Below are 57,229 nucleotides of genomic sequence, written 5' to 3'. Positions count from 1 at the left end.
GGGAACTGTCCGGAATCCACAGAAAAAACCGGATGGAATCAGCATGGTCATCTATTCCATCCGGTTTCATCCGTTTTAATGAGCTTTATTTACCTGCTTTTTCTTCCTCGCTTTAGGGTAGACGAGAATCATTTTGAAAAATATTATCATAAACATAACCAGCAGTAACAGGCTGGAGAGTGTGCCGTTCATCTCAAAGATATCCAAAATGGTGAAGATGATTACAGGATAAGTCAGTGCAAAGACGGTCATCCGCCATAATAACGGATACACCAGCTTCCTTTCGGTCAGCCATCTGAATAAAATTCCGATTGATGCAAGAAGTGATATACCGAGAATGCCGAAAAGTATCACGAGAGACGGATACAGGATCAGAATAATCAGATATTCCTGGCTGAATCCACCGCTGTTTATGGAGTCTGTAACCAGCTGGATGCCGTTTGGCAGCAGAGCGATCAACAGAAGTAAGACGATATAGCCGAAAAAGTGTTTTGTTTTCACACGGTTCAATTGAAAAACTACCTGTCTTGTCGGCAATGACAGGCAGAGTTTTAAGACATGCAGAATGCCCATATGTATGTTCCTCCGTACTTTAATTCCTTAAAACTTACTCCAACCATTCTACACCTTCAAAAGAAAAACCCAAAGAAATTTATTCTTTGGGATATCAAAAGCTGTGGCATATCGTACCGGCTAGAACATATCCGTACTGTGCTTCGGCTGAAGACGGGCTTTCGGGTCGATAAATGACTTGGCATTGCTTACAGCTGTCGTCGCTTCTCCGAAGCCGGTCACAATCAGCTTCACTTTTCCTTCAAATGAGGTGATGTCCCCTGCCGCATATATGCCGGGGATGTTTGTTTCCATGCGGGGATTGACGAGAATTGAATTTCTGGTGATATCGAGTCCCCAATTTTTAATGGGTCCGAGAGATGAGATGAAGCCATAGTTGACGATGACGCTGTCGACATCAACGACAATCTGTTCGGTACCTTTCACTTCCTGCAAAACGGCCTGTCTGATTTTGTCACCGTCCCCGCGGAGTTCCGCCACTTCAAATGAGGAGTGGATATTGACCGCGGAAGCACGCAATTCGGATACACTGTGCTCATGTGCGCGGAATTTGTCCCTGCGGTGAGTCAGTGTGACGTTCGCATCATCTGCAAGTGTCAGCGCCCAGTCAACCGCTGAGTCTCCCCCGCCGCATATCAGTACGTTCTTATCTTTGAAATTTTTTATATCATCGACAAAATAATGAAGGTTTTTGCCTTCATATTGTTCTGCTTCTTCAATTTTCAGTTTCCTCGGTTCGAAAGCACCGATGCCGCCGGTGATGATGATCGTTTTTGAGTAGTGTATTTCTTCGTCAGTCTCAATCACAAAAGTGTCGTCCGACTGCTTATTGATATTCTGGACAGTCTGACCGAGGACAACGGTCTGTTCAAAAATCTCCATTTGGGCAATCAGGTTGTCGACAAGTTCCTGGGCACGGACTTTAGGATAGCCTGCGACATCGTATATATACTTTTCAGGATAAAGGGCGGAAAGCTGGCCGCCGAGCTGGGGCAGGCTTTCAATCACTTTCACTTTCATCCCGCGCATACCTCCGTAAAAAGCTGCAAACAATCCTGCCGGACCGCCGCCTATAATCGTTATATCATAAAGTTCCGATGAATGATCATTCATGTTTAAACGCCTCCAATGATAGTTGATGCACATTTTTTTAAGGTGCCTGTGTCATGGGCTCCGACTTTCAAAAACACCGACTTTTGAAAGATTTTATAAATAAACACCTTATTCCCATACTAGATTATACCAGATGGTCATTGCATCCTTTACGTTTGAAACTTCTCTAATTATTTTTATCGCCTGCAGCCGCTGGTATTAAAATAGCTTAAAAAATTGACATTCATAAGACAAGGAGCTGATCCAATTTTAAATTGAAAAGAACCGGGCACTCAAAAGAGCACCCGGTTCAATCATTTTATATATGAGTTTGAATCATCCAAACTTTACCATGAAATATAATTTTATTCAATTACACATTAGAGTGTCAGCAGTATTTTCGGGAAATTTGAAATCAAACCGGTCCGAAGTATATGGCATGACAGATCTTGTTATAAGATATGAAACTCAGTATATAATTGTTAAATTGAAATTTAATTGTGTTTTTACGTTTATTTTAATGTAGACGTGGAAACTTTTGAATATACTACAATGAAAGGAGATTTCATTTTATGAAAAATCTATTTAAAGTAGTAATGGTATTGGCACTTGCATTAGGCCTGGGAGCCATAGCGGGCAATCAGAATGTTGAAGCCGCATCCTGTAACGGGGTGAACAAAGTTGTTGATGACCGGGACGGGGCAACGATGGTTAAACACGTTTATTTAAATTCATGTGAAACATCGGATAAGGCAGCGGAAATTCAAAATACTGCTGATATGAACGGAGAACTTGCGGATGTCGCAGGACTGCTTCCGGGTGTATTCAAAGTGATGGAGCTGCCGCCTGCAATCGCATCGGCAATGGAAGAGACAAGAGCACAGTCAGTCGCGGATGCAGATAATGGCAATGGTGTAATTTTGACTTATGAAAAAGATTTGAACCATAAAGATGTCAGCATGCACTGGATTCATAAAAGCACAGCACCGCAATAGTATGTAAAAAAGGCACCTTTTTCAGGGTGCCTTTTTCATACATAAAAAAGTATTCTTCAAAAGAGTGAAAAACCTTAAAAATATTTTCTATTCTTAATCAATAGGATTATAATGATAATAACTTAATTTATGAGGTGTCTATATGGAGCTAGTGTATAAAGGCAAGACGAAAGATGTATATCAGGATGAGAAGGGTGAGTTTGTACTTTATTTCAAAGACGATATGACGGGCAAGGACGGCGTATTTGATCCGGGTGAAAACCAGGTCGGCCTGACGGTTGAAGGTTCCGGCAGGGCGGGGCTCCGGATGAGCAGCCATCTTTTTGAAAAGATCAATGCAGCAGGTATTCCAACACATTATGTGGATGCGGATGTGGACGCACGGACGATGAAGGTAAAGAAAATTACAGTGTTCGGTGAAGGTCTGGAAGTCATCTGCCGATTCAAGGCGGTCGGCAGCTTCATCCGCCGTTACGGTAATTACATTGAAGAGGGTGCCGACCTGCCGGCATATGTGGAAATGACATTGAAGGATGATGAACGTGGAGATCCTTTGATCAACGAAGCGGCACTGGAAGCCCTGAATATTTTAAAGCCGGATGAATATCAGGAAGTTGCAGATCTGACTGTACGTGTCAGCGAACTGATCAAAGATGAGCTTGCAGATAAGGGGCTGGATTTATATGACATCAAATTGGAGTTCGGCCGGGACGCTGAAACCGGTAAAGTTCTGCTGATCGATGAACTGTCAGGCGGCAATATGCGGGTATTCAAAGACGGCGAATCTGTCGATCCGTTAAAAATCGGCGACTATTTACTTAATGGCTGATCAATCATTGAAAGCAGTCTGTGAAACGGAGGGGAATCATGAAGCACATTATAACAATGATCATCACGATGACGGCTTTTATTTTCTTCAGTGTGAATGCAGAAGCGAATGAAATCAACAGTCTGGAAATGGATATAGAGATCAACGAGGATGGCTCAGTTTCGGTGACGGAAACGCGTGAAGCGGATATGGATGAAGGCACCGAAAATTATATCGTCTTCAACGAGGAAGATATGGAAGGCATAGAAGTCACCGACTTTTCCGTCGAAGGATTTGCTGAGGAAGAAAATTGGGATATGGATGCGAGCCAGGAAGAGAAGGCCGGTAAATACGGTGAGATCGATACCGATGACGGGATCGAACTTGTCTGGGGGATCGGTGAGTACGGTGAACATACGTATGTCGTCAACTATACTCTCGAAAATGTTGTACGCAATCTTGAAGGCGGACAGTCTCTATATTATAACTTTGATACATTCACAGATCTGGACACTGAAAATTTCAGGATGAATGTGACATCGGATGTTTCTCTGAACGATGAAGATATTCAATTTTGGGGCTTCGGTTTTGAAGGCGATATCGTCGCTGTCGACGACGGCATCCAGTGGACAGCAGGCGAGACTTTGACGGGCGGCAATGATGCTGTACTGCTCATGCATTTCCCTGAAGGTACATATAATACGGACGTTTCAGGTGAAGGATCGATAGAGGAGCAGGAGGAAGAGGCGATGGACGGCTCCATCTATGATGACGGCGGTATGAGTACCGGCCTTATTGTCACACTCGTCGGTATTTTTGGGGCGATTGTGGCGGCGGTGGTCATTTTCACCACCCAGCTTGCATCCAGATACAAAGAGGGCGGACATATCGCTTCAGCCGGGAGTATCAAGCGGAGGAATAAAGGGCTCGAAACCAGTGAACCGCCGGTAATTGGCGATTATGCAGGCATCGCATATATGCTGATGCATTTGAATATGGCTTATTTCGAAGAAATATTCCAGGCGTATTTGATGAAGTGGACTGACGAAGAGAGAATTACAATTGAAATTGGTCATCAGGATAAGACATTGGATAAGGGGTCACCTGAAATATTGATCCATGATTATCAGTCACTGATCGATGGCTACTCCCATTCATTTGAAGAGGTCAGTGAGCATCTGAAGGACAATGATCTGGAAAGCGGCTATGACGCATTATTATGGCGCATGCTGCTGGAAGCGGCGGATGACGAAGGTGTCATTGATGAAAAAGGATTAAAGAAATGGTCGAAAAAGCATGCAGAAGAAGTCGGTGCGGTGGCGGATGAACTCAAGAACTATTCGGACCGCTGGCTGGAGGCGAACGGCTATGCCAATTATAAGAAAGATAAAGTCTGGGGCATTCCTGTGCCGATTGTGGCACCGAGTGAAAAAGGCAACCAGCTGATTGATCATTTATGTCAGTATAAAAACTATCTTAAAGAAGATTACAGCAGAATTTACGAAAGTGAAGAGAATTACAGGGTGCATATCATTTGGAGTGTGCTGGTCGGAGAAGGCGAGGATGTCAGAAAGCATCTGTCAAAATTGACGCCGGACGAAACCGGCGATTCGATGTATCCGGCAATGATGCATTATTATTACGGCCCGCATCTCGCTACACAAACCTGGTCGAAAGGACTTGGACAGGGCGGATTCAGTTCTGCCAGCTCAGCAGCCGCAGCAGGCGGCGGAGGTTCAACAGGTGCCGGCGGCGGCGCCGGTGCTGCAGGCGGTGGAGGCGGTGGTGCAAGATAGTGCCGGAAAGTCGTAAAAATCCCCTGGAACTTAAGTTCCAGGGGATTTTCTATCTTATCTGATGGAGCCAAGGGGGTTCGAACCCCTGACCTTTGCACTGCCAGCGCAACGCTCTCCCAGCTGAGCTATGGCCCCATATTTATCACATAGGATATATTGTAAGCCATATTTGAATATTACTCAATAGCTAAATTTTAAACGATCTTACTGTCACGTGTGGACCAGAATACCATCGGTATCAATAACAGCGATAAGAGACCGCCCGTAATGGACAGTATTTCAAAGCTGGAGCCGGCGACGATCGTGCTGTTCTTTATGGGCGGGCCGCTGTATGCTGCGGATTCACCGTATTTGAACCTCATTACCGGCATCACATTCGGTGTGGCGCTCGCGATAGTGATCTGGGGCGGTTCTGAACTTTTTACGGGGAATTTGATGACTCTGACGTTCAGCGCACTGTCTAAAGTGACGAGGTGGAAAGACACACTGATATTATGGTTCTGGTGTTATATTGGCAACCTGATCGGAGTGATACTATTTTCCTTTCTGATCTATTTCAGCGGCATACTCTCCGAAATCGAGATGGACCGCTTTACAGTGTCGACAGCGTCGGATAAGATGAGCGACGGATTCGTGGATCTTCTGTTCCAGGGCATCATGTGTAACTGGCTTGTATGTCTTGCCATCTGGACGTCAGCCAGGGCCAAAGGTGACGCCGCAAAACTTGCACTGGTGTTCGTATTGATCTTCGCATTCGTCGCGACAGGATTCGAACACAGCATTGCCAACATGTCCATACTCGGCATTGCACTGCTGCACAGCAGTGTTGAAACAGTGACAGTCGGCGGTTTCATCTACAACCTTATTCCGGTGACGATCGGCAACATCATTGGCGGCGGTGTGTTTGTAGCAGGGGTTTATTATTATCTGGGTAAGAACAAGAAGTGAATCTGCCAAGCGGAATGAAAAGCAGTTGGAGAAATCCAACTGCTTTTTCGTGTTCATCATGATTCACTTTGATTTTTTAACATTAAAGAAATCGCCGCCTTTTTTCTTTACATCATCCGTACCCCAGTCATATTCCGCATCCTTATCCGTAAAGTGGGGAATGTGCTTCGAGCAGTGTATATAAGCCTCGTCCACCTCAATCAGCACCCATCGCTCTGCACGTCCTGAATGCTGTTCCTTCAAATCTTCAATCATACTTTCATCCAAAATTTTATCCAGTTCATCATTTTCAATGATTTCGGCTGAACCGTTAACATGAAGTCCGATGTGATGATGTATAAAATCCATAAAGAGCAGGCCGATGTGCGGATTTTCAGTGATATTCCCGAGAGAAGCCATCACACCGTTTCCCCGGTACTCGGGGTACATGATGCGTTTGTCATCCAAAATATGTACAAACCCCTTCTCACCCGCTTTAAATGTAGAATCGCAGTTGCCCCCGGCATCACTTGTAGACATGAACATAAAGGACTGCTCACTGATGAAATGGATCATATCTTCATTTAAAAAATCAATCATCTGATTATTGTAAAATGCATTGGCTCTTCTGGATGTATTGAAACGATTCTGCAGAACCTTTTCTCCCTGTGACATTCAATCACTCCTTATGTGAACCATTTTATCATTTCGTAAAAAAAGAAATTCCAGAAATAATTAAAACTCTATGAATTTATTTTCAAAATAGTTTTAATTATCTAAAATTTATATTGTATAAATATTTCAGACAAGTTATAATCATAGTTATTCAATAAAAAGGGGCTGGAATTATGATACTGAAGTTTTTAAGAAATGCACTGCTCATTGCAGTTGCTACAGTATTTACCGTTGCCTGCAGTGATGATACTGATGTAGAATCCGAGGCGTCCGGTGATGATGCAAGTGCTGAGTCCGGGAGTCAGGAAATTGCTTTTGCGACATCATCTGATGCAGTGGGGCTGTCACCTATAGATACAAATGATTCTGTCTCTGCCTATATGCTAGAACAGCTTTATGACACGCTCTTTGTACATAACCCCGAGACGATGGAAATTGAACCTCATCTCGTGGAATCTTACGAAGCTCTGGATGATACGACATGGGAGTTCAAATTAATAGAAGGCATCGAGTTCCATGACGGGACGTCTTTGAATGCCGAAGCTGTCAAGTATACTTTCGAACAGCTGTTGGATGAAGAACGTGCGGCACCGAGGGCATCGTTGCTTGAGCCTGTAGAATCCATAGAAGCTGAAGAAGAGTATACCGTAGTGATCAATACAAAGGAACCATACGGGCCATTGCTCGCAGCACTGTCACATGTCAATGCTTCGATCGTTTCACCTGAAGCGGATGAATCCGGTGATATCATGACAGAACCGGTCGGGTCCGGACCTTTCAAGTTTGAGTCATGGGCGAGCAGTGACAACATTGTCCTCACGAAGAATGAAGATTACTTTAAAGGTGCACCTGAACTCGATAAGGTCACCATGCATGTCATTCCGGAATACGCATCTGCAGTGGGAATGCTTGAAACCGGCCAGGTCGATTTTCTGCCAAATGTTCCTTCTGAGCATATTCCAAGGATAGATGAGATGGAAGATACTGAACTTGATCTGACGCCTGGTACGGGTCTCAATTACTTAACTTTTAATATGGAGAAAGAACCATTCAATAATCTGGAATTCAGAAAAGCTGTATCCCATGCAATCGACCGTGATGAATATGTAGAACAGCTGAACGGTGCCGGGATTCAGAACAACAGCATCATCGGACCGGAAGTTTTCGGATATGATGAGTCTGCACAGGAATTCGGATATGACTATGATCTGGAAGAATCTCAAAAACTGATAGAAGAAAACGGCTTTGATGAAACACCGATTACATTACTTGTAGCCAATGAAGGACATTTCGTACTGATGAGTGAAATTGTCCAGGCACAGCTGATGGAAGCAGGATTCGATGTCAGTATCGAAATGATGGAATGGGGCGCATTCCTTGAAGAAGCCGCAGGCGGAAATTATGAAATGGCATTTCTCAGCTGGGCAAACAGTACTGCAGACGGCAGTGAATTGTTCTATCCGAATCTTCACTCTGATAATATAGATGCGACCAACCGTTCAAGGTATAACAATGAAGAATTCGACAACCTTGTCGAACAGTCGAGAACAACCATCGACCAGGATGAAAGAATGGATCTGCTTCATGAGATTAACGAATTTGCCACTAATGACGCAGTGTGGGTTCCGATGCATCATTCAAACGTGAGTGTCGGTTATCATGAATCTGTAAATAATTTGGTAATATCACCAAATACGAGTTTCTCACTGCACGAGGTCAGTATTGAAGAATAGAAATTGAGATATTAAAACGCTCCGGACCATAAATTAATCATGGTCCGGAGCGTTTTATCCGTTTAGTACTCCAATTCTTTAAGAGGATACTCAAAGATTGGATGATCAAAATGGTTATTGGAAAAATTTCTCATCTTATCTATGTAGTTCTTTAACTCCGTATCTAATTTATATTTGGATCTGGCTAAATTCTCACGGTCAAAAGTGTTATCGTCAAATTTATTTACATACATGCTGTGGGCACGGGTAAACCTGTTCAGCTGCTGATTTAACGGCTGGAATCTTTTCAGTAAATCCTGGACACAATCATTTGAGTTGTTTGAATAGACTCTGATTAAACTCATCAGTTCCTGTATCTGATTATCAATCTCTTCAAAATTATTTTTAACATCGTAAAAAGCTTCTGAAGATTCCTGCTTATTTGCCAAAGCTTTATATTTATTGAGCTCGATATTTCTTGTCTGGGCGATTTTATAAAGATGAATATCAATCAGACTTACAATGTTATTCTTCAACTCCTGATGTGTATCTTTATCCTGCTTGTTATTCTGGATCCAGACACCAACCAATGCGAGTGCACCGCCGACCAGACCTGAAAGTACATTTGCGAGTATTTCCATGGAATGCCTCCCTGAATTTTTATATCTTCCTATATCATACACATAACTGTGTGAATAATAACAGATTTTATATGTTGACATTTCAGAGGGCGAATAAAAAGCTTCTCGGTCCTTGATTGTACCTGTCCGTGAAGCTTTCATTCATCTATTGGAAAATATCATCATCGCCTTTTTGTAAGTCACGGATGGAAGTGTCGAAATCCATCTGCAGGTGGGGATAGTCTTTAAACTCTTCCCAGTCGCCGCCCCACGTGAAGCCGAGGTCTTTTGCGATTTCTGCAACTTCTTTCCAGTCGGATTTGCCGTTGTCATTACCGTCATATTCAATATCCCAGATGACATCATTTCCGTCTTCGATAGCGAAGTCGACAGCGAGACCGTAGTTATGATGGGACTCTCCGCCTTTTGCGTTTGTAACGATTGGACCGGGCACTGTTCTGCCTTGTGCATACAGCGCGTCCTGCTCTTCTTCGGTTCTGAAACCGCTCGAAATCCGGATGTCTATATCTTTTTCCTTCGTCTTTTCCACGAGTTTTTCAGACTTTTCTTCGACTTCCGGATGCAGACCGCCGAGCTCTGGTTTCTTCTCCTCTTCATCTTTTTCTTTGTCTTCTTTATCTTCATTTTCAGGAGATGGAGGTTCGGGGAGGGAAAGGTCGATTTCGGGTGTTTTGGAAATTATTTTGGAGACTGTTAAAAATGTATGTTCTTCAGCAGACTGATCTGCAAAGACTGTATTAAGCGCACTGAACAGTGTTAGGGTGCCGATGAGCCCCAGAACTGTTGTCAATAATATATTGATTAAAAATTTCATTTTCTTCCACCTTTAAAAATTCACTTGTACGAGTATATAATGCACTAAACAGTACCACAACCCTGCGAAGAGAAATGAAATGTGTTTGTTAGAATTGAAACTTTTTGTCATTTTGCTGTCATATGGCTGTATTATTCATAAAATCGAAACTGAAAACACCCATGTCATTGAATATCAAAGGTCCGGATCGCATAACGGTTAAAGGTTTATGGGGCAGGGAATACTTAAAAGTGTATACAACTTTTTTAAAATATCATTCTTGAAAGGAAGAGAACCGTTCATGAGTTTTTACAGACATGCCAATGAAAAGATAGGAACAATAGAAAACATATATAACGGCGATATGCTTCCGGATCTTGCAATTAATACATTCCGTAATATAGAACGTCTGTTTCCGACACGTTCAATTCCAGCTTCCCCGACCCCAAAACCACTTGAAAAATCACCTTTCTCACTGAAGCCGTTCAAGTCGCAGATCAAGGATAAAGCGACAGAGACGGAGGATCAGAATTATGATTTGTATGATTATCTGACGTTGAACTCGGTCACGGGGATTGTGGTTCTAAAAGAGGGCGGGATGGTGTATGAAAATTATTTGAGGGGCAATGGTCCGGATACACGTTGGATGTCGATGTCTGTAGCGAAATCTATCACTTCTACTTTGGTGGGAGTTGCTGTCAAAGAGGGTCACATTGAAAGTATTGATGACCCGACTGCGAAGTATGTACCTGTCCTGAAAGGGAGTGCTTATGAAAATACGACTGTCCGTCATATTCTTGGTATGAATTCCGGTGTTAAATGGGATGAAACATATACTAACCCCGATTCGGACCGCCGGGACTTCTTGAGGGCGCAGGTTTCCAAAGAACCGGGCGCTTTGCTTAAAGTAATGTCCGAACTTCCGAGTGCTGGTGAGCCCGGAAATATCCATAATTATTCAACGGGGGAAACGACGGTGGCGAGTGAAATCGTCATTGGTGCGACGGGTAAAAATTTATCTGATTATCTCTCGGAGAAAATCTGGGAACCGTATGGCATGGAAAGTGAAGCGGCATGGTGGCTGGATTCTCAGGACGGCAATGAAATCGGAGGGAGTGGTTTTTCTGCAGTGCTGAGGGATTATGCACGCTTCGGACAGTTCATCCTTGATGGCGGCGAAATTGATGGTAAGCGGCTGCTTCCGGACGGCTGGGTGGAGGCGGCAACTCAGGCAACTACTCTGGATAATGGTGAAACTGTCAACTACGGGCTGATGTGGTGGCCCGCATGGACGGAGAAATCGAAGAAACATAAAGCGTTCCAGGCCTTTGGCATCCACGGCCAGGTGCTTCATATCGATCCTTCAGAAGAAGTGGTCGTCGCGATATCTTCAGCCCGTCCGAAACCCAAAGGCACTCAGCCGATAGATGATATGCTGTTCATTGAAGATCTGATTGAGAATATTAAGTAAAGTATTTTTAAAAAATACCTTTGACAGTACTTATCAAGGGTCACAAGTTACTTAAAGGTTCAATAATGTTATAATAGAGTACCATCATCAAAGGAGAAAAACATGAAGCGTTCTTTAGAAGCAGCTTTAACCTACCATGCAAAAAATAAATGGATTCCCTTTTTAACTGCTGGCGAAAAAAAGGCGATTGTTAAATATACTGATGTAGATATATATTTTTCAGTGAATAAAGCACTGAGAGATGCTACAAATACACATATGAATCCTATGGTTTGTGAAATCATTAAAGATATTGAATCTGGTTTAAAGAAATTTAGATATGGTGAAAACTTAACAGTTTATAGAAGTGTGAGTGAGGAAGAATATATTTTTATAGAGAACAACAATGTAATTTACTCATTTTCAGATTTCAAGAGTACTACAATTTCTAAAATTAAAGCATTTCAGCTTTCACAAAGTAAAACAAAACATATAATACTTGCACAACTCCCTGCCTATGTTAATGGTGCATATATCGCACCTTTATCAAAATTTAAAGATGAAAAAGAATTTCTGTTAAACAGAGAATGCAATTATAAAATAATAAGTAAGCAACATGATATAGAAAAGGATATTAAGTATATATTTTTAAAGGTGGTGTAATCTATGATTAAGTTAAGAAATCAAAAAGAACCACTCAAAAAACGTAAGAACGAAAGAACTCGAAATTCAATCAATGAAAGATGGATGAAAGATGCAGAATGGTTTAGAGAAGATGCAAAAAATCATCCAGACAAGTATCAACCTAAAAATGATGAAAAACGCGTTTCTTCAGAAGAGTTAGAAGAGTATCTTAATGATTTCATTAAAGAAGGAAATCAACGGTATTCCACTAAAGAAGATAGGAGCTTTATTAGACCTAGAATAAAAAGATCTAATCAATATAGGGCGAGAGTAGTCAAGATACGAAAAGCGAAAAATAATAAAACATCAAAGAAAATTAAGAAGTATTAGAAAAGGATGATTTCATAATAAAGAAGCACTGGCAACGTATAAATTTAATTTGTCAGTGCTTCTTTATTCTAAAACTCAGAAATTTTATAATATCAGTTATACATATCTCTTAACATGTTTTGCAAATGCATCCACAGCGGACTGCAGAAATGCTAAATCCACATTATCTTCATCATTAAAAGCTCCATGCTGTTTTGCGATATCTCACTCTTTAACGAAGTCAGATTCATCATATTCACGTTTCCCACTTTTATTCAATTGGATATACGAGAAAAATGAAAGCCCTTTCTTATATTTATTGTAATTTTCAGAATATCAAAGTATTATATAAGTGTATCTAAAAATACAGGAGGCGGTTTAAATGTCTAAAAAGATTTTCGAAGTTGATTTGAACAAGAAAATGCATGAGCAGAAGCACCCTGGACACAATCGTTGGCATCCTGATATTCCAGCAGCCTTTTCGGTAGATCCGGGAGAAACGTTCAAAATGGAATGTTTGGATTGGACAGACGGACAGATTTCGAATGATGACGACCCTTCTGATATTGCGAATGTAAATTTGAAACGTGTTCATGTTCTGAGTGGACCTGTACATGTTAATGGGGTGGAACCTGGTGATTTACTCGTTGTAGACATACTTGACATTGGAACATTCAGTGCACATGAATGGGGATTCAACGGCATTTTTGCGAAAGAAAACGGAGGCAGTTTCCTGGTCGATCACTATCCCGATGCGGCCAAATCTATTTGGGACTTTGAGGGAATTTATGCAACCAGCAGGCATGTGCCGAATGTGAAGTTCGCCGGTATCATTCACCCAGGATTAATCGGTGTTGCACCCTCACAGGAATTGCTGAATGAATGGAACAGACGCGAGCAGGCATTAGTGGATACCGACTCAGGTCGGGTGCCGCCACTTGCAGAACTGCCGGATGCGGACTCGGTTGTCGCAGGAACTTTAAAAGGGGAAGATTTTAATCGTGTAGCTGACGAAGGTGCACGGACAGTACCTCCGAGAGAAAACGGAGGTAACTGTGATATCAAGAACTTATCCAAAGGTTCAAGAGTCTACTTCCCGGTATTCGTGGATGGTGCAAAGCTCTCGGTCGGCGATCTGCATTTTTCACAAGGTGATGGAGAAATTACATTCTGTGGCGGGATTGAAATCCCCGGATGGATAGAGTTGAAAGTTGATGTAATCAAAGGTGGTATGAAAAAGCATAAGATCGAACGGAATCCTGCATTCCAACCTGGGCCTGTAATGCCGCATTACAATGAATACCTGGTATTTGAAGGTATTTCTGTCAATGAATTTTCCGGTGGTCAGGAGTACCTGGATGCAAACACTGCATATAGAAATGCCTGCCTGAATGCAATAGAATTTTTGAAGACCTGCGGCTTTACAGGAGAACAGGCATATATGCTGCTTGGTTCTGCACCGGTACAGGGGCATATCGCAGGCATAGTGGATATACCTAACGCGTGTTGTACTTTGTCATTACCTAAAGAAATCTTTAATGAAAATATTATTCCCAAGTTGGAGTGATTTAATGCCACAGTATACATTTAAATGTGAACAATGCGGGGAGTATGATGTGTGGAAGTCCATGAACGATAATCTTGCGAGTGATGAGTGTCCGGGATGCAGCGGAGAATCGAGTCGTGTATTCACACTCTTCAATGTCAGTCGGATGGATTCCAAAATAGTCAAAAGAATTGACGAAGGTATGAAACCCAAAGTAGTAAAGAGGGATCAGCTGCCACAAAGCAATATTCGTAAAAAGGAAACTAATCCGAGACCATGGATGATTTAATGATGATAACTTTCCTGTATGTTGAAATTTTCAATGTACGGGATATTTTATTTATATTTTATCACTCAGGGTATAAGAAGTATTAAAGGAGTGATAAAATGCTTCAGACAGAACTTGGGGATATAACAAAAGTTGAAAATGTCGACGCGATCGTCAATGCGGCGAATAAAAGCCTCCTGGGCGGCGGCGGTGTGGATGGTGCAATCCACAGAGCTGCAGGGCCGGAACTGCTTGAAGAAACCCGGGAGCTCGGCGGCTGTGAAACGGGTGACGCGAAAATATCCGGCGGCTACAATCTGCCGGTCGGGCATGTCATTCATACGGTCGGTCCGGTGTGGAACGGCGGAAGCAATAACGAAGAAGATCTGCTTGCGAGCTGTTACCGGAGATCTTTGGAAGTGGCGAAGGATAATGACATACGTAATATCGCCTTTCCATCGATTTCCACAGGTGTCTATCATTTCCCGGTTGATAAAGCTGCAGCGATCGCGGTCAACACAGTGAAAGTGATGATGGAAGAAAATCCGGATGCTTTTGATCGGGTTACATGGGTTTTATTTGATGAAGAGACGAAGAAGGCTTATGATACAGCGTTGAATAGTGACTAGGGGGAGAAGAATGGAAGAGAAAAAGTGTCCAAAATGCGGGAGCAGGGATATAGAACAGGGGATATTGAGCGGTTATGCGGCAATGCGGCCGGATCACAAGCGCTTGTCTTTCGGCAGTGTGATTATCGCCGATGTATGTACAGACTGTGGTGAGATATTAAGCATGAAAGTCGAAAAACCTGAACAGTTCAAGAAATGATAAAAACCCTCTGGAGTGAGGGTTTTATCATGCATGTTTAGAAATTAAATCTTTTTCAAGCTCAATCAGATTGTCCTTCAGTTCTTCGAGCAATTTAATATTTTGCTTGATATGTTCCTGGTTTTTCCAGTTTGTATAAATATCATCAAGTCCGATATCCAGTGTTTTCTGTAGGCTTGTCAATGCTTCAAATCCATCCAGGGCATATCTGATGTCATCTGAAGTCTCATTCAGCTTTCTGAGCTCTCCGTGCAGCTGTTCAATTTCTTTCTCTGCCTTTTCAATCTTGTTGGTTTTAAAGTAACTGGTCAGAAATCCGCCTCCGAACATATCGAAGGTGCCCCAGCTCTTTGCTGACTTTAAGTGTGCAAGTGCCGTTTCCACTTTTAACAAGGCACGGTCACAGATGTGTTCTGCTTCAATCAGTTCATTATTATCCATAAACATCCACCTTGATCAGAGTTGGTATAATTATAACATTAAGATGAAATGATTCAGAGAGATTTAATAATAAGGAGGGAATAGATATCAACATTAAACAGCCGAAAATAATACCTGAACCTGAACGTGTTACATACAAATCTGTACAGGAAGATGAAGACCAGATTTTTGACGGTGTTGAAATTATCGATGCCCGTTTCAGAGCCGAAGATCTAAGAAGGCTCATATCATACGGCTCGGTCATCAGAGACAGCAATTTATCGGATAATGAGTTTGACGGGGCGGATTTGACGGACACCCTTTTCATCAACTGTGATTTTTCGAATACGGATTTCAGCAAAGCGTCGATGCACCGTGTTGAATTCATCAACTGTAAAATGACGGGTGTCAATTTTGATGAATCCGTCATGAAGCATATAAAATTCCACGAATCGCTGTTGAATTTTTCAGGGTTTCACGAGTCAAAGCTTGAAAATGTGTCATTTGAAGATACGCGCTTTGTCACTGCCGATTTCTTCAATGTTAAATTTAAAAATATTGAATTTGAAAAATGTGACTTGAGTGAGTCGAGGTTTATCGACACCTCTTTGGCCGGTGTGGATATCAGCACTTCACATTTTGAATCGCTGAGCATTAAAAGGGAGGATCTTGCGGGCTGCATCGTTTCCAGTCTGCAGGCGGTCCAGATGGCTGCGTTAATGGGTCTCGTAGTCAAAGATGAGTGAATATTCATAAAATATGCAAGGTAAAATACAATAATGAATTACGGTTACATTTTACCCTTAAGTCTTTTATATACCCTTGAGAAAGCGCGCCGGTTAGTCTATAGTATAAAACTGTAAATTAATCCGTGAACAGTTTATCGGTTAATATTAAAAGTGAATAGAGGAGCATTTTCATGAAACTAAAATCAGTTTCAATGGTATTCTGGATTGCACTTTCTATCTGTGTAATCTTTGTCGCTTTTGGTGCAATCGTGCCGGAAGAGACCGAACAGGTTACAGGAAACATTACGGCGTTCATTTCCACATATTTCAGCTGGTACTACTTATTATTGATCATGATAATATTGGCCATCTGTGTATACTTATTATTTTCCCGTTACTCAAGCATCAAGCTGGGCAAAGAGGATGAGGACCCCGAGTTTTCACTGCCTTCCTGGTTTGCGATGTTATTCAGTGCGGGTATGGGAATCGGACTTGTCTTTTGGACAACGGCAGAACCGATCAGCCATGCTTTCACAACGTCGCCGGTATCAGAACCGGGCTCTGCCGCTGCGGTCGATGAAGCATTGCAGTACTCATTTTTCCATTGGGGTATCCATGCATGGGCGGTGTATGCGATTGTCGCTCTGACATTTGCCTACTTCAATTTCCATAAAGGCTATCCGGGTCTTGTCAGTGCGACTTTGACACCGCTGATCGGTGAAAAATGGGCACAGGGTTTCTTCGGTAAGATGATAGATATTTTAGCTGTCATCGCGACAGTGACCGGTGTTGCGGCGACGTTGGGATTCGGTGCAATGCAGATTAATGAAGGGCTGGGCTATCTTTTTGATATTCCATCCAGTTTCCCGGTTCAATTTGCTATCATCGCAGGTTCAACCGTACTTTTCACATGGTCTGCATGGTCAGGCATTGATAAAGGCCTCAAACGGTTGAGTAATTTGAACATGTCGCTCGCCTTTGCAATTTTACTCTCATTATTCATCATCGGCCCGACGCTCTATATTTTAAATTCGTTTACGAACTCGGTCGGAAATTATATTACTGACTTCTTTGAAATGGGAATGCGTCTCCCGATGAATGACGAAAGTCAGATGAGCTGGGTTGCCGACTGGACGATATTTTACTGGGCATGGTGGGTATCATGGGCACCGTTCGTCGGTATTTTCATTGCCCGTGTGTCCCGCGGCCGTACAATCAAGGAATTTATCATCGGTGTGCTGATCGTGCCTTCAGTGGTCATGTTCATATTTTTTACAGTGTTCGGTGCTTCGGCGATCAACCTTGAATTGAACGGTATTGCCCAAATTTCGGAATATGCCACAGAGACGGCCACCTTTGCCATGCTGGAACAATATCCGCTTGGCTACTTCATGAGCTTATTTACAGTGCTGGTCGTTGTTATATTCTTTGTGACATCGGCCGACTCGGCCACATTCGTGCTGGGTATGCTGTCAACAAAAGGCAGTATAAATCCGGCGGGCTTTGTCAAAGTCAGCTGGGGTATCATTTTATCGGCATTCGCAATCATCATGATCTACACCGGAGGAGTGCAGTCCATTCAAAATATGCTGATTGTCGCGGCACTGCCGTTCTCGCTCGTCATCATACTCATGACATGGTCGCTCTTCATCTCCTTGAGCAGGGAAAGACCGAGGTATAATAATCCGGGCAATAGAAAGCTTTTCATCAAGAAGCAGGATCAGGACTGATAAATTTTAAGCCCTTCAGAAACGGAGGGCTTTTCTTAATGGCCGGATACATATAATATACAGGATAAGTTAAATTCCAATCTGAGGGGAATGCCATGGTTATTACCGAAACATTGATTTCAGCCGTCATTCTGGCCGTCAGTGCAGTGTTCGGCAGCATCATTTATATTATGCTGAATGAAGCCGCTAAAAGTAAGAAGAAGGAAATACTGGAGGAGCTGCTGTCGCAGTTCATCAATCTGATCATTTTCATATATATCATAAAGATCATATTGAATCTGGATGTCTTTCTGGAGGACCCTCTGGCGGTGCTTGCCTATCCGAGTGACTCCGCGGTATTTTATGCGTCACTTGTCATCACTGCGGCTGTCATCATTTATAAAAATTTAAAAGGCAGGTTGGATTTAAAGGAATTTTCAGATGGGATGATCACTTTATTTTTAACATCATCGATGATGTACGAGTTCATACACTTCATCATTTATGATGATACATATGCATTTGTTTACTTTATAGTACTCGCTGTTTTATTTCTGGTATTCTATGTACTTTACAACCGGATTGAAAAGAGGTATTTGCTGATCACTGCTGTGTTGTCATGGACTGTCGGCATCGTTGTATTATTTTTTGTTTACGGCACAGCGACGGCCTTTGGCTATACAATGCGGCCATGGTTTGCCGTGCTGCTTGCGGCGGGTGTGACAGTGCTGATTACGACCGCATATGGTTCGTCCCGAAAAGATGAAAAGGAAGTTGACCGATGAAAAAATATATCATTATCGCTGTAGTTGTGGGTATGCTGGGCTGGTCGTTCTATGAATTTTTCGGTTCATCGGACAATGACACTCATCAGGAAGATGCAGGACTGGCGCCCGGGCAGACTGCGCCCAACTTTGAAGTGGATACGCTTGAAGGGAACACTGTAAAATTGTCTGATTTCAGGGGAGAGCCTGTCATCATCAATTTTTGGGCGACATGGTGCCCGCCGTGCCGGGCTGAAATGCCTGACTTTGAAAGATTATATAACGAAGAGGATGCTGTCATTTTGGCGATGAACCTGACCCATTCTGAAAACAATATTGAGGGTGTTTCGGGTTTTGTAGATGAACTCGGTCTGACGATGCCGGTACTTCTGGATGAGGAAGGGACGGTGGAGGACAGCTATCAGCTGTCTGCCTATCCGACGACCTACATGATCGATTCTGAAGGTGTGACACAGTATGTGGCGAGGGGCGCAATCAACTACGAAACGATGTACAGGGAGTTTATGGTTCTGGAATAGGAAAAGCTGATGGAATATGTTCCATCAGCTTTATTATCTTTCTATAATATCTCTGACCAGCGGTTCAGGCAGTTCCGTATGTTCTTTAATGAATTCTGCGATGCCCTGGTCTTTGATCATCTCAGTCATCCGGATCTGTTCCGGGTCGTCCAGGTTATCAAACTGCAGTGCATATGAAACGAGTTTTGCCAGTGTATCATGTTTCAGGTTGTTTTCGTAAAGCTGATCGTGGTTGATCGCATTGTTCAGGAACAATACTTTTGCCGGTTCGATGAATATGCTGACCAGCGGCAGGACACCCCAGCTGATGATTAGGTCCACGCCCTGGCCGAGAAGTTGTTGACCAGCATCTCGAGACCCTGTCTCGTTCTTGGAACAAGGAATTCATCGACTTTCTTCATTAAATAACCACTTAACGGACCCATGATCATGGCACCGAGAAGCATCGGTGAATCTGCGGCGGCGATGATACCCATCGTCGCTGTCGCACCGACGACACCACCGCGCATGTCATGGACAAGACGGCCCCCTGAAAATGCGATCAGGAGCGGTAACAGGTAAGTGATCATCGGGTCGACCATACCGGCGATGTTCTCGTTAGGTAAAAAGCCGTCTTCGATGAAGAGTGCCGTAATCAGCCCCCATGCGATAAATGCTGCGATATTCGGCATGATCATACTGCTTAGAAAAGAACCGAAAGCCTGAGCCTTGCGCTGAATACCGCCTGAACGTTTTGTTTCTTCTGCCATTTGTGTCACCCCTTCAAATAATTTTTATGGTATCTCCATTTTAAAATCTTTCCTATATATAAACAATCACAGCCCGGTTCGGGTTTGGCACAATGTTTGTGACAAAAATGGAGGTGAAGAAAGGAGCGTTTCCCTTATCAGGGATACGCTCCTTGTCGTGTTTTCTATTTATTTATAAAAATCTTTTCTATGTCCGGTCAAGGGGTCAAGCCCAATTGAGAGGCCATTTCTTCAAAAGACACGGATTCATCTTCATTTAAATGTTCAGCCATTGAATTGTCATACAATTTGACATCAATTTCATTCTCAATTTTTTCCAATACCGAAGTTCTGATTAGTGATGATACGCTTATATCATACGTTTCAGCAAACTCTTTGATCAATGCTTCTTCTTCAGGGGACATTCTTACAGATAAAGTCATAGTTGATCACTCCCGTCTTTGTAATATACTGTATTACAAAGTTGGTTTGGAGTAAATTGAAAGGTATTTATTAGAAAACGACTGTAAAATCACATTAATCCGTAAACCGGAGCAGATAGCCGTCGGGGGTCCGGTATCAGCTTGTTGAATTCCATTTTTTTCACCTCGGTATTATAATTTTTATTTTGTTTCAAACAGACTTCTTTGATGACATGCAATGTGTTTTTGGCAGTTAATAGTGTATAATTAAGGGTAATTATACAACTTTATAATACGGGTTTAAAATCATAACAGGGGGGATGCGTATGAAAATCGTCATAAGAATATTACTGAGTCTGGTTGTACTTATCATTGTTCTCGTTGCCGCGGTATTTGCTATGCGTTTTTATAACACACAGAAGTGGGGATTTGATGGGGACATGGAAGATGTGAATGACCTTTCAATTTATCCGGAGGTATTTGAAGGCGGTACGGTTGAACATTTTGAGCACGGTGCGGCCAATGGCTTTCATTTTATACCGGATGACCCAAATGATGCGGAACCGATTGCGGTCTTCGGCGGATCGGAAGGCAGTCCGAACACGGATACTGCTGAATTTCTTGCAGAAAACGGATATGAAGTCTATGCGATGTTCTTTTTTGGGGCGGACAACCAGGTGGATGAACTGAACAGGGTACCGCTGGAGTTTTTTGGAGATTTCCTGGAGTATGCAGATCTCGCCGGCACTGATATCACATTGCTCGGTGCCTCGAAAGGTGCTGAGCTCGGACTGGTGCTCACTAACTATTATGATGAAATCAATAATCTGATATTATACACACCGTCGAGTTATATCTTTATGGGACTGTCATTTGAAGGGGATATGGCGTCATCATGGACATATGATGGTGAAGAGCTGCCCTATATCGATCTTTCACAGTCCGATTTCGGAGCGTTTGCACGGACGATGTTTGACTTTGCTGTATTGAATCCTGTGAAGTACCGGGAAACATATGAATCAGCCGTAGAAATGAATGATAATTCTGAAGCGGCGAGGATCGATACAGGTAGTTTTGACGGACAGGCCCTGCTGATTGCAGGCGGGGACGATGCAATGTGGCAGGGTGATGTCATGGCAAAACAGATCGGAGAGGACCTGGGTGACAATGCACAGGTGGAAATCTTTGAAGATGCCGGGCATCTGTTCCTCGGGCCGACGGCGCTTGCCGGAATGATGATGGGCGGTACGGAGGAAGCGAACGTCCAGGCGGGTGAAGACAGCGACCGGATGGTGCTTGAATTTCTGGAAGAGAATGCGGTGAACTAGTATATTTCCGTACAGAAAAGTAAAGCCCTTCCCACTCGAAGAATGGGAAGGGCAATTTATTTAACAAGTCAATTATAGCATATAAAATCGACGATAATAAGACTGCACATTCTGCCGGAATCATTGTATGATAAGCAATGCATTTATATAAAAAGGAGCGGTATGATGGGGAATGAATTTGAACTTGAAGTGAATCATCTGAAATTTACGGTGAACTTCTTAAAAGCATACAACGCGAGTTTGAATCAGCAGCAGAACAAAACCTCGGCTGATATTTTAGAAACGCGGAAAATGCTCAACGATGATGTATCCAACACATTCGATTTTGAAGACGGAAATGTCATGGATTTCATTTCGATGCTGCCTGAAATGCGCATGACGGAATCGAATTACAACCATATTGAAAAGATGCTGGACGTCACTTCACGCATGATTAAAAAGCCGTACTTCGGCAGGCTGACAGCGGACGGTGAGCCGGTCTATATCGGCAATGCGACCATCCAGGACAACAATCAGGATATATTGATCTACGACTGGCGCTCACCGGTTGCGAGCCTCTTTTATGAAAACAGGATCGGGGAGCTGTCCTACACGATACCGGACGGTTCGAAAATAAAAACCGATGTCTCACTGCGCCGGCAGTTCCAGATTGAAAACAGCGAAATGCAGAAAATGTTCGACAGTGATTTATACATCGGGGATGAAATGCTCCAGCAGCTGATTACGGATTCATCACGGGCGAAATTGAAAAATATTGTGGCAACGATTCAAAGTGAACAGAATATCATCATCCGTCAGCCTTTGAGTCAGAATACGCTTGTCTACGGGCCGCCGGGAAGCGGAAAGACTTCGCTTGCGATGCAGCGTATTGCATATTTGATGTTCACATACAGAAAACAGCTGAAAGCGGACAATATACTGCTGATGTCACCGAACGAAGTGTTCAATGACTACGTCTCCGACGTGCTGCCGGAGCTTGGTGAGGACAACGTCAAAAATATGACATTCTACCGTATGCAAAAAGAGATGCCGTATTTCAACGGCCGCCAGTTCGAGTCCCTGGCTGATAACATTCAGAGGCTGAACAGCGAGGACGGTTCTGCGTACCGTTATAAAACATCGAAAGGGTATTTCGAGGATCTGAAACAGTATATGGACACGCTCGGCGAGGACGGAATGTACTTCAGAGATCTTAAGTACGGCACGAAGACCTTTATTGCCAAAGAGATGATTGAAAAAGTGTTTTATAATAATCTGTCACAGCATCCGGTGCCCCGCCGCCTGCATAAGATCTATGAATATTTACTCGATATGTATCAGCGAGAACTGAAGTGGCTGACAAACAGGAAATATAAAGAGCTGGATAAAACACGTGAGTATATCGGGGAAAAGGAAGAGCTGCAGAAAATGGCGAATGATTATGCAACGAAAGCACTGGCGAGAGTGCACCAGCAGATCAAAAGGTTCCGGTTCGTCCAGCTTGAAAAGATTTATGTCAGATCGATCACCGATAAAGCAGTCAGAAGTGAAACGATAGAAAACGTCAAACGCAATAACTTCATGTATGAAGATCTTGCGCCGTTGATGTATTTGTACATTCATATCCTTGATGTCTCCGACAAGAAGATGCGGCATGTGATCGTGGATGAAATTCAGGATTATTCGAATATCCAGTATGCCGTGATGACGGATTACTACGGCAAAGCGACATTCACCAGCCTGGGTGATAAAAATCAGCAGATCCATCCGGTCGGCAGTGAAGCACTGGATGTTCAGGACCATCATATGATGACACTCCGGAAATCGTACCGTTCGACAAATCAGATCAATGATTATCTGAATACGATCGTGCCGGGCGGCATAGAATCCGTGTCCGTCGACGGGCAGGAGGTGCAGTTCATCAATGCGGCGGATGAAGCAGGGTATATCAGAGAGATGATTGCTGATAACCTGCCGGAGCAGATGGCGGTCATTACGCCGTCAAGAGAAGCGGCGGATGAAATGTATGAGCAGCTGAAAGATGATATTCCGGGTTTGAAAAATCTGCAGGAAGTCGACACCATTTATAACCAGGACTATCTGGTGCTGCCCTACTATTTATCAAAAGGCTTTGAGTACAACACTGTCATCATTACCGAATCGGAATTCTATGATGATCTGCCGCTGATCAAATATGTATTGGCATCACGTGCAACGAGGAATTTGTATTTGATTGACTGAGTGGAGTGGTTTGTCAGTCACTGGGAGTTGTGGGTGACTGAAAAGAGTTGATTGTCAGTCACTGGAGATGCTGAGTGACTGAAAAGAGTGGATTGTCGGTCACTGGGAGTTGCGAGTGACTGAAAAGAGTAGATTGTCGGTCACTGGAGATGCTGAGTGACTGAAAAGAGTAGTTTATCAGTCACTGGGAGTTGTGGGTGACTGAAAAGAGTGGTTTATCAGTCACTGGGGATGCTGAGTGACTGAATTAAGTAGTTTGTCAGTCACTGGGAGTTGTGGGTGACTGAAAAGAGTAGATTAACCCCCGTATTTCACATTCCTCTGGATTCTCTCTAGTGTACCGAGTATGCTGAGTGCGGCAAGTGCGCTCGTTTTCGGATTTTCAGGCAGCGGTTCATTTTTAATTGTCAGTTCCGCTTCGCCGAAATCGCCGGATACTTTTATCTGGTGAATGTTCCTATCCGCTTCGGGATCGGCTATCAACCGAACATCTGTCTGATCAATTCCCAGACCGGCCAGTGATAAAATAATGGAGACGTTCATATTTTTCGGGAATTTTTCAATCGCATCGGCTGCTTTGCCTTCGAAAACCGTTTTTTTCTCCGTGATATGGTCATCTGTGAGTGAATGCGCCGGTTTTCTTGTAATCAGTTCGACTTTTTCCAGGTTGTTGGATATTTTCACATTCTGAATCAGATCCAGTCCGCCGACTGCACCGGATGGAAGGTGGAGCTGATGATTATATTTTTCGGTAAGGCGGGCGGCCTCTGACAATAATGATTCATCGACCAGTGCGCCGACGCTGATCAGCATTAAATCTTTTTTCTTCAGAACATCCGGCAGCACGGCCCGTACCGTCTGGACATTCGCAGCTTCAACAATCATATCGATATCAGACGACAGGAATTCATCAAGGTCTGTGTACAGCTTGACGTCATACTGGGACTCAAGCGCCTTGTATTTTTCCTTGTTTCTAACCAGAATATTTTTGATGACCAGTTCGGGATGGCGATCTTTATTGATTGTTTTCAGCAGATACTGGCCGATGGCGCCAGAACCGATTAAACCTATGTTCATATTATCTCCTCCGTATATAATCTTCACAAATGAATTTAGAAGTTTTTAAATAAACGCCGCGTCAAACGAAGAAAATTGTCAAATTATACCTGTCTAAAACGTATTCATCACCGGCGGGTGTTTTATTATCATCATATTCATGTTATCATGACTACGTTCCTATGTGGATAATGTCACATTTCATATATACACTTATTTTGTATCTGGGTCTGAGAAGCGGGCATAATGCGCAGTTATGCTCTATCTATGGGTCTTTTTTATTGTCAATTTTTATAGCCCGGTTCCTGGCACCAGATTTTGGAAAAATATCCGATTTTTAATGGGATAACAGGGTATGTGTGTATATATAGTGTAATTTTATAAGGAGGCTACTAATGAAAAATAAGTCAAAAGTTACACCTGTCTTTTATATTTCCCTCGCAATTGCTATTGTGTTCATTCTGTGGGGCACGGTTGCTCCGGGAAATGTAGAGACAGTTCTGGGTTTTATCAACGGTTTTATATCGAATAGCTTTGGCTGGGTCTATATGCTGGCAATGACAGGGTTCGTCCTGTTCGCATTATTCCTGGTGCTCAGTCCATACGGTAAGATCAGATTGGGTAAACAGAATGAAAAGCCACAGTACAAGTATTTTACATGGTTCTCATTCCTGTTCACTGCAGGTATGGGTGTCGGTCTCGTCTTCTACGGTGTGACGGAGCCGCTGACACATTATCATAATCCGCCGTCTTTAGAAGGTGCAGCGACCGGAGCCGGAAGAGAAGCGCTGCAATATACATTATTCCACTGGGGCTTCCACCCATGGGCAGTATACGCAGTTGTCGGTCTGTCACTTGCGTATTTCAACTTCAGACATAAAGCACCGCTGCTTATGAGTTCATCACTTGTCCCGCTGATCGGTGACCGCCGTGCAAACGGCTGGATGGGTAAAAGTGTGGATGTTCTTGCGGTATTCGGTACAATTTTCGGTATCGCAACCTCACTTGGTCTCGGTGCGACGCAGATTACTGCGGGTTTAAGCTACAGCTTTGACTTCATCGAAAACAACCTGTTTTCTCAGACGATAGTCATCCTGCTGATCACTGTTGGATTCGTCTTATCAGCATCGACAGGTCTGAACGTGGGTATCCGCTACTTGAGTATGGGTAACGTGGTTATTGCCATTTCATTGATGATCTTCGTATTCATATTCGGGTCTACAGTTACTATGTTCGAGACGTTCCTGACTAACGCGGGTAACTATATACAGAACCTGCCGAGTATGACGCTCGGTATGAACTCATTTGAGGGGGACCGAGGCTTCCTCAATGACTGGACATTGTTCTACTGGGCATGGTGGATCGGCTGGTCTGCATTCGTCGGAAGTTTCATCGCCCGTGTTTCACGCGGCAGAACTATCCGTGAATTCATTCTTGGTGTTACCGGTGTACCGGTACTGTTCAGTGCGTTATGGTTCGCAGTATTCGGCGTTGCAGGTATCGAATCAGATAACCTGATCGGAGGCGGACTGTACAATCTGATAGCAGAAGAAGGTAACGAAGTTGCATTGTTCGCATTCCTGGAAAACTATCCTGCTGCACCGCTCGTCATGGGTATCGCGATCCTGTTGATCGCATCATTCTTCGTGACTTCTGCAGACAGTGGTACTTTCGTACTGGGTATGCTGACAACAGGCGGCTCATTGAACCCGTCACTCAGAGTCAAGCTGATCTGGGGGGCAATCCTTTCAAGTACTGCACTCGTACTTCTGTTCTCAGGCGGACTGAGTGCAATCGAGATGGCAATGCTGATTGCTGCATTCCCGTTCACTCTGGTTGTCATACTGCTCGGGGTCTCGCTCTTTAAAGCGCTGAGAAACGAATTCAAGATTATAGAGCTTGAAAGAAGACAGCTCATTTATGAGCCGGGCTACCGTGAAGAGACGGAAGAAGAACTTGAAGAAAGAATCGAAGCATTCAGAGCATCACTGCCGGATCAGGTTGCACCTGATATAGAGGAAGCAGACGAAGAAGCTGTTGAGGCAGAAGATGAAACGGATGAAGAGAAAAAAGAAGATAAGTAAACAACATAAAAAGTGAGTGCCCGGGTCCGGGCACTCACTTTTTTATAATGTTTCAAATTCTTTTTCGGAAATGACCTGGATGCCGTTCTTTTCAAGCAATGCTGTCGTCACACCGACGCCTTGGATTTTATTGCCGCTGAACGTACCGTCGTATATGAAAGAGCTGCCGCAGGACGGGCTGTTTTCTTTCAGTACAACCATTGAAGGCTGAAATTCTTTGAATACATTCAGTGTCTCATAGGCGCCGTTTAAAAATTCCTCCGTGACATCTTTACCGGATGTATCCACAATTTTCGATTTCCCCTCAAGGACATCGTGACCGTCCCCGTTTTCAATTTCTGCAGGCAGCCGCGGGGTCGACAGGCCGCCGAACACTTCCGGACACACAGCAATCGCTTTTCCCTCATCCACCAATCTGAGTATCTTTTCATTGAGACTGTTGTTGCCGTCATATCTGACATTTTGACCGACCAGGCATGCACTCACCATTATCATATGATCACCTATATTATAAAAGTTATTGTAAGTATAGTATCATAATTTGAAGAAAAGGAAGTTGTATGACTTATTAATGTGCAGGTGAAATGGATGACGAATATTAAAGACAGGTTTTTCAAAGACGGTAAACTGGTGCAGATTCCAAAGAAGGAAAAGGTGAAACTTCAGTTATTTGATGAGCTGATTAAGGCATTTGACCGGAATCATGTATATAAAGAAAAAGAAGTGAATGGAATCTTGAAAGAAACTTATCCGGACTATGCTGTTTTAAGAAGATACCTGGTGGATTATCAATACTTTCAGCGTACAGATGATGGCAGTCAGTATCAGGTGAATACGGAAGTGACTTTAAAATTTTATGACGAGTCCCATTATGGAGATTTGGAGAGATATGTGCTGACTGAAGCACATGAATATTATTCAGCAGCACCGCTTGATGCTCTGAAGAGCTGTGAAAAAATTGATGAGAGACGATTGGTCCTGATCATCCAGAGGCGTCAGGTTGCAGGGGTGTTTATTTTACAGAGCGGTGATATCGTTCAGAAGTATACCAGTAATTTTGACGCGCTTGTGATGTTCAGCTACTCGGTCGACTCCACCAAGCAGGGGCGCGGCGTGGCGACATCCTCTTTCCGTGAGCTGGATGCTTTTGTGAATGAGCATTATGATAATGTTGAAGAAGTTGCGCTCGGAGTCAATGTGAAGAATAAAATTGCGCAGCATGTCTACAAAAAAGGTGGTTTTACCGCAACTGGCGATACGTTTATCGGACCTCTCGGCAGGCAGATAATTATGAGTAAGAAAATCAAGGCGTGAATGGTTTGGAATATAACGAGCTTCTTTGGAATTCCGGCCGACTTACTCGTTTTTCGAAGCCGAATCCTGATTATATTGCTGATTTCACCGGACTTACTCGCCAGCCACCATTGTCTCACTATCACTCAGATTTCCCCAGCGGCCAGAAGATTACATCCAGCACGGGGGAGTAGTGTGCGACGGCGGGCTCTCCCTCTATATCTCCGGGCAGTAATGAGTTGATCGAGTCGGGATTATAATCTATGGAGACGTCAGCGAGCTTCCATTTCAAATGATGGATGCCGATATGAAAAACTGTGCTGCGGATGGTTTGATACAGTCTGTACCGCTCAAACAGCCAGTGATCCAACGTCGCTTCTTCTGCCGGCGCAGCACTGGAAAGGATTTTATATCGTGCTTCGAAATATGCTTTATCACTGTGCTGGCGCCTGCTTGAATAGTGCACCCAGCCATGCTTCTCCTCTCTTTTCATCTTCGCTTTATAATAAGGGAGTGTAACAGTTCTAGCCCCGAGTACCGGCATGATTTTTTCGGCATCCAGACTGAAGAAATAAACCCCTGGAATCCCTTTGTGTTTAACGTAGGTCCTCACATTCAATTCCAGAAATTTATGAAAGTATGGAAATCTGGGCATGCTTCTGAGTCCCAGGTTCCGTATAAGAAAAGGGAATATGGATATCCAGGCTTTGCCGCCGTATAAATCGAGATCCAGTTCTCGAGGGATATGGGGCAGGAGATCTCCGGGATCCACCGGTATATGCATGCACACTAAATCTTCCCATCTTTGATACATCATCCACGGAAACCTGGGCAGCGGGGCGGTTCTGTGCTCGGTATAATTCAATAGACGATTCTTCATAATGAGCCTCCAATTCTTATTATTCTGTAGCCTCAAATAATGAAGTGTAAACTTCTCCCGTACATTTCAAGTGAAATATTTTTAAGTGTTCGTTCCTGCTTTCAAATGGGGATATATAAGTTGATATGGTGCCATGGAAGTACGCTGTCCCAGTGACAGTCGTCCTGTTCAGTGGAATAATATTCACCTTTATACTTTTTTCGGAAATCGGTCTTGCCAGTCCGGAGGGTATCGTTTCAGCTTGGTTCTGGCCGGTTACGGCAGGATTGGCGTTAATTACGGCAGTATTATATTTTATTGCTTTAAAGTCATGGAGTAAAAAATATGAAGGATTGATCAGGGCAAAATTTGAAGAGTTGCTGGAAGAAGAACGATGTAAAATTCTTTTAAGGCACATTACTTCCCGGTAGTGTGCCATTTACATTTAAAACCCTTTATTTCTAAAAAATTCTAACGATACATTCATTTTACATCTAAAACTGTTATAATGTCTCTAAATCAAATATAAGGAGCTTGTATATGAGAGTGGGATTGTTAATGATATCAGGTATGATTTTTGTACTTGCCGGATGCGGAGATACTTCCAGCCAAGTCCAAAGTAATATCGAGACTCTTGAAGAGTCATCACTTCAACATGAACTTCAATCATTAATCGATTATGAGATAGAACTTCAACAGGATTTTGAAACTGCACTGAGCGGGGAGGACTTATCCAATTTCAGCGATGCCTCTGCCGCAGTATTTTCAAACATTGATTCCAGAAGTGGCACACTGGATGCTTTGACGGAAAAAATGGCTACATATGAAGAGGCACAGGAAGAGTTGCAGAATCTCTCCATTTCTGAAGATGAAGCGGAGATGGGAGATGTTGTGGATTCCATGACTGAATCATTGGAATCGGTCAATGGCACGATGCAGTCATTTCTGCCGCAGTATGAAGAGGTTTTGAATCAGGAGCGTGACTATTTTAATTCACTGGGTGAGTCAGGTGCAGGTTATGAAACTTTTAAAGGCGGAATCGAAGAACTGAATGAACAACATGAGGAAATCAATGATTTTTATCATACATTGGACGAAGCCATCACTGATTTAAACACGAATAAAAACCAACTCAGAGAAATAATCAACGAAGAAGGTGACTCATAATGAGACATTTACTGTTAATTATGGTCGCCTTTTTATTAGTCGGCTGCAGCAACTCCGAAAGTCAGAGTGAAGAAGTTAATGAAGAAGAAATAGAGACTGAAGGAACAGAGACGGAAAGAACTGCTCAGGAAGAACCTGAAACAAAAGAGGAACCGGCAGAGCCTGAAAAGACTTTCTCTTATGAAGTGCACCCGGAAACCTTTCAGATCATTCCGTTGGATGACGCGGATCCCCAAGTCGCTTTGCTGACGATTGATGATGCACCGGATCAGCATGCTGTAGAAATGGCACACATTCTGAATGACATGGATGCCAATGCGATATTTTTTGTGAACGGCATGTTCATACAGGATGAAGCGGGTCAAAATGATTTAAAAGAAATTTATGATATGGGATTTGAAATTGGCAATCATACGATGACGCATCCTAATTTAGAGCAGATTGATGCCGAACAGACAAGAGAAGAAATTATTCCGGTGAATAATCTGGTCGAGGAAATTACCGGTGAAAGGCCCCAGTTTTTCAGAGCACCGTTTGGCGTGAACACGGATGCTTCCATAGAAGTGGTTGCAGAGGAAAACATGACATTGATGAATTGGACTTACGGTTATGACTGGGAGGCGGAATACCAGCAGCCGGAGGCTCTGGCAGATATCATGGTGAACACGGAATTTTTATCTGATGGTGCGAATCTGTTAATGCATGACCGGGAGTGGACAAAAGAAGCGCTGCCTGAAATTGTTGATGGACTGAGAGGGCAGGGTTTTCAATTGGCTGATCCCAAAGAGATCAGCAACGCTGCAGAGGAGATGACTGAATGAAGATTAAATATTTAATGATGTTTATTGTTGTAGTAACCTTTTCGGTGTTCAGTAACGGCAAAGTGGGGGCTGAAATGCTGGATATCGATGATGAACCGATTTTAACTTTGCCGGAAAATATACCCGGTCATTTTCTGTATGACAGCGGTGTGGAAATTTCCTATCCGGATGATGGTGTTAGAGGGATATTTGTTTCCGGCTACACTGCAGGCAGCGAACGCATGAATGAACTGATTGATTACGTAAATACATCCGGACTGAATTCGATGGTCGTCGATGTTAAAGAAGACATGGGCGATATCATGATGGAACTGCCGGTCGAAAATGATATCGCAGAGGCGAATTCTTATACTTATACGGATTCCGAGACGCTGATGTCACAGATGGAAGAGAATCAGATCTACCCGATTGCTCGTGTCGTCGTATTTAAAGATTCAAGACTCGCAGAGGCGGAACCGGAACTGTCATTTCTGAACCCTGACGGCTCGATCTGGGAAAACGGACGCGGCGAAAACTTTGTGAATCCGTTCTTACAGGAAGTCTGGGATTATAATATAGAAATTGCAGTGGAAGCGGCTAAGCTTGGCTTCAAAGAAATCCAGTTTGATTATGTCAGGTTCCCGGAAGGATTTGAATTTTACGGAGAAACTTTGGATTTTGATTTAGGGGACTATGCGGATGAAGAAGATGCCGGGACAAGAAGAGTCAATGCTGTCACCGACTTTGTAGAATACGCCGGAGATGCCCTTGAGCCTTACGATGTGGATGTTTCTGTAGATATATTCGGCTACGCGGCAACACACGGCGTTGCAGAAGGCATCGGACAGGACTTCAGTCAGATTTCAGAAAATGTGGATGTAATATCTTCTATGGTTTATCCGAGTCACTGGGGACCGGGTTCTTTCGGTATTGATGCACCGGATACAGAGCCATATCAGGTCATTGATCAATATATCCAGGCTGAGAATGAAGTGCTTGCTGCACTTGATGATCCGCCCGTCAGCCGTCCATGGCTGCAGGATTTTACAGCATCATATCTGGGCGCAGGAAACTATTTGAATTATGATGTGGAAGAAATTGAAACGCAAATTCAAGCGTTAAAAGATAACGGAGTGGATGAATTTCTGCTGTGGGACGCCTCCAATCAATATACAAGAGAGGTAAATTACGAATTGGAGTAACATTTTGTAAAAAAATTCTGAAAGTATATGTAATATGCGTTTATACCACTTTAAACAGGGGAATCGTCCCAGTAACGAATGGAGGGATATCATGAAGCAATGGGCATTTATTCCAATGTTCATATTGGTTTTAGTACTTGCTGCATGCGGAACCGGAGAAGAAGCCGGGGAGAGTGCGGATGAAGACAACGACGGCGGCGCAATTCAGGAAGCGTCTGAAGAAATTGAAGTGACGATGTACGATACGGATGAAGAGGAAATGGGTACGGCGACATTTTCTGAAGCGGATGACGGTCTGACGATTGCGCTGGAAGCGGAAGGCCTGGAACCGGGAACGCACGGCATGCATATTCATAATGCCGGCATGTGTGAAGGACCGGATTTCAGTTCTGCCGGAGATCATTATAATCCGACAGATGCATCCCACGGTTTTGACCATGAAGACGGTCCCCACGCAGGTGACCTCGAGAATATAGAAGTGGATGAAGACGGTACTGTATCGACAGAAGTGCCGGCAGAAAATGTCACGATTCTGGATGAAGAAGTGGAAACTTCACTGCATACAGAAGATGGCACAGCTTTAATCATCCATTCTGGTGAAGATGACTATGAATCACAGCCGTCGGGCGATGCCGGTGACCCGGTCGCATGCGGTGTAATCACAGAAGCACAGTAAATCGTTCGGACGGAGCAGAATCCCATGGATTTTGCTCCTTTTATATATTCTGGCATCAAAAGCATTCAATCTATCTCTCATACAGATATCCATCATCATTTATAATCATTTTACATGTATATATGTAAGCGCTTAAAATGAAGTCAAGTACAAATATTACGGCATTATTTTATGCCTCGGGGAGTGATGGTATTGACAAAGCATTATGAAGTGATCGTAGTGGGCGCGGGATCCATGGGGATGGCGGCAGGCTATTACCTGGCGGCGCAGGGTGTAAAAACATTGATGATCGATGCATTCGATCCGCCGCATGAAAACGGAAGTCATGCCGGGCAGACGCGTCTGATCCGACACGCATGCGGTGAAGGTCTGGAATATGTACCGCTTGCACTGCGTGCTCAGGAATTATGGGATGATCTCCAGGCAAAAACGAACGAACGGATTTTTATGAAAACGGGCGTCGTCACGTATGGACCGGCCGAATCGCTGTTCGTCCAGACGGCAATCGATGGCGGTCATAAATATAAGCTTAATTTTGAAACATTGTCAGCCGACGAAATCAATGCGAGATGGCCGGGCATCACTGTACCTGACGGTCAGATCGGCTGTTATGAGCCGGAAGCGGGCATGCTGTTCTCCGAGAACAGTATACGCACATTCAGGCGCCTCGCCCTGGATAACGGCGCTGAACTGAAAGTCGATTCACCGGTGATGAACATCGATATCCATGCTGACTCCGTCAAAGTGGATACGGACACAGAATCATTCACCGCAGATAAGCTGATCATCTCCGGCGGCGCGTGGAATAAAAAGATTCTCGACGACCTTGATATGAAAATAAATATCCAGCCATCCAGACAGACCATCGCATGGTTTGACTCCAACGACGAACTGTACAAAGCGGACAGCTTCCCGGGATTCTTTGCGGACGTGCCGACCGGCGTATACTACGGTTTTCCGTCCATCGACAGCGGCGGTTTGAAAATCGGCCGTTATGACAACGGGGACGATATCGACCCGGCATACTACAACAAGGAATTCGGGGCTTATGAAAAAGACGAGTCGGATATACGCGGTTTCATGAGTCAATATATGCAGGCGGCAAACGGCAGTCTCAAGGTCGGGAAAACGTGCCTGTTCACAAATACACCGGATGAGAACTTCATCATCGATAAACATCCGGAGCATGACCATGTGGCGATTGCTGCAGGATTTTCCGGCCACGGCTACAAGTTCTCGAGCGCGGTCGGCGAAGTGTTGAGTGAACTTGTCACTGCCGGTGAGACGAAGCAGGACATTTCACTGTTTAAGGCGACCCGTCCGAGCCTCCAGCCTGAAAACGAGGGTGAAGTTTATTTCAAAGCGAGAGGGAAGTGATTTTTTGCAGACGGATATTGAATTCCTGCAGTCATTGATTAAAATAGACAGTACAAATCCGCCAGGGAACGAACATAAAGTGGTGGAGCAGTTCATACAGAGAAGCGAAGCGGCAGATCTGCCGTATGAAGTGACCGATCTTTCAGAGAACAGAAGCAATTTCTCTGTGAGGCTGAAAGGCAGTGATGAAAATAAAGGACGATTGCTGTTGTCCGGCCATACGGATACCGTGAAGATCGGACAACAGAAATGGACGCACGACCCATTTGATGCTGAGATGGATGACGGCAGAATGTACGGCAGAGGAACGACGGATATGAAAAGCGGTCTCGCTGCATTGTACCTGGCTGTGGAATCACTGTATGAAGAAGGGTTCGAACCGGCAAGGGATGTGGAATTTCTTGCGACAGCGGGTGAAGAAGTCGATTCCATCGGCGCGGCGCATTATGTGAAGACAGAGGGGATGGATGATGTCGATGCGATTGTGATTGCCGAGCCGACAAGCGGAAAGGTCGTTGCCGGTCATAAAGGTGCACTGTGGATCGAAGTGTCACTGACCGGCAAAACAGCACACGGTGCGATGCCGGAAGAGGGTATCAACGCTGTCGAGGCGATGGGCAGAGTGATCAGTCTGGTCGAGAAATTGAAGGAAGAATGGCTGGAAGAAAAGGCACCGCTCGGTAAAAGCAGCGTCTCCGCGAATATGATTAACGGCGGCATCCAGACCAATGTCATTCCGGACCAGTGCACGCTGAACGTGGATATACGAACAGTCACCCCGAACGTCCATGATGACCTGTATGAGAAATTTAATGAAAGGCTGAGCAGTTTATTTTCAGGAGAGAACGAGCCGAAAGTGGAAACGAGAGTACTGCTTGACCGGGCGACGGTGGTGACGGATGAAGAAGAAAGGATCATCCAGGATGCGCTCGAAGTTTCCGGACACGGGACCATCGGCGGGGTTTCCTATTATACGGACGGCTCCGTATTGAATCCGGACAGTCAGATCCCGACATTGATCTACGGTCCGGGCATCGAAACGCTCGCACATCAGCCGAATGAATATGTGGAAGTCGAAGCATTCGAGAAATCCATCAGATTCTATAAAGAATTGATAAAAAGATACGCTGGTTAATATAAATCGACGGCAGATTCCGGGGTGGATCTGCCGTCTTTTTTGCTCTTTAACTGCAATAAGCATTGGGAAGTGCAGCTTCGGGCAGGAAATTCTAATGGGTTTTATGTATAATACTGTTCAAATGACAGGAACGGGGCGATTTTATGGAATTCAAAGATTTGAGGATTTTCCTCGGTGTCAGTGAACATGGCAGTATCAGCCGCGCAGCCAAGTCCTTGAATTACGTCCAGTCACATGTGACTTCCCGCATCAAGTCGCTTGAAAGAGAGCTCAACACCCAGCTGTTTCTGCGTCACAGAAAAGGGACGACGCTGACTTCAGAAGGCAGGAAATTGCAGAGTTATGCAGAACAGATCATGAAAACCATGAACGATATAGAGAAAGCATTCCACGATACGGAACAGCCTTCTGGGAGGCTCGATATCGGCACGGTTGAAACGATTACCAGACTGCCCGCAATCCTTTCAATGTTCCGCAGCTCCTATCCGGATGTATCACTGTCCATCGACAGCAATGTCACTGATACAATTACTGAAAAAGTCGCGGATAAAAAGCTCGACTGCGCCTTTGTTGCAGGTTTTGTGCAGCATCCTTCAATCAGCAGAGCGGAATTATTCAAAGAAAAGCTGATGCTTGTATACGGTGATAAAAATGCGACGCTGGATGAATTGAAGGAAATGCCGATGCTCGTCTTCAAACCGGGGTGCAACTACAGGAGGAACCTTGAAAGATGGCTGCATGACGAAAAGGTGAAAGATGCTGCAATCGTTGAATTCGGTACGCTCGAAACGATTCTGGGCAGTATAAAATCCGGGCTTGGAATCAGCCTCGTCCCTGAATCCACTGTAAAGGACGCCTTAAGAAGAGAAGAACTTTTCGGTTATGAACTGCCACCGGAATACAGCGAAATATCCACAGACTTCATCTGGCATAAGGAGACGTATATCACGACTGCCATGAACAAATTCATCCAGACCGTCCAGGAATACAGGGACACCCACGTATCTTGATATCTCCCGTCCAGCTGAAAATAAAAAGAGCTCCTTTTTCAGGAGCTCTTGAGTCTTAAAACAAGTTATCTGTCCCACACTCTGTGATTTTTAACGTCTTCCAAGAAATTATCCAGCTCTGTTTCAATATTCGATACACCTTTATCTTTTTCAGAGAATGACAGTTTTGCGAAAGACACATTGCCGCCGAAGCCGATGGCTTTTTTATGCTTGAATGCAATTTCCAGCTGTTCGATCACCGGCGGCTGAAGGTCTTCTTCTCCACTGATGACAATCATGGAATCGAAAAGGACAGAGTGAACAGTAGCGAGTGTTTCATCAATTGTCGTGCTGCCGATTGTGTAAATCTTATCTGAGATGAATTTGACCTGCAGACCCTTTTCTTCAAGTTTGCTTCTTGTTTCTTTAAGGGTATCTTCAGTGACGTCCGGAGTGATAATCACACCGACAGTACGGGTGTTCAGTGAGAATTTGGTATTCATCATACTGAGTGCCGGTGAGCTTTTTTCATAAGTCGACTCCTCGTTTTCAGCCGGCAGTTCTGCACCGGTCCTGTCGGCAACATATTCGGCAAGGTCACGGTCGATATTGTTCAGAAGTTTTTCAATGGCGTTATTCCTGATATCCATATCACATTTTGCCAGTTCGAAACTGAAAGCATCCGACAAGTGCTGTCGTTCTGTATCTGACAGTGAATTGAGGAACATTTTCGCCTGGCTGAAATGATCTTCGAAACTTTCACTTCTTGCGCGTACTTTATTGCCTTCAACCTTCTCCTGATAATGTTCATAGCCGCCTTCTTCGGCGCTGAGCGGTTCGGGCTGGTTATTGTTCATACGATTTTTATGATGCGCCGTCTGTCCTTTATGGATGGACATCTGACCATAGCCGTCACGCTGGTTGTTGGTGAATGGGCATATCGGACGGTTGATCGGTATCTGGTGGAAATTCGGTCCGCCCAGTCTGATCAGCTGTGTATCCGTATATGAGAATAATCTGCCCTGCAGCAGCGGATCGTTTGAAAAGTCGATGCCAGGTACGACATGTCCCGGATGGAAGGCCACCTGTTCGGTTTCCGCAAAATAGTTATCCACGTTCTGATCAAGGGTCATTTTGCCGACAATCTGTACCGGCACATCTTCTTCCGGCCACAATTTTGTCGGGTCGAGTATATCGAAGTCCATTTCATGCTCCTGATCTTCTTCGATGATCTGAAGCCCCAGTTCGAATTCTGCAGGATGGCCGTTCTCGATATTTTCCCACAGCGTCTGACGGTTGAAGTCTATATTTTTACCATTGATGATCTGGGCTTCGTCCCACAGCACCTGGTGCGTCCCCTCCACGGGCTTCCAGTGGAATTTGACGAAGCGGCTCTTGCCTTCGGCATTGACGAGCCTGAATGTGTGGACGCCGAAGCCTTCCATCATGCTGTAGCTTCTTGGAATGGCACGGTCACTCATCAGCCACATGACCATATGGGCACTCTCTGAATTTTCAGCAACCCAGTCCCAAAATGTATTGTGGGCTGAAGCCGCCTGCGGTATTTCATTATGTGGTTCAGGTTTTACGGCGTGGACGAAATCCGGGAATTTGATGGCATCCTGCATGAAGAAGACCGGCATATTATTTCCCACCAGGTCGAAATTTCCCTCATCCGTATAGAATTTTGTAGCAAAACCGCGCACATCACGCGGAATATCCATGGATCCGCGGCTGCCGCCAACAGTGGAGAATCTCACAAAGACCGGTGTTTTTTTGCCCGGTTCAGTCAGGAATTTCGCTTTCGTATATTTTTCCAGTGATTCATAGACTTCAAATTCCCCGTGTACACCAAAACCTCTGGCATGCACAATCCGTTCAGGAATTCTTTCATGGTCGAAATGTGTCATTTTCTCACGAAAATGAAAGTCCTCCATGAGTGTCGGTCCTCTTTTTCCTGCTTTAAGAGAAAATTCATCTTCACTTACAGGGAGGCCCTGGTTCGTCGTAAGCGGTGCATCCTTAGTATTATCTATCGTATCCCGCTGGTTCAGTTCGTCTTTTTTCCTGGACATTAAAAAATCCCTCCTGAAATTTTGAGTTATAAACCTTCTACCCTGAATATATGGATTTAACCTGTAATTATATGGAAAGTGCATAGAAAATTAATTTACCTGCATAAAAATATTCGCGGGAATAACGATGCGGAATGTTCTGTTTATATGAGCAGGCTGATGTATAATCAGGATAATGAGAAATTAAAAGAAGGTGTAAATATGACGAACCTTAACGAAATAAGAGATATTGTAGAAAATACAGATCACGAAACCCTTCAAAATTTTGTCGTGAATCTGCTCAATGAAGATGAAAATCTGGTAATGCGTCTTCGTCTTCTCAGTAAAAACGAATTGACGGAAGAAGATTTCGACCAGTACAAAAAAAGATATCAGGAAATCGTCAACCCCAATGTGGAAACAGGCAGTTTTGTACCGTACAGGAAAGCGATGAGAATGGAAAGGGGCCTGAATGACTTCCTGACTGAAGATGTGACGGGTCTCGTGAACAACAAGTATTTCGATGAGGCGTTTGATATTACCAAGTTGATTTTCCTCAGACTGAATAAATTGAATATCGTTGATTCCGGCGGCGTCACCGATGATATTATGCGTGAAATTTTCAGAGTCTGGCAGGCCATTTTAAATCAGGGACCGAAAACAATCACCGCCACCATGTTCAGGTGGATCATTTCAAGACGAGACCATCTGGGTGATACGACAGACCCTGACCAGTACTTGGAATTTCTAATAAATAATTTCAGGGAACCCAATCAGATGGAAAGAAAACTCCAGATCGCCGGCCAGCAGATTGAAGAGCTGGAAGATGATACACAGCCATGGTCCTATCCCGTTGATGAAGAAAGATGGGCGAAATTTTATTTGGAATTGGCAGAACAGATGGAGGACGAGGATAAAATCGAACGATTCATCGCAGAACACCTTTATTTGTTTGAAGTGAGAAACTTCGCGATAGAGCGGCATATTTCAAAAGCAGAGTATGATGAAGCGATAGAATTGTTAAAAGAAGGCAGAGCAATTGAATTTAAAAGACATGAACTGAACAGAAAATATACCATTCAGCTGAAAGAACTGTATAAAATAAAGAGAAACCGTGAAGCCTATCTCAAAGAATTGTGGCTGCTTACTACAAAGTATGAACTTCAGAGCCTCGAACCTTTCAATGAGCTGAAGGCGCAGTACAGTGAAGAAGAGTGGGCAGAAGTACGGGAAGAAATTTTTGAGACACTTCCGGAAAATGCGCGTCTTGCCGACTACTATAGAAATGAAGGCCTGGAAGAACGTATTCTCGAATATGTACAGAATTCGACATACTCCGGCGATGTTCTCACATATGAAGCCGACTTAAAAGATAAATACCCGGATGAAATGCTGGATATATATGAAAAATTCGCAAGAGGCAGAATGAAGATGGCCAACGAACGCCGGCTGTACCGTGAAATAGTTGAGTTTACAAGAGGCATGCTGGATTATCCGGACGGCAGAGATCGCGTGGATCAATTGATTGAAGAATGGACCGCAGAATACCAGCACCGTCCGGCGATGATAGAAGAACTTGAGAAGTTGAAGTGAAGTAACGACTTTTACAAACTTTGAACCACAGCGGCAACTTCTTTCTATTTTTTGTTATCGGTAAAATTATCAGGGTATTTACTGTATAATAAAAGTAAATAAACGAGAACCTTAAGGAGTCAGTTATGAGTTCAGTACAAATCGTCCCTTTGGAAAATAAACATCTTGATGAGGCAGCGCACATCATTGCAAAAAGTTTTCAGACTGAAGAGTTTGCTGTAAATACATTTGATTTCAGTGATCCAAAAACGGAGGCACTGTTTGCCGAAGTGTTGAAAATAGAACTGGAAGTATTTAAAAAGCATGATGAAAAACTAGATGTTGTGTTATATGAAGGCAGTGTTGCAGGGGTATCGACTGTGAAAGTCAGCAGTGACAGACACGGTTTCTCACATTTCAAACAAACGTTGAAAAGACTGAGAAAAGTCCTGCCGGTTGCGAAAAGGGTCAAGTATAAAAAGCTTTTCAGACTGTATAAAGCGATGCAGCAGCCTAAAAACATTCCCAAAGAAGCGATCACACTGGAAATGCTTGCAGTGAGTCCTGATTATCAGGGCAAGGGCATCGGTAAAACAATGCTGAATGCGCTTGACGACTATTCTGCAGCAGCCGGCCGGCCAATATATCTTTATACAGCCAATGCAGAAAATGTGAGTTACTATGAAAAACTGGGTTTTAAAATGATCTATTCCATTCAACAGGAAGATTTCACAGCTTTCCATATGTTAAAAGATTTGAACGATAATTAATACAAATGGGGGAAAAGTCATGAATTTTGTTTATCACATGGTACCTAAAAATATGTCGGGACATTACCTTATTCCTTTGAACAGAATGAAAGATATCGATGAGAACCTCTATGCGAGATACAACAGCAAGTATGACGATCACCCGGAGCGGGCATTTCTGATGGAAAGGGAAGTGCCGCTGCTCGACTGTCTGTGGAATGATGTGGTTCATTTTTCCACGCTGCATCCTCACCATGTTTATAAAGAATTGAAGAAGCTGGATTTGAATCTGAAAGAAAATATGAAATTTTACAAAATACCGATTGAACGTCTGGAAGATAATGAAAATGTACTGTATCGATATGAAAAGAAGTATTATAACGGGCCGGCGGAACCCATCGCTCCGGAAAATCTGGAGTATTTGAACATTGAAGATTACAGCGAACTCGAAGAACTGCCGTCGGACACACTCAAATATTTTGTCGATGAGAGTGAGAAGGATGAACGTGTCGGGATTTTCCATTATGTGCCACATGTGTTGAGCAAAGGGAAAGTCCGGATTGATGATGTGGAAATCGTGAACTGGAGCGAAGATATAGAAGATACAGTAGAAGAAGAGACCCGTCACTTTTAGGCGGGGTTTATTACCCGGGAAATAAATGAAAGGAAAGGAGATATCATGGGTTTATTTAATCTGAGGCAATTTTTTCAATCGGATCAGCCGATTGAAGACAAGGAAGAACAGCCATATACATGTCTGTCCATTGATCAGGGGGAGAATGAGACCCCTACCATTGATGATGTGTTTCATGCCCTGGAACTGCTGCATGAAGGTCAGACTGATTTTGTTACTCTTGCCCACTTTAATTATGATCTGGAGATAGACGTCATCCAGGCAATCGGTTCAATGGATAAATTTATACTTGAGGCTTTACCATCCGAAACGTCGGATGATAAAGGGAAGATCTTTTATAAAGACTACCTGGACCGGTATTCACTTGAGTATTACTTCCAGGATTTTTTTGAATCACAGAGAGTCGCAGGGGTAGAAAATTTCGAAGAGAGATAATCAATCTACAGTCATTCATACTGAAAAGATGTGCAGCACCGCCCGTGCAGAGTCAAAAAGTCATGCCCCTCACAATGTGCGGCATGACTTTTTATTTTGACACAGATTATTATGCGTTCTGCTCTTCTTCCCAAATCTGGTTCAGCGCCTGCTGGAAAAGTTCAACAGGCTGTGCGCCTGAGATGGAGTATTTATCATTTACGAGGAAGAACGGCACGCCCTGCACGCCGAGCTGCTGTGCCTGGCCGATGTCCTGTTCAACTTTGTCTGTATTCTTTTCATTTTCTACGACATCGCGTACTTCTTCACCGTTCAAACCGATCTCTTCGGAGATGCGTACAATCGTATCGGCATCGCTCAATACTTCGCCGTCTGTAAAGTGTGCGGCATAGAAGCGTTTGAAGAATTCGGTACCTTTGCCGTTTTCTTTTGCGTATTGGAAAGCACGGTGGCCGTTGAAAGTATTCGCTATTTTAGCGATATCATGATTCATGATGACGCCGGAATCCTTCGCTGTTTCTGCCTGCTGTTTAAGCTGTTCCTTCGCTTTTTCAACCGGCACCCCGAATTTGCCTGCAAAGAAATCATAGTAGGAAACACCTGGCTGATATTCCGCATCCGGCATCAGCAGATAGCTCTTATATTCGATCTCCACATCATCTTTATGCTCAAAATTTTCAAGTGCAGTATCCAGATGTGCCTGTCCGATAAAACAGAACGGGCATACAAAATCTGACCAAATTGTTATTTTCATTTTTCATCCTCTTTCTCTTCATTGAGTGGTCCGCAAATACCAGTGTCGGCATCACACATCATGCCTGCCGAACTGTCCAGACTGAAGGATTTCAACTCTATCACTTCGCTCTGTGTATCATTGGACTCATTGTTATTTTCTGCTACATTTTCATTGTGTTTCATATATATGAGTCTGCCCCTTCCGTTAAATACAAGATTACTAATAGTACTAATTGTAACATTTGAAATTCACAAGAACGATTAAACTGCCTGAGTAAGGGGTATTTGAATGCTGAATTGAAAATAGAAAATGTCTGTGTAAAGGAGAAAGAGATGGAAGTCAGAGGGATTAATGTAACTGAATTCAATGAAGTGGAATTATTACTCAGGGACAGTTTCACAGAAACAGAGTACGGCTATCAGGGTGAAGCAGAACTGGTCAAAAAGATACGGGCGGAGAAGACATACAACCCGGAACTTGAACTGGTGGCTGTGGAAGAATATCAAGTGGTCGGCCATACACTGCTCAGCGAAGTGGCTGTCGGAGAAGGGGAAAACAACACCGGCCTGGCACTCGCGCCGATTGCTGTCAGACCGGGACTGCAGAATAAAGGTATCGGGACCGCTCTGATCAGAGAAGCTGAAGTGAGAGCGAAAAACCTTGGCTATTATTATATCAGCATTCTCGGTTCCCCGGAATATTACGGCAAGTTCGGGTATCAGCCGGCGAGTGAATTTGGTATAACAGCACCGTTTGAAGTGCCGGATGAAGCTTTTCTCGTAAAAGCGCTCGAATTGGATGCTCTCGAAAATGTAAGCGGGGTACTGAGATATACTAAAGCTTTTGGATAAAGGGTGAGGGTATGAATAAAGAAATCAGACAGGCATTTGATGAACTGGAAGCGTTAAGGGATGAATATTTTAAGACAGATGAATTCAACGGGAATATCTACAGAAGAACCCACTCTGATAAATGGAGTATCGGCGAAGTCGTCTATCACTGCTACTTACTTTTGAAATTGACGAGACAGGCTTCTCTGGTCTATTTGCCCTTAAGCCGGATGGTGATGAAAATCGGCAGATTCAAGACCGCAGAATATAACGGTGAGATGGAAAACATATATGCCGGACCGACGATGAAAGCACCGAAGATCTTGGAACCGGATATGGACAAACTGTATTCCAAAGGTGAGCTCAGGCTGATGCTGGAGGAAGAGACGGAGAAATTGAAAAGGCTGGCAGAAAAATTAAGTGATGATGAAGCGTACACAATAAGATATCCCGATCCAGTACCGGATTATCCGAATGTGGTTCAGTCAGTGAAGCTTCTGCTGATTCATGAAAAGCACCATTATAATGTGCTGATGGAGCGGGAAAGAGCTCATAAAAAATAAAACCAGTATATTTTGTATACTGGTTTTAATATATTATAAAGAAATTTCCCTCAAATCCCTCGGGAAGCTTGTCAGCACTTCAGCTTCACCCTCTTCATTAATATAAACTTCCTCTTCGATTCTGACCCCGCCGTACGCAGGAATATAAATGCCCGGCTCGATGGTGAAGACCATGCCCTTTTGTGCAATATCATCATTCAGATGATGGATTGAAGGGGCTTCGTGAACTTCTATCCCGAGTCCGTGGCCAACCCTGTTGTTGAAATATTCACCAAAGCCGCTGTCCTGGATGACACTTCTTGCGGCGATATCAAATTCTTTTAACGGGACTCCGGCCTTCACGGCATCCACACCTGCCTGTGTCGAACGTTTAACAATATCGTAAATTTCCTTCTGCTTATCATCGGCTTTCCCGATGATGAATGTACGGGTGATATCGGAACAATATCTGTCATAGGTGATGACACCGAAATCAATCAGCAGAAAATCTCCGTTCCTGAGTTTTCTGTCACCGGGTGTACCGTGGGGCAGAGCCGCTTTTTCACCCGCAAGTACCATGGTGGAGAATGACGGTCCCGCTGAGCCGTGTTTCTTCATTAAATATTCAAATTCAGCAACAAGATCTGCTTCAGTCATGCCTTCCCTGATGGTCTTCAACCCATCTTCAAGCACTTTCTCAATAATGTTGACCGCTTTTTTCAAGCCTTCGACTTCTGTTCTTGATTTATATATTCTGAGTGCATTGATATCTGCCTGAATATCCATGAACTCAGGGTCGTCGAATATGGTTTTCAATCCATTTTGATGCGCGACGGTCATCACATTCATCTCAATTCCCACACTTTTAATATCCTTCGGTAAATTCAATGACAGTATCTCAAATGGAATTTCTTCATCTGAAATAGGGATGATGTGATCCACCCGGGCAACTTCAGCAGCATCCTTATCCAGTGCCGGGACGAATAAATGACTCTCCCTCTGTTCAACATCCAATACCAATGACATATACCGTTCATGTGGATCGGCATAAAACCCAGTGAAGTAAAAAATATTTACAGGGTCTGTGATGACGAGCAAGTCCGTTTTCCTGTCTTTGAAAGACTCAGTTAATTTTTCTACTCTCAAATTATAATCGATTGACATCATATTCCTCCTATTTATCTCTTATCATCCATCGTACATGAAACTTTAATGACATATAAAGCGTTAATGAAGGATGAATTTTATTTGAAAGCTGAATCTCCGGTTAATATTCAGTATTTACGGGTAATATATTTAGAGTATGCAGAAAAGGTATTTTTATGACCTGTTATATGGATTTATCATGTTTTTTTACATATTGAATTCTCATATAGGGTCCATATTTAAGATTAAATGGGTACAGCAAGGAGTGAAACAATGAAAGAAGTGGTCGTTGGCATCATCACAACACCGGGTCTGCCTAAAAAATTACTCGAAGATATTCTGGACAGATTGAAGGATACGGCCGGGAATTCAATCGATGAGGAAAAGAACTGGCAGGTTGAATACCGGACGGATATATTGACGGGTTCTGCAGAATTTGTCAATGAGATTTTCGACAAGGTGGAAACCATCAAAGAGAACAACGGATGGGATATGGCAATCGCAATCAGTGACCTGCCCAGCATATCGGACCGGAAAGCTGTTCTGTCTGATTTTAACTACGATGAAAAAATATCTCTGATTTCTGTGCCGGCGCTCGGTGTCTTCAGAAATAAAAAAAAGCTCGAAGAGCTATTACTGCATCATATAGAAGTCCTGTATGGCACTCACGACCCTGAAGATACTGAAAAGGTACAACCGAATTTCATCAGCAAACTGATCGAAGTGACACCTGAGGAAGAAGGGGAGAGTAAGCACCGGTACGTCATCAAATCGAAATTAGGGGGCTGGATCCGGCTGGTGACCGGCATGACCTACCTGAATGAGCCGTGGAAAGAGTTGGGCAATTTCAAGACGATTGTGGCTCTGTCATTCGCAACCGGCACTTACATTTCAATATTCCGTACACCGTGGGAACTCAGTCTTGATTATTCCCTGTGGCGTTTCATACTGCTGATGATCATTGCTGTCTTTGGCATGGTGGGCTGGCTTATCTATGCACATAATATATGGGAAAAGCGTACGACTAAAAACCAGCCTGCTTACCGGCGGCTGTATAATTTCACCACGATCCTCACACTGCTGACTCTGACGATTGTCAACTACTTTGCAGTCAGTCTGCTCATTACAGTATCTGTTCTGCTATTTGTTCCCATGGGTCTTTTCGAAACATGGACGGAAGTGGAACATGATGTGGAGTGGGCAGATTACCTGAGCCTGATATGGTTTGCCTCATCCGGGGGAATTTTGGCCGGGGCATTCGGCTCCACTGTGGAAGAAGAGGAGAAAATACGAAATATCACATATTCGTACCGCCAGATGTATCGTCACAAAAAGCTGAAAGAGGAGCAGGAACAGGCGGAGCAATCGCCTGAATCCAAAGAGGATGAAGAATACTCCGGTGAGAAGCAGTCCCATGATGCAGCCGATGAGGAGGAAAAATGATATGGAGACAAAATATGTGGGTATCGTTGCCGCGCCCGGAACACCTGATATTCTTGCCAAGCAGATCAGGAAAGAACTGCCTGAGGCACTCAATGAACGGGTGGATCCGGATATTGAATGGGAAGTCGGCACATATGTCGACCCATTGACTGGTTATGCGGAGCAGGTAGAGGAGCTGTATGAAAAAACCGATGAATACCGTGAAAAATATGGCTGGGACCATATCATATTCATCACCGACCTCCCGATATACCGTAATGGCAACATCGTTGCCGTGGATATCAACAATGGCACGGATATCGGCTTGATATCACTTCCGGCCTACGGCTGGCCGCCGATAAAGAAAAGTACAGTCAATACGATCGTGTCCATCATTCAGAATATCAGGCACAATGGCGATAAGATGCTTTTGAAAGATGAATTCAACAGCTATCTGAAGACCAGCAAAATATATTATGAAGATGGATACTTCGAAGAAACGGATGCAGCATATTCCGTCTATTATATGAAAGATGGATGGCGGGGAAGATTCAGGCTGATCAGCGGCATGTCCTGGGCAAACAACCCGTTCAATATGATGCGGAGTTTGAGCAATGTTGTCGCACTTGCTTTTGCCACAGGGACTTTCAGTATGATATTTTCCACCATGTGGAACTTGAGCAATGTCTTCCCGACAGGGCGCCTTCTGGCCATATCCCTGATGGCGATCATCGCCATGGCACTGTGGATCATCATTTCACATAATCTGTGGGAACCGCTCAAGGGCAAAAGGAACCGGCATATACTGAGGCTGTACAACGGTGCGACGCTGATGACACTCTTCCTGTCGGTACTGGTCTACTTCGGCATACTGTTCGTGATGTTCTTTACAGGTGCAGTCGTCCTGCTGCCGCCTGATTATGTCGTCCAACACATCATACCTGATGAAATCGGCATCATGTTCTATATAGAAGTCGCATGGTTTGCCACTTCCCTCACGACAATCGTTGCGGCCATCGGCACCGGAGTCCAGGATAAAAACCTGATCAGGAAAAGCACATACGGCTACCGTCAGAGATATCGTGAACAGTACAGAGATGCGGGGGAAGAGGCCTGAATTCTGTAAACTGCAGGCTGAATGTGTTAATCTGAGAATACATCATGACCAGTCATACCGGCCAAAATACGTGATTTTCCGAATAACTATATTCAGGAGGTAACAGAATGAGTGAAATGAATCTGGAACTTGCAAAGAAACTGATTGATGGTGCGGAAAAAGAAGCGGCGGATATCGGCGTGCAGATGGTCATCACAGTCGTTGATGACGGCGGAAATCTGATTGCACAGCATCGTATGGACGATGCGTGGATTGCAAGCCTTGATGTTTCAAAAAACAAGGCATGGACATCCGTGGCATTGAAGATGCCGACGTCAGATCTCGAAGAAGCGGCGGCACCAGGCGGTGAACTATACGGCCTGAACACAACAAATGACGGACGCATCGTTGTCTTCGGCGGTGGCATACCGCTTGAGAAAGACGGCAAAGTCATCGGTGCAGTCGGCGTCAGCGGCGGCGCAGTCGCACAGGACGTACAAGTTGCAGAAGCGGGCGTCAAAGCTTTTAAAGACAATAATTGATTATGAATTTGATAGACTAAAGCCAACTGTCACTATACAATTTATAGTGGCAGTTATTTTATCCGAAAAAAAGGGGAATCGTTTTATGATTGAATTGAAAGAAGTGACAGAAGAAAATTTTTATGAAGTGATCCAATTGAAGGTGAGTGATGATCAGGAAAAATCGAGATTCGTCGCACCGAATGTCAGATCACTGGCAGAATGCTGGCTGTACCGTAAAAATGAAGATGTTTTTCCATATGCCGTGTACAATGGAGATGAAGTAGTCGGTTTCCTGCTTTTAGATCTGGATGCAGAAGAAAGTGAGTACATGATCTGGCGGATGATGGTGGACGCTAAGTATCAGGGGAAAGGCTATGGCAGGCAGATTGTTGAAGCTGTGATGGAAATGGCAAGAAACGATGAAGATTATGATGTGCTGATTGCGGATTATGTTGATGGGAATGCAGTCATGAAATATGTACTTGAATCACTGGGTTTTGAACGGACGGGATTTGATGAAGAATATAACGAAGTATTGATGAAGCTAGATGTTCGGAAATGAATTTTACATATGGGGATGATGAATATGAATCCATTACAATTTTACAGAAAATTTTTGTCAAATAATGATCTGGTGCGTGCCAACATCGGACTTGAAGCGTTTGAAACGATCAATGATCTGGAGGAGCTGGCGGAAGTATTGTCTGCAAGGACGGCGGATGATTATTTCCTTGAAGTTGTGGCAGATGAATTGACTGATATGGAAGTCAATCTGATCAAACGTTTGACCAGGACGACGACGCTGACACAGTACCATACGGTGGATTACAAACCTGAAAAATATCCGATGCTGACTGGATTTGTCCTGCTGCTGGAAGATAAGGACGGCAAGGGTGTGATACACAGGACAGCCGTTGAAGGATTGAAGAAGTTCATCTTTGATGTTGATGCCCTCGAGCAACTCTTGACAGATGATGACGAGGAGCTGGAGACAGATTCTGAATATCTGAATAAGCTGCCGGAACATGTCCGGAATCTTGTGCATGGCATCGGAGAAGATATCACTTTGAAGAATGAACTGGAAATGTATCCGTTTAACGGGTTACAGATCATCGTCAAAAATTTGAATTTTGCGGTGGACCATGGGATGGGACAGACCGAGGAAGATGTCATATACAGTGTCCTGACCAATCCGGAATATATGAAAAAGGCACTGGTCAACCTGCCTTATGAAACAATCTTATTTTTGAAAAGTGCTGTAGAGAATGATGACCGTTATTTTAAAGTGAATCAAAAAACAGAATCACTGTTCCACTTCGGTATGTCTATGGAAATAGACAGCCACGGCTGCATCTATCCCGAAGTCTTTCAGACATTGAAGCATGTGAATTTGAAGCGGATGGTTGCAATTGCCAAAGGTGGTGTAAGCCTTGCCGAATACAATGCCATGCGGGTCAAAGTGACTTTGAAAGATACCCATGTACCGATTATCCGTGAACTGATCATCCCGGCAAGACTGAATTTTTTCGAACTCCATCTGGTCATTCAAAGAGCGATGGGCTGGTGGACCTCACATCTTGCAAAGTTCAGTGCGGGCGATAAATTCATCCATATGTATGGCACTTATGAAGAGAATGCAGAATTTTCGAGGCCGGGCACCATCCACTTGAATGGAATTGAAACAATGGTTGACGGCGTGTTGATAGAACATGGCGAATTGACATACTTATATGATTACGGTGACCATTGGGAGCATGATGTGGAACTGATGGAACTGCTGAAAGAACCGCCAGTCGTATACCCTTCGGTGGATAAAAGAAAAGGTCCGATTCCTATAGAAGATTCAGGCGGCGTGCACGGTTTTGAAGAAACGATGAGGATATTAGAGGATGAAACCCACCCCGAACATGAAGATGTGACAATGTGGGTGAAATCGACGAATTACAGGAAAACATATCAGAAACAGCAGATCAATAAGAAGTTGAAAGAACTGTTTGCTGGCGGTGCGCCGATTATGAATGATGATGTGTATTGAAATAAATCTATGATGGAAAACAATCATATAATTCCATGTACAATATGAAGCATTGATCAGGAAAGAAGTGAGGAATATGCCAGTGATAAAAGAACTGAAAACAATGGAGGAACTGAAACTGGTCCAGGATATGGAGGAGCGTGTGTGGGAAATGTCTCCGATTCCGACACACCAGACGTTCACTTCAGTGAAGAACGGGGGACTGATGCTCGCTGCTTTTGTGGATGATGAAATTGTCGGTTTCAGTTACGGCTTCCCCGGTTTTAAAAATGATAAAAGTTATTTATGTTCACATATGCTTGCTGTCGATCCGGCATACCGCTCCAGGAAAATCGGTGAGAAACTGAAATGGAGACAGCGGGAAGTTGTGATAGATAAGGGTTATGACATGATTCTGTGGACATTTGATCCGCTTGAAACGCGGAATGGTTATTTGAACTTGTCCAAGCTTAATGCGGTGTGTCATACATATATTGAAAATTGCTACGGTGAGATGAGTGACGGCATGAACAAAGGGCTCCCGTCGGACCGTTTTGAAGTGCACTGGCATTTGAATAGTCCTCATGTGACTCAGAGGACAAAAATTGATCTGGAACATGCAGTGCCGTTAAATGCCGTCAGGAAGAATGAAGATGGATTGCCGGTGTTTGTCGGGGAACAGACTTGTGAATCGGATGATGTTGCATATTCACTCGCTGTACCGAAAGATTTTCAAGAGTTAAAGGTGAAAAGCCCCGGACTGGCACTGGACTGGCGTCTGAAAACACGGGAGAAATTTGAGCAGCTATTTGATGCAGGTTATTCTGCAGTACATTTAAAAGTTCATGATGATCATGCAGAATATATTTTCGTAAAAAAGAAGATTTAAAACTTGGAGCAATGAAAGAAGGATAAACAGGCTGTCTTAAAGCCATTTAATTGAGAATCGTTATCACTTAAGGTATATTAATATGTAATGACATACTTAATATGATTAGGAGCACTTAACATGGTTAAAATTTATTGGACGAAGATTAAAGATGTAGTCGAGGAGTCACCTGAGACTAAAACATACATACTGGAATGCCCTGAAGGGTTCACATGGGAAGAGGGTGCACATACGCATCTGGCACTGGAGGGTTTCAACGCGGGTGAGAAGCCGGACAGAAGTCTGATTCGCCATATGTCGATCTGTACTCTGCCTGACGAAAAGGCGATCGGGATCACGACGCGTGTAAGAGAAGAGCGTTCTGAGTTCAAAGAACGTCTTGACGCACTTGGAATCGGCGGACAGGTTGCATTGTTCAAAACACACTCGAATGTGCCGCTTAAAAGAGAGGGCAAAGCGGTTTACTTGTTATCTTCCGGTGTGGGTATCGCAACTTTCAGGCCGCTGGTTCTTGATTACCTGAACAACTCTGATATGGTGAATAAAATCCATTCACTCAATATAGATTCATCGAAAAATTACTTGTTCCCGGACTTGTTCGCACCAGAAGGACTTAATGGATTGACATCTGAGTTTGTAGATGACCGGAGCGGCTATTACGACAGGGTGAAGCAGTTGGCAGAAGATAAAGAGGGTCTTTTCTATGTTGTCGGCAGCGACGAATTTCTGAGTGAAAATATAGCGATTTTGCGCAGTGAGGGTATCCGTCCGGAACAGATCATGCTGGATAAGCATGAACAATCGAGACAGGCGCTCCTTGTATAAATTCATACAGTAAAACACGTTCAATTTTGAGCGTGTTTTTATTTTGCTGTGTATTTTCGTTCGCTCTGTAATTGATACTGCCACTGTAAAAATTAACAATTACCCGGTATCATGGTATTCAATGTGAGGGGAGATGTCATATGGATATAAAAAAATTGATTTATAAAAATCCTGCCTTATCCGGGGATTATCCGGCATTCAAAATTGAAGATGCACCGGACAATCCGCTGGTGACTTTTTATGAGTGGTTCGGCCATGCGGTTGATGCGGGGGTGTCGGAACCGAGTGCTTTCGTATTGAGTACAGCGGACGCGGAGGGTGTGCCGAGTGCGCGTATTGTGAATCTGCGCGACATGGATTCTGAAGGCTTCATCATCGGTTCGAACTCTGAAAGCCGGAAGGGTCGGGATTTGGAAAACAATAAGAATGGCGCGATGACTTTCTACTGGCGTGAAGTCGGCAGACAGATCCGTATTGCCGGGCGGGTGGATATTGCAAATGAGGATGAGAACAGAGAGGACTTCATCAGACGTAATGATACATCGAAAGCACTGTCGATCATTGCGAAGCAAAGTGAGGTACTCGGCAGCATGGACGAACTGGACCGTGACATGCAGCGTGCGATGGAACGGGTTGAAAACGATAAAGAAGCCTATGAAACGTGGACACTGTATAAAGTGAGACCGGAAAAAGTGGAATTTTTCCAGGCGCGTACAGATCTGGCGCACATCCGCCTCGAATACGAAAGAAGTAAGGACGGCTGGCGTAAGCATCTGCTCTGGCCGTAGACCGGGCACCCGCCTGGTTTTGAATCATCAATTCCGGGAATATTAACAGTATTGACTATTAATGGAGGGTGTTAAATGAGTTATGACGTAATCATTATTGGGTTCGGTAAAGCCGGAAAAACTTTGGCGGGCGCTCTCGGCAGTGACGGTAAAAAGGTCGCCCTGATTGAAAAAAGCAGCAAAATGTATGGCGGTACGTGCATCAACGTTGCCTGCATCCCTTCGAAGACACTGATAGAAGAAGCCGGACGGGGCCAATCGTTCAAAGATGCGATGGACAGGAAAATTGATGTTGTGAATGCGTTGAATAAAAAGAACTACGATAATCTCGCAGACAATGAAAAAGTTGATGTATATACGAATACGGCACGTTTCAAAGATAGTAAAACCGTAGAAATATTAGACGGTGAAGATGTTAAAGAAGAATTTACATCAGAGACGATTGTCATCAATACTGGTGCAAAAAGCAATATACCGGGAATTGAAGGTATCGATACGACAAAAAATATCTTTGATTCAGAAGGCATCATGGAACTGGATCATCAACCGGATTCACTCGTCGTCCTCGGTGCCGGCTATATCTCATTGGAGTTCATCTCTTTATTCACCAAACTGGGTACAAAAGTGACCGTCATCGACCGGGCTGAACACGTGCTGATCAAAGAGGATAAAGATATCGGCACAGCAGTTTACGATGACCTGGTGGAAGCGGGCGTCGAATTCGTCAGCGGCACGGAAACGACGAAAGTTTCAAACGATGGCGACTCTGTAGTCGTGGAAACGGATAACGCCACATTCAAGGCGGATGCCATGCTCGTAGCCACCGGACGTGTGCCGAACACTGAAGGGCTTGCATTGGAAAAGGCCGGCGTGAAGCTTGATGACGATGGTGCTGTGGCAGTGGACGATAACCTTCGGACGACAGCAGAAAATATTTATGCTGTCGGCGACGTGAAAGGCGGCATGCAATTTACGTACATTTCATTGGATGATTTCAGGATTGTCCATGATCAGCTGAAAGGCGACGGTGGACGGACCACTGAAAACCGCGGTGCCGTACCATATACGGTATTCATCGATCCGCCGTTTTCAAAAGTCGGCATGACTGCTTCACAGGCCAGGAAGAAAGGGCATGAAGTGCTGGAAGGCAAAGTTCCGGTGAAAGAAATCCCGCGTCATAAGGTGAATAATGACGAGCGCGGTGTTTTCAAGGCGGTCGTTGACAAAGAGACGGATAAAGTGCTCGGAGCAAGTCTTTATGGTAAAGGTTCCGAGGAAATCATCAATATCATCAAACTCGCGATCGACCATGATATTCCGGCGACAGTATTGAAAAACAATATTTATACACATCCGACGATGGCAGAATCATTCAACAATTTGTTTGATGTATAATTTTAAGAATTCAAAGTTGCAGAAAACCATACAGGTTGACTGCAACTTTTTTTATTTGGCATGATTAATGAGTAAATGTGAAATATATTGTTTAATAGAGAATGAGCGAGGGCAAATAAACTATATTATTCTTGAAATATTTTATTGTCGTTTTGAAAAGTATTTTTTAATACAATCGAAAGGGGAAGTTTTATGAAGAAATTACTTAAGCTTTGTACTGTCGGCGGCATGGCATTGGTTATTGCAGCCTGTGGAAATGGCGGAGAAGACACAGATACAGGTGATGATGCGGCGACTGAAGAAACAGAAACAACAGAAGAAGGTGCTGATGATACTGCAGACGGTGGAGAAGAAGGCTCAGAAACGGAATCAGAGGAAAGTGCATCTGAAGAAGAAACAGGGTCAGAGTCTGAAGAACCTGCAGAAGAGGACAGCACCGGATCAGAGGCCGGGGACAGCTCAGAAGAATCCGGGACAGAATCTGAAAGTGGTACAGAAGAAACAGAAACTGAAGGATCTGCCTCTGATACGTCCGATGAAGCGGATGCCGGTGAGGATGCCGCTGCTGGAGAAGAACAGTCAAAAACTTTCATTCTTGAAGAAGAGGGCTTTGTCAATGAACTGGTCTATTACCATATAGATGATGAAGTTCAGAGACAGACTTCTGAAAGTGACATCACTTACGAGGCGCTCGGGGTAGAAAATGAAGAACAGGCCAGGGAGCTGCTTGAACAGCAATCTCCGGATTATGAAGGTGTAGAAGGTGTTGAGCACAACATCGAATTCGGTGATGAAGGTGTCATTGAAACGCTGGAAGTGGACTATACTGTCGCTGATATTTCTGAAGTATCCGCTCTTGAAGGTGCTGAATTTGATGAAGAGGCGGATGAAGCACAGTTCATCAGTATGGAGCAGTCTGAAGAGCAATTATTGAACTCAGGCTATGAAGAGGCTGAAGGTGAATGATAAATTTTTGAAGACAGGGACCGCCTGTCTTCTTTTTTTGTAAAAAAACGACTATGATAGGGGTAAACGTCTAACGGGAGAGATAGATATGGATAAGATTATCAATATTGAAGATGTTAAATGGATCAAGGGCGGACAGGAAATCCTGAAAGATATCAACTGGATGGTAAAGAGCGGTGAACACTGGGCTGTGCTGGGGTTGAACGGCTCCGGTAAAACTTCTCTGCTCAACATTGTGACGGGGTATAATTATCCGACGATGGGAGATGTCACGATACTCGACACGACTTTTGGCAAGGCGAGCATTCCTGAAATGCGAAAAAGGATTGGTGTGGTTTCAACTGCACTGGAAAGATTCGATGCAACATTGAACAACCAGACAGTCGAAGACATTGTACTGAGCGGCAAGTTTTCATCATTCGGCATATATCAGGAAGTGACTGATAAAGACCGCCGGAAAGCGGAAAGCATAATGGCTGATCTGAGACTGGATTATTTGCATGGCAAGTATTACAGAACGTTGTCCCAGGGTGAAAAAAGACGTGCAATCATCGGACGTGCGCTGATGACGGAACCGGATCTGCTCATACTGGATGAACCGTGTTCGGGTCTCGATATATTATCGCGTGAAGATGTGCTCGGAATTACTGAGAGTATTAAAGAGCGTGAAAGCCATCTGATCTATGTCACCCACCATATCGAGGAAATTACGGATGTCATCACCCATGTACTGCTGATGAAAGACGGGGAAGCCGTCGTCAGCGGCAAAAAAGAGGATGTCCTGACATCGGAAAATCTCAGTGATATTTACAAAACGCCTGTAAAAATCCATTGGGAAAATAAACGCCCATGGCTGTCGATTTCCAGTAAATAACCATACAATTTATGTTATATTTAATGTGGTTATGTACAACTTAATGGAGGAGTGGGAATCATCAAGTTTAAACTGCTTTTTATAATATCCAGTCTTGTATTAGTATTGTTACCTGCGGGTGTAATGGCAAACACACTGCAGCCCGGTCAGAATTTCAATAATGAAAATAATGAAGAGCAAAATGAGTCATTGAACGAGAATCAGCAGGAACAGCAGAATGAATATTCAGAGCCGTCCGGACAGGGTGACTGGACAGAACCGGAAAAGTCATATGATAACGGGGGTGACGGTTGGTACAATAATAACAACAGTTATAACGATTATAATAATGATAATTACAATAATGACGAAAATTATTATGATAATACCAACAACTATGATAGCGACGAAAATTATTACAATAATGACGGCGGCAACTGGGAGGGGCAGGAACCCGTAGAACAATATGAAGAGCCTGTTCAGGAGGAGCCTGTCATTGAAGAACCAGTCGAAGAGGTGCCGGTGATTGAAGAACAGGTTGAACCTGAGCCATCTGTCGATGTGAACACTTTGGATTCTGAAGTCTTCTCCATTTCGGGGGAAACGGTTGACGAAGCGGGCGAAGGCGTCAGTGATATCGAACTCACGTTGAGCGGTGGAACTTTTGACGAAGAGAGTGTGACAACTGATGAAGACGGCAGCTTTTTATTCGAAGAAGTTCCTTCTGGCAATTATGAGATAGAAATAGAACCGACTGAAGATTATGAAGTTTCCGAGTCAACGGTTGAATTGGAAGTGACAGACCGCAGTAAAAGGGGAATGAAAATCAACCTGACTGAAATTGAAGAAGAGAAAAAGGAAGAGGCAGAAGAAACATCCGAGCCTGTTGAAACGGATGAGGATGTGATGGCTGCAGAAACTGGTTCTTTAAGTTCAATGGACTGGACATTGATTGGTACCGGCATCGTGTTTGCTTTAATCAGTTTATTCGTACTATTATTCAAAAAATTAAGAAAGAATTAAATTAATATGTTTTAATCCATAAAAATGTGGTATATATTAAATAACTGAATGAATTTCATAATTCTAACCCCATGTCTCCCAACAGTTTTGAGAGTTAAAAAAAGAAGCACCTCCCCAAATCTTGTATAATGGTAGTTGAC

At 43.8% G+C, this 57,229-nt stretch carries 61 protein-coding genes, 1 tRNA gene and 1 pseudogene; 46 read left to right on the top strand and 17 right to left on the bottom strand.

Annotated elements, in window-relative coordinates; genetic code table 11:
- Positions 1-75 precede the first annotated feature (75 nt).
- Positions 76-573: a DUF1189 family protein gene (locus tag BLR15_RS08370; RefSeq protein WP_092986527.1), complete on the bottom strand. Its 498-nt coding sequence runs from the start codon at positions 571-573 to the stop codon at positions 76-78.
- A 120-nt stretch (positions 574-693) separates the two neighbouring features.
- Positions 694-1,686: an NAD(P)/FAD-dependent oxidoreductase gene (locus BLR15_RS08365; RefSeq protein ID WP_092986524.1), complete on the bottom strand. Its 993-nt coding sequence runs from the start codon at positions 1,684-1,686 to the stop codon at positions 694-696.
- 551 nt (positions 1,687-2,237) lie between these two features.
- On the opposite strand from BLR15_RS08365, the gene BLR15_RS08360 reads away from it, so the two are divergent.
- The 3 genes from BLR15_RS08360 to BLR15_RS08350 all read left to right on the top strand — a co-directional run bounded on the left by BLR15_RS08360 (position 2,238) and on the right by BLR15_RS08350 (position 5,264).
- The gene (locus BLR15_RS08360; protein WP_092986522.1) at positions 2,238-2,660 is read left to right on the top strand and encodes a hypothetical protein; all 423 of its coding nucleotides are present in this window, start codon (positions 2,238-2,240) and stop codon (positions 2,658-2,660) included.
- A 142-nt stretch (positions 2,661-2,802) separates the two neighbouring features.
- Positions 2,803-3,489, top strand: a complete 687-nt coding sequence (locus tag BLR15_RS08355) for a phosphoribosylaminoimidazolesuccinocarboxamide synthase (protein ID WP_092986520.1) — start codon at positions 2,803-2,805, stop codon at positions 3,487-3,489.
- Positions 3,490-3,527: 38 nt separating this feature from the next.
- Positions 3,528-5,264: a DUF2207 domain-containing protein gene (locus BLR15_RS08350; protein WP_092986518.1), complete on the top strand. Its 1,737-nt coding sequence runs from the start codon at positions 3,528-3,530 to the stop codon at positions 5,262-5,264.
- Positions 5,265-5,326: 62 nt separating this feature from the next.
- Here the strand turns inward: BLR15_RS08350 and BLR15_RS08345 are convergent.
- A tRNA-Ala gene (locus BLR15_RS08345) sits at positions 5,327-5,399 on the bottom strand.
- Between the two features lie 81 nt (positions 5,400-5,480).
- On the opposite strand from BLR15_RS08345, the gene BLR15_RS08340 reads away from it, so the two are divergent.
- A complete protein-coding gene (locus BLR15_RS08340; protein WP_176754108.1) occupies positions 5,481-6,212 on the top strand; it encodes a formate/nitrite transporter family protein in 732 nt (243 codons plus the stop codon).
- Positions 6,213-6,275: 63 nt separating this feature from the next.
- On the opposite strand, the gene BLR15_RS08335 is transcribed toward BLR15_RS08340, so the two are convergent.
- Positions 6,276-6,866, bottom strand: a complete 591-nt coding sequence (locus BLR15_RS08335) for a pyridoxamine 5'-phosphate oxidase family protein (RefSeq protein WP_092986514.1) — start codon at positions 6,864-6,866, stop codon at positions 6,276-6,278.
- A gap of 173 nt (positions 6,867-7,039) precedes the next feature.
- Between BLR15_RS08335 and BLR15_RS08330 the strand changes: the two genes are divergently transcribed.
- The gene (locus tag BLR15_RS08330; protein ID WP_092986512.1) at positions 7,040-8,599 is read left to right on the top strand and encodes an ABC transporter substrate-binding protein; all 1,560 of its coding nucleotides are present in this window, start codon (positions 7,040-7,042) and stop codon (positions 8,597-8,599) included.
- A gap of 62 nt (positions 8,600-8,661) precedes the next feature.
- On the opposite strand, the gene BLR15_RS08325 is transcribed toward BLR15_RS08330, so the two are convergent.
- Complete coding sequence (locus tag BLR15_RS08325) at positions 8,662-9,219, bottom strand: hypothetical protein (RefSeq protein ID WP_092986510.1); 558 nt, start codon at positions 9,217-9,219, stop codon at positions 8,662-8,664.
- Between the two features lie 145 nt (positions 9,220-9,364).
- Positions 9,365-10,033, bottom strand: a complete 669-nt coding sequence (locus BLR15_RS08320; RefSeq protein WP_092986508.1) for a M15 family metallopeptidase — start codon at positions 10,031-10,033, stop codon at positions 9,365-9,367.
- Positions 10,034-10,313: 280 nt separating this feature from the next.
- Here BLR15_RS08320 and BLR15_RS08315 point away from each other — a divergent pair, with 280 nt between their 5' ends.
- From BLR15_RS08315 to BLR15_RS08285, 7 genes are all read left to right on the top strand, one after another.
- Positions 10,314-11,483 carry a serine hydrolase domain-containing protein gene (locus BLR15_RS08315; protein WP_092986506.1) on the top strand — a complete coding sequence of 390 codons (1,170 nt, stop codon included), beginning with the start codon at positions 10,314-10,316 and terminating at the stop codon, positions 11,481-11,483.
- A gap of 102 nt (positions 11,484-11,585) precedes the next feature.
- Complete coding sequence (locus BLR15_RS08310) at positions 11,586-12,125, top strand: ADP-ribosyltransferase (protein ID WP_092986504.1); 540 nt, start codon at positions 11,586-11,588, stop codon at positions 12,123-12,125.
- A gap of 3 nt (positions 12,126-12,128) precedes the next feature.
- The gene (locus tag BLR15_RS08305; protein WP_092986502.1) at positions 12,129-12,476 is read left to right on the top strand and encodes a hypothetical protein; all 348 of its coding nucleotides are present in this window, start codon (positions 12,129-12,131) and stop codon (positions 12,474-12,476) included.
- Positions 12,477-12,837: 361 nt separating this feature from the next.
- Positions 12,838-14,022: a formamidase gene (gene fmdA, locus BLR15_RS08300; protein WP_092986500.1), complete on the top strand. Its 1,185-nt coding sequence runs from the start codon at positions 12,838-12,840 to the stop codon at positions 14,020-14,022.
- 4 nt (positions 14,023-14,026) lie between these two features.
- Positions 14,027-14,290 carry an FmdB family zinc ribbon protein gene (locus BLR15_RS08295; protein ID WP_176754107.1) on the top strand — a complete coding sequence of 88 codons (264 nt, stop codon included), beginning with the start codon at positions 14,027-14,029 and terminating at the stop codon, positions 14,288-14,290.
- Positions 14,291-14,388: 98 nt separating this feature from the next.
- Complete coding sequence (locus BLR15_RS08290) at positions 14,389-14,898, top strand: O-acetyl-ADP-ribose deacetylase (RefSeq protein WP_092986496.1); 510 nt, start codon at positions 14,389-14,391, stop codon at positions 14,896-14,898.
- Positions 14,899-14,908: 10 nt separating this feature from the next.
- Positions 14,909-15,097, top strand: a complete 189-nt coding sequence (locus BLR15_RS08285; protein ID WP_092986494.1) for a transcription initiation factor TFIIIB — start codon at positions 14,909-14,911, stop codon at positions 15,095-15,097.
- A 27-nt stretch (positions 15,098-15,124) separates the two neighbouring features.
- Here BLR15_RS08285 and BLR15_RS08280 read toward each other — a convergent pair whose 3' ends face one another.
- Positions 15,125-15,538 (bottom strand): hypothetical protein, encoded by a 414-nt coding sequence (locus BLR15_RS08280; RefSeq protein WP_092986492.1) that lies wholly within the window; start codon positions 15,536-15,538, stop codon positions 15,125-15,127.
- 80 nt (positions 15,539-15,618) lie between these two features.
- Between BLR15_RS08280 and BLR15_RS14050 the strand changes: the two genes are divergently transcribed.
- From BLR15_RS14050 to BLR15_RS08260, 4 genes are all read left to right on the top strand, one after another.
- On the top strand, positions 15,619-16,263 hold the full coding sequence (locus BLR15_RS14050) for a pentapeptide repeat-containing protein (RefSeq protein WP_092986490.1): 645 nt from the start codon (positions 15,619-15,621) through the stop codon (positions 16,261-16,263).
- Positions 16,264-16,436: 173 nt separating this feature from the next.
- Positions 16,437-17,975 (top strand): BCCT family transporter, encoded by a 1,539-nt coding sequence (locus BLR15_RS08270; RefSeq protein ID WP_092986488.1) that lies wholly within the window; start codon positions 16,437-16,439, stop codon positions 17,973-17,975.
- Positions 17,976-18,070: 95 nt separating this feature from the next.
- Positions 18,071-18,739 (top strand): hypothetical protein, encoded by a 669-nt coding sequence (locus tag BLR15_RS08265; RefSeq protein ID WP_092986486.1) that lies wholly within the window; start codon positions 18,071-18,073, stop codon positions 18,737-18,739.
- Positions 18,736-19,257 carry a TlpA family protein disulfide reductase gene (locus BLR15_RS08260; protein ID WP_092986485.1) on the top strand — a complete coding sequence of 174 codons (522 nt, stop codon included), beginning with the start codon at positions 18,736-18,738 and terminating at the stop codon, positions 19,255-19,257. Before BLR15_RS08265 ends, BLR15_RS08260 begins: the two co-directional genes overlap by 4 nt.
- 33 nt (positions 19,258-19,290) lie before the next feature.
- On the opposite strand, the gene BLR15_RS14475 is transcribed toward BLR15_RS08260, so the two are convergent.
- The 3 genes and pseudogenes from BLR15_RS14475 to relB all read right to left on the bottom strand — a co-directional run bounded on the left by BLR15_RS14475 (position 19,291) and on the right by relB (position 20,428).
- Positions 19,291-19,578, bottom strand: coding sequence for a hypothetical protein (locus BLR15_RS14475; protein ID WP_407927595.1), 288 nt, complete (start codon positions 19,576-19,578; stop codon positions 19,291-19,293).
- Positions 19,579-19,580: 2 nt separating this feature from the next.
- Positions 19,581-20,006, bottom strand: a pseudogene (locus BLR15_RS08255) (PTS transporter subunit EIIC); the annotation flags it as partial.
- 197 nt (positions 20,007-20,203) lie between these two features.
- Positions 20,204-20,428: a type II toxin-antitoxin system RelB family antitoxin gene (relB, locus tag BLR15_RS08250; protein WP_092986483.1), complete on the bottom strand. Its 225-nt coding sequence runs from the start codon at positions 20,426-20,428 to the stop codon at positions 20,204-20,206.
- Between the two features lie 305 nt (positions 20,429-20,733).
- Between relB and BLR15_RS08245 the strand changes: the two genes are divergently transcribed.
- On the top strand, positions 20,734-21,735 hold the full coding sequence (locus BLR15_RS08245; RefSeq protein WP_176754105.1) for an acyl-CoA thioester hydrolase/BAAT C-terminal domain-containing protein: 1,002 nt from the start codon (positions 20,734-20,736) through the stop codon (positions 21,733-21,735).
- A 165-nt stretch (positions 21,736-21,900) separates the two neighbouring features.
- The gene (locus tag BLR15_RS08240; RefSeq protein WP_176754104.1) at positions 21,901-23,955 is read left to right on the top strand and encodes a HelD family protein; all 2,055 of its coding nucleotides are present in this window, start codon (positions 21,901-21,903) and stop codon (positions 23,953-23,955) included.
- A 297-nt stretch (positions 23,956-24,252) separates the two neighbouring features.
- Here the strand turns inward: BLR15_RS08240 and nadX are convergent, their stop codons facing one another.
- On the bottom strand, positions 24,253-25,032 hold the full coding sequence (gene nadX, locus BLR15_RS08235) for an aspartate dehydrogenase (RefSeq protein WP_092986477.1): 780 nt from the start codon (positions 25,030-25,032) through the stop codon (positions 24,253-24,255).
- 374 nt (positions 25,033-25,406) lie between these two features.
- On the opposite strand from nadX, the gene BLR15_RS08230 reads away from it, so the two are divergent.
- On the top strand, positions 25,407-27,095 hold the full coding sequence (locus BLR15_RS08230; RefSeq protein WP_092986475.1) for a BCCT family transporter: 1,689 nt from the start codon (positions 25,407-25,409) through the stop codon (positions 27,093-27,095).
- Between the two features lie 42 nt (positions 27,096-27,137).
- Here BLR15_RS08230 and BLR15_RS08225 read toward each other — a convergent pair whose 3' ends face one another.
- Positions 27,138-27,590 carry a 2-thiouracil desulfurase family protein gene (locus BLR15_RS08225; RefSeq protein ID WP_092986473.1) on the bottom strand — a complete coding sequence of 151 codons (453 nt, stop codon included), beginning with the start codon at positions 27,588-27,590 and terminating at the stop codon, positions 27,138-27,140.
- 93 nt (positions 27,591-27,683) lie between these two features.
- Here BLR15_RS08225 and BLR15_RS08220 point away from each other — a divergent pair, with 93 nt between their 5' ends.
- Positions 27,684-28,409 (top strand): GNAT family N-acetyltransferase, encoded by a 726-nt coding sequence (locus tag BLR15_RS08220; RefSeq protein WP_092986471.1) that lies wholly within the window; start codon positions 27,684-27,686, stop codon positions 28,407-28,409.
- 121 nt (positions 28,410-28,530) lie between these two features.
- Here BLR15_RS08220 and BLR15_RS08215 read toward each other — a convergent pair whose 3' ends face one another.
- Positions 28,531-29,268, bottom strand: coding sequence for a YqjF family protein (locus BLR15_RS08215; protein WP_092986469.1), 738 nt, complete (start codon positions 29,266-29,268; stop codon positions 28,531-28,533).
- Between the two features lie 152 nt (positions 29,269-29,420).
- Here BLR15_RS08215 and BLR15_RS08210 point away from each other — a divergent pair, with 152 nt between their 5' ends.
- The 8 genes from BLR15_RS08210 (at position 29,421) to BLR15_RS08175 (ending at position 36,617) form a co-directional block, all read left to right on the top strand.
- Positions 29,421-29,678 (top strand): hypothetical protein, encoded by a 258-nt coding sequence (locus BLR15_RS08210; RefSeq protein WP_143003944.1) that lies wholly within the window; start codon positions 29,421-29,423, stop codon positions 29,676-29,678.
- A 109-nt stretch (positions 29,679-29,787) separates the two neighbouring features.
- The gene (locus BLR15_RS08205) at positions 29,788-30,414 is read left to right on the top strand and encodes a YkyA family protein (RefSeq protein WP_092986465.1); all 627 of its coding nucleotides are present in this window, start codon (positions 29,788-29,790) and stop codon (positions 30,412-30,414) included.
- The gene (locus BLR15_RS08200; RefSeq protein ID WP_092986463.1) at positions 30,414-31,235 is read left to right on the top strand and encodes a polysaccharide deacetylase family protein; all 822 of its coding nucleotides are present in this window, start codon (positions 30,414-30,416) and stop codon (positions 31,233-31,235) included. Before BLR15_RS08205 ends, BLR15_RS08200 begins: the two co-directional genes overlap by 1 nt.
- Positions 31,232-32,416, top strand: a complete 1,185-nt coding sequence (locus BLR15_RS08195) for a putative glycoside hydrolase (protein ID WP_092986461.1) — start codon at positions 31,232-31,234, stop codon at positions 32,414-32,416. Before BLR15_RS08200 ends, BLR15_RS08195 begins: the two co-directional genes overlap by 4 nt.
- Before the next feature lie 91 nt (positions 32,417-32,507).
- Positions 32,508-33,092, top strand: coding sequence for a superoxide dismutase family protein (locus BLR15_RS08190; RefSeq protein ID WP_176754103.1), 585 nt, complete (start codon positions 32,508-32,510; stop codon positions 33,090-33,092).
- A 192-nt stretch (positions 33,093-33,284) separates the two neighbouring features.
- Positions 33,285-34,469 carry an N-methyl-L-tryptophan oxidase gene (gene solA, locus BLR15_RS08185; protein WP_092986459.1) on the top strand — a complete coding sequence of 395 codons (1,185 nt, stop codon included), beginning with the start codon at positions 33,285-33,287 and terminating at the stop codon, positions 34,467-34,469.
- Positions 34,470-34,473: 4 nt separating this feature from the next.
- Positions 34,474-35,604 (top strand): M20 family metallopeptidase, encoded by a 1,131-nt coding sequence (locus BLR15_RS08180; protein WP_092986457.1) that lies wholly within the window; start codon positions 34,474-34,476, stop codon positions 35,602-35,604.
- A gap of 146 nt (positions 35,605-35,750) precedes the next feature.
- Complete coding sequence (locus BLR15_RS08175) at positions 35,751-36,617, top strand: LysR family transcriptional regulator (RefSeq protein ID WP_092986455.1); 867 nt, start codon at positions 35,751-35,753, stop codon at positions 36,615-36,617.
- Positions 36,618-36,682: 65 nt separating this feature from the next.
- On the opposite strand, the gene BLR15_RS08170 is transcribed toward BLR15_RS08175, so the two are convergent.
- Positions 36,683-38,671 carry a catalase gene (locus tag BLR15_RS08170; protein ID WP_092986453.1) on the bottom strand — a complete coding sequence of 663 codons (1,989 nt, stop codon included), beginning with the start codon at positions 38,669-38,671 and terminating at the stop codon, positions 36,683-36,685.
- A 147-nt stretch (positions 38,672-38,818) separates the two neighbouring features.
- Here BLR15_RS08170 and BLR15_RS08165 point away from each other — a divergent pair, with 147 nt between their 5' ends.
- From BLR15_RS08165 to BLR15_RS08150, 4 genes are all read left to right on the top strand, one after another.
- The gene (locus BLR15_RS08165; protein ID WP_143003943.1) at positions 38,819-40,243 is read left to right on the top strand and encodes a hypothetical protein; all 1,425 of its coding nucleotides are present in this window, start codon (positions 38,819-38,821) and stop codon (positions 40,241-40,243) included.
- A gap of 125 nt (positions 40,244-40,368) precedes the next feature.
- Positions 40,369-40,992, top strand: coding sequence for a GNAT family N-acetyltransferase (locus BLR15_RS08160; protein ID WP_092986449.1), 624 nt, complete (start codon positions 40,369-40,371; stop codon positions 40,990-40,992).
- Between the two features lie 19 nt (positions 40,993-41,011).
- Positions 41,012-41,605: a group-specific protein gene (locus tag BLR15_RS08155; RefSeq protein ID WP_092986447.1), complete on the top strand. Its 594-nt coding sequence runs from the start codon at positions 41,012-41,014 to the stop codon at positions 41,603-41,605.
- 45 nt (positions 41,606-41,650) lie between these two features.
- A complete protein-coding gene (locus BLR15_RS08150) occupies positions 41,651-42,040 on the top strand; it encodes a hypothetical protein (RefSeq protein ID WP_092986445.1) in 390 nt (129 codons plus the stop codon).
- Between the two features lie 109 nt (positions 42,041-42,149).
- Here BLR15_RS08150 and BLR15_RS08145 read toward each other — a convergent pair whose 3' ends face one another.
- A complete protein-coding gene (locus BLR15_RS08145) occupies positions 42,150-42,794 on the bottom strand; it encodes a DsbA family oxidoreductase (protein ID WP_092986443.1) in 645 nt (214 codons plus the stop codon).
- A complete protein-coding gene (locus BLR15_RS14045; protein ID WP_176754102.1) occupies positions 42,791-42,958 on the bottom strand; it encodes a hypothetical protein in 168 nt (55 codons plus the stop codon). The genes BLR15_RS08145 and BLR15_RS14045 overlap by 4 nt, the downstream gene beginning before the upstream one ends.
- A gap of 114 nt (positions 42,959-43,072) precedes the next feature.
- Between BLR15_RS14045 and BLR15_RS08140 the strand changes: the two genes are divergently transcribed.
- On the top strand, positions 43,073-43,627 hold the full coding sequence (locus BLR15_RS08140) for a GNAT family N-acetyltransferase (RefSeq protein ID WP_245696695.1): 555 nt from the start codon (positions 43,073-43,075) through the stop codon (positions 43,625-43,627).
- 11 nt (positions 43,628-43,638) lie between these two features.
- Positions 43,639-44,169 carry a DinB family protein gene (locus BLR15_RS08135; RefSeq protein WP_092986439.1) on the top strand — a complete coding sequence of 177 codons (531 nt, stop codon included), beginning with the start codon at positions 43,639-43,641 and terminating at the stop codon, positions 44,167-44,169.
- A gap of 33 nt (positions 44,170-44,202) precedes the next feature.
- Here the strand turns inward: BLR15_RS08135 and BLR15_RS08130 are convergent, their stop codons facing one another.
- Positions 44,203-45,312 carry a M24 family metallopeptidase gene (locus BLR15_RS08130; protein ID WP_092986437.1) on the bottom strand — a complete coding sequence of 370 codons (1,110 nt, stop codon included), beginning with the start codon at positions 45,310-45,312 and terminating at the stop codon, positions 44,203-44,205.
- 255 nt (positions 45,313-45,567) lie between these two features.
- On the opposite strand from BLR15_RS08130, the gene BLR15_RS08125 reads away from it, so the two are divergent.
- From BLR15_RS08125 to BLR15_RS08070, 12 genes are all read left to right on the top strand, one after another.
- Positions 45,568-46,737 carry a hypothetical protein gene (locus BLR15_RS08125; protein WP_092986435.1) on the top strand — a complete coding sequence of 390 codons (1,170 nt, stop codon included), beginning with the start codon at positions 45,568-45,570 and terminating at the stop codon, positions 46,735-46,737.
- A 1-nt stretch (position 46,738) separates the two neighbouring features.
- Positions 46,739-47,833: a hypothetical protein gene (locus BLR15_RS08120; protein ID WP_092986433.1), complete on the top strand. Its 1,095-nt coding sequence runs from the start codon at positions 46,739-46,741 to the stop codon at positions 47,831-47,833.
- Between the two features lie 107 nt (positions 47,834-47,940).
- Positions 47,941-48,354 carry a GlcG/HbpS family heme-binding protein gene (locus BLR15_RS08115; protein WP_092986431.1) on the top strand — a complete coding sequence of 138 codons (414 nt, stop codon included), beginning with the start codon at positions 47,941-47,943 and terminating at the stop codon, positions 48,352-48,354.
- An 85-nt stretch (positions 48,355-48,439) separates the two neighbouring features.
- The gene (locus BLR15_RS08110; protein ID WP_092986429.1) at positions 48,440-48,898 is read left to right on the top strand and encodes a GNAT family N-acetyltransferase; all 459 of its coding nucleotides are present in this window, start codon (positions 48,440-48,442) and stop codon (positions 48,896-48,898) included.
- 54 nt (positions 48,899-48,952) lie between these two features.
- Positions 48,953-50,371: a plasmid pRiA4b ORF-3 family protein gene (locus BLR15_RS08105; protein ID WP_176754101.1), complete on the top strand. Its 1,419-nt coding sequence runs from the start codon at positions 48,953-48,955 to the stop codon at positions 50,369-50,371.
- Positions 50,372-50,447: 76 nt separating this feature from the next.
- Entirely contained in the window at positions 50,448-51,239 is a 792-nt protein-coding gene (locus BLR15_RS08100; RefSeq protein ID WP_092986425.1) for a GNAT family N-acetyltransferase, read from the top strand.
- A 120-nt stretch (positions 51,240-51,359) separates the two neighbouring features.
- Positions 51,360-52,064, top strand: coding sequence for a ferredoxin reductase domain-containing protein (locus BLR15_RS08095; protein WP_092986423.1), 705 nt, complete (start codon positions 51,360-51,362; stop codon positions 52,062-52,064).
- Positions 52,065-52,204: 140 nt separating this feature from the next.
- Positions 52,205-52,852 (top strand): pyridoxine/pyridoxamine 5'-phosphate oxidase, encoded by a 648-nt coding sequence (locus BLR15_RS08090; RefSeq protein WP_092986421.1) that lies wholly within the window; start codon positions 52,205-52,207, stop codon positions 52,850-52,852.
- Between the two features lie 75 nt (positions 52,853-52,927).
- The gene (gene merA / locus BLR15_RS08085; protein WP_092986419.1) at positions 52,928-54,247 is read left to right on the top strand and encodes a hypothiocyanous acid reductase MerA; all 1,320 of its coding nucleotides are present in this window, start codon (positions 52,928-52,930) and stop codon (positions 54,245-54,247) included.
- A 192-nt stretch (positions 54,248-54,439) separates the two neighbouring features.
- Positions 54,440-55,213 carry a DUF1307 domain-containing protein gene (locus BLR15_RS08080; RefSeq protein ID WP_092986417.1) on the top strand — a complete coding sequence of 258 codons (774 nt, stop codon included), beginning with the start codon at positions 54,440-54,442 and terminating at the stop codon, positions 55,211-55,213.
- Positions 55,214-55,301: 88 nt separating this feature from the next.
- On the top strand, positions 55,302-56,087 hold the full coding sequence (locus BLR15_RS08075; RefSeq protein ID WP_092986415.1) for an ABC transporter ATP-binding protein: 786 nt from the start codon (positions 55,302-55,304) through the stop codon (positions 56,085-56,087).
- A 51-nt stretch (positions 56,088-56,138) separates the two neighbouring features.
- Positions 56,139-57,089: a carboxypeptidase-like regulatory domain-containing protein gene (locus tag BLR15_RS08070; RefSeq protein ID WP_092986413.1), complete on the top strand. Its 951-nt coding sequence runs from the start codon at positions 56,139-56,141 to the stop codon at positions 57,087-57,089.
- Positions 57,090-57,229: the final 140 nt, after the last annotated feature.

Source organism: Lacicoccus qingdaonensis (genome assembly GCF_900101075.1).
Classification (GTDB): domain Bacteria; phylum Bacillota; class Bacilli; order Staphylococcales; family Salinicoccaceae; genus Lacicoccus; species Lacicoccus qingdaonensis.
Note: the sequence above shows the minus strand (reverse complement) of the source record. Positions and strands in the feature narration are given on the sequence as shown.

What these genes read in the sequence shown, in the direction of transcription:
- BLR15_RS08370 (WP_092986527.1), bottom strand. Translation starts at nt 573, where the DNA reads ATGGGCATTCTGCATGTCTTAAAACTCTGCCTGTCATTGCCGACAAGA.
- BLR15_RS08365 (WP_092986524.1), bottom strand. Translation starts at nt 1,686, where the DNA reads ATGAATGATCATTCATCGGAACTTTATGATATAACGATTATAGGCGGC.
- BLR15_RS08360 (WP_092986522.1), top strand. Translation starts at nt 2,238, where the DNA reads ATGAAAAATCTATTTAAAGTAGTAATGGTATTGGCACTTGCATTAGGC.
- BLR15_RS08355 (WP_092986520.1), top strand. Translation starts at nt 2,803, where the DNA reads ATGGAGCTAGTGTATAAAGGCAAGACGAAAGATGTATATCAGGATGAG.
- BLR15_RS08350 (WP_092986518.1), top strand. Translation starts at nt 3,528, where the DNA reads ATGAAGCACATTATAACAATGATCATCACGATGACGGCTTTTATTTTC.
- BLR15_RS08335 (WP_092986514.1), bottom strand. Translation starts at nt 6,866, where the DNA reads ATGTCACAGGGAGAAAAGGTTCTGCAGAATCGTTTCAATACATCCAGA.
- BLR15_RS08330 (WP_092986512.1), top strand. Translation starts at nt 7,040, where the DNA reads ATGATACTGAAGTTTTTAAGAAATGCACTGCTCATTGCAGTTGCTACA.
- BLR15_RS08325 (WP_092986510.1), bottom strand. Translation starts at nt 9,219, where the DNA reads ATGGAAATACTCGCAAATGTACTTTCAGGTCTGGTCGGCGGTGCACTC.
- BLR15_RS08320 (WP_092986508.1), bottom strand. Translation starts at nt 10,033, where the DNA reads ATGAAATTTTTAATCAATATATTATTGACAACAGTTCTGGGGCTCATC.
- BLR15_RS08315 (WP_092986506.1), top strand. Translation starts at nt 10,314, where the DNA reads ATGAGTTTTTACAGACATGCCAATGAAAAGATAGGAACAATAGAAAAC.
- BLR15_RS08310 (WP_092986504.1), top strand. Translation starts at nt 11,586, where the DNA reads ATGAAGCGTTCTTTAGAAGCAGCTTTAACCTACCATGCAAAAAATAAA.
- BLR15_RS08305 (WP_092986502.1), top strand. Translation starts at nt 12,129, where the DNA reads ATGATTAAGTTAAGAAATCAAAAAGAACCACTCAAAAAACGTAAGAAC.
- fmdA (WP_092986500.1), top strand. Translation starts at nt 12,838, where the DNA reads ATGTCTAAAAAGATTTTCGAAGTTGATTTGAACAAGAAAATGCATGAG.
- BLR15_RS08295 (WP_176754107.1), top strand. Translation starts at nt 14,027, where the DNA reads ATGCCACAGTATACATTTAAATGTGAACAATGCGGGGAGTATGATGTG.
- BLR15_RS08290 (WP_092986496.1), top strand. Translation starts at nt 14,389, where the DNA reads ATGCTTCAGACAGAACTTGGGGATATAACAAAAGTTGAAAATGTCGAC.
- BLR15_RS08285 (WP_092986494.1), top strand. Translation starts at nt 14,909, where the DNA reads ATGGAAGAGAAAAAGTGTCCAAAATGCGGGAGCAGGGATATAGAACAG.
- BLR15_RS08280 (WP_092986492.1), bottom strand. Translation starts at nt 15,538, where the DNA reads ATGGATAATAATGAACTGATTGAAGCAGAACACATCTGTGACCGTGCC.
- BLR15_RS08270 (WP_092986488.1), top strand. Translation starts at nt 16,437, where the DNA reads ATGAAACTAAAATCAGTTTCAATGGTATTCTGGATTGCACTTTCTATC.
- BLR15_RS08265 (WP_092986486.1), top strand. Translation starts at nt 18,071, where the DNA reads ATGGTTATTACCGAAACATTGATTTCAGCCGTCATTCTGGCCGTCAGT.
- BLR15_RS08260 (WP_092986485.1), top strand. Translation starts at nt 18,736, where the DNA reads ATGAAAAAATATATCATTATCGCTGTAGTTGTGGGTATGCTGGGCTGG.
- relB (WP_092986483.1), bottom strand. Translation starts at nt 20,428, where the DNA reads ATGACTTTATCTGTAAGAATGTCCCCTGAAGAAGAAGCATTGATCAAA.
- BLR15_RS08245 (WP_176754105.1), top strand. Translation starts at nt 20,734, where the DNA reads ATGAAAATCGTCATAAGAATATTACTGAGTCTGGTTGTACTTATCATT.
- BLR15_RS08240 (WP_176754104.1), top strand. Translation starts at nt 21,901, where the DNA reads ATGGGGAATGAATTTGAACTTGAAGTGAATCATCTGAAATTTACGGTG.
- nadX (WP_092986477.1), bottom strand. Translation starts at nt 25,032, where the DNA reads ATGAACATAGGTTTAATCGGTTCTGGCGCCATCGGCCAGTATCTGCTG.
- BLR15_RS08230 (WP_092986475.1), top strand. Translation starts at nt 25,407, where the DNA reads ATGAAAAATAAGTCAAAAGTTACACCTGTCTTTTATATTTCCCTCGCA.
- BLR15_RS08225 (WP_092986473.1), bottom strand. Translation starts at nt 27,590, where the DNA reads ATGATAATGGTGAGTGCATGCCTGGTCGGTCAAAATGTCAGATATGAC.
- BLR15_RS08220 (WP_092986471.1), top strand. Translation starts at nt 27,684, where the DNA reads ATGACGAATATTAAAGACAGGTTTTTCAAAGACGGTAAACTGGTGCAG.
- BLR15_RS08215 (WP_092986469.1), bottom strand. Translation starts at nt 29,268, where the DNA reads ATGAAGAATCGTCTATTGAATTATACCGAGCACAGAACCGCCCCGCTG.
- BLR15_RS08205 (WP_092986465.1), top strand. Translation starts at nt 29,788, where the DNA reads ATGAGAGTGGGATTGTTAATGATATCAGGTATGATTTTTGTACTTGCC.
- BLR15_RS08200 (WP_092986463.1), top strand. Translation starts at nt 30,414, where the DNA reads ATGAGACATTTACTGTTAATTATGGTCGCCTTTTTATTAGTCGGCTGC.
- BLR15_RS08195 (WP_092986461.1), top strand. Translation starts at nt 31,232, where the DNA reads ATGAAGATTAAATATTTAATGATGTTTATTGTTGTAGTAACCTTTTCG.
- BLR15_RS08190 (WP_176754103.1), top strand. Translation starts at nt 32,508, where the DNA reads ATGAAGCAATGGGCATTTATTCCAATGTTCATATTGGTTTTAGTACTT.
- BLR15_RS08175 (WP_092986455.1), top strand. Translation starts at nt 35,751, where the DNA reads ATGGAATTCAAAGATTTGAGGATTTTCCTCGGTGTCAGTGAACATGGC.
- BLR15_RS08170 (WP_092986453.1), bottom strand. Translation starts at nt 38,671, where the DNA reads ATGTCCAGGAAAAAAGACGAACTGAACCAGCGGGATACGATAGATAAT.
- BLR15_RS08165 (WP_143003943.1), top strand. Translation starts at nt 38,819, where the DNA reads ATGAGCAGGCTGATGTATAATCAGGATAATGAGAAATTAAAAGAAGGT.
- BLR15_RS08160 (WP_092986449.1), top strand. Translation starts at nt 40,369, where the DNA reads ATGAGTTCAGTACAAATCGTCCCTTTGGAAAATAAACATCTTGATGAG.
- BLR15_RS08155 (WP_092986447.1), top strand. Translation starts at nt 41,012, where the DNA reads ATGAATTTTGTTTATCACATGGTACCTAAAAATATGTCGGGACATTAC.
- BLR15_RS08150 (WP_092986445.1), top strand. Translation starts at nt 41,651, where the DNA reads ATGGGTTTATTTAATCTGAGGCAATTTTTTCAATCGGATCAGCCGATT.
- BLR15_RS08145 (WP_092986443.1), bottom strand. Translation starts at nt 42,794, where the DNA reads ATGAAAATAACAATTTGGTCAGATTTTGTATGCCCGTTCTGTTTTATC.
- BLR15_RS14045 (WP_176754102.1), bottom strand. Translation starts at nt 42,958, where the DNA reads ATGAAACACAATGAAAATGTAGCAGAAAATAACAATGAGTCCAATGAT.
- BLR15_RS08135 (WP_092986439.1), top strand. Translation starts at nt 43,639, where the DNA reads ATGAATAAAGAAATCAGACAGGCATTTGATGAACTGGAAGCGTTAAGG.
- BLR15_RS08130 (WP_092986437.1), bottom strand. Translation starts at nt 45,312, where the DNA reads ATGTCAATCGATTATAATTTGAGAGTAGAAAAATTAACTGAGTCTTTC.
- BLR15_RS08125 (WP_092986435.1), top strand. Translation starts at nt 45,568, where the DNA reads ATGAAAGAAGTGGTCGTTGGCATCATCACAACACCGGGTCTGCCTAAA.
- BLR15_RS08120 (WP_092986433.1), top strand. Translation starts at nt 46,739, where the DNA reads ATGGAGACAAAATATGTGGGTATCGTTGCCGCGCCCGGAACACCTGAT.
- BLR15_RS08115 (WP_092986431.1), top strand. Translation starts at nt 47,941, where the DNA reads ATGAGTGAAATGAATCTGGAACTTGCAAAGAAACTGATTGATGGTGCG.
- BLR15_RS08110 (WP_092986429.1), top strand. Translation starts at nt 48,440, where the DNA reads ATGATTGAATTGAAAGAAGTGACAGAAGAAAATTTTTATGAAGTGATC.
- BLR15_RS08100 (WP_092986425.1), top strand. Translation starts at nt 50,448, where the DNA reads ATGCCAGTGATAAAAGAACTGAAAACAATGGAGGAACTGAAACTGGTC.
- BLR15_RS08095 (WP_092986423.1), top strand. Translation starts at nt 51,360, where the DNA reads ATGGTTAAAATTTATTGGACGAAGATTAAAGATGTAGTCGAGGAGTCA.
- BLR15_RS08090 (WP_092986421.1), top strand. Translation starts at nt 52,205, where the DNA reads ATGGATATAAAAAAATTGATTTATAAAAATCCTGCCTTATCCGGGGAT.
- merA (WP_092986419.1), top strand. Translation starts at nt 52,928, where the DNA reads ATGAGTTATGACGTAATCATTATTGGGTTCGGTAAAGCCGGAAAAACT.
- BLR15_RS08080 (WP_092986417.1), top strand. Translation starts at nt 54,440, where the DNA reads ATGAAGAAATTACTTAAGCTTTGTACTGTCGGCGGCATGGCATTGGTT.
- BLR15_RS08075 (WP_092986415.1), top strand. Translation starts at nt 55,302, where the DNA reads ATGGATAAGATTATCAATATTGAAGATGTTAAATGGATCAAGGGCGGA.